This is a genomic window from Pantoea sp. X-Soil-TKNS-1279 (assembly GCF_059730565.1).
Window position 1 is genome coordinate 172,166 of record NZ_AP035952.1, and the last position, 53,952, is coordinate 226,117.

A 53,952-nucleotide genomic window follows, 5' to 3' on the forward strand; every position below is an offset into this window, starting at 1 on the left:
ATTGCGCTGGTGCCAACGCCGGACGAAGAAGACGCCAGCGGAAAAGATCCTGTAGAACCGACCGATGAACAGAATTTTCTGTCGCTGGCATTCAACAATTTCCAGCTGATGTACAAAAAGAACTGGCAAAATATCTTCGATAAGCTGAAGGAGGAACGAGGCAAACCCCTGGCGGTGGACTGGGAGCAAGGGTTAGCCCAACCGAACTGGCCCTTTAGCGATGCCGAATATACCCCGACGGCTAGCAGCAGCAAAACCTGAGTCATCCGTTATTCAGGACACAAGCGAATAAAACTCTGAGACCCTGCGCAATTTATACCCCCCTTCATAAGATTGCTGAAAAACTCACGGAAAAATTATTACTCCGTTTTATTTGCGGGATAAATAATAAATAAAATAACAACAGAGGTCATCATCATGTGCGATTTATTATCTCCCCGCAGAAATAAACGCGCACTTCCGCGCACTATACTGACATCAGGATTGTTTTTTACAGGGATCAGTGCCAGTTATGCGGCGCTTTCCCCGGTGGAAAGCTTTCCATTACCCGGTAAAAGTACCTTCCTGTATCAGGGTGATGATCAGTTAATTTATGCTGTGTATCATAAGACAGACGGGTGACCTGAAGCTGTTGAGGAATGCTCCAGCTATGCGGTCATTGACGAAAATAATATGCTCTATGGGCTGAATGCGTATTAGTGCAAAATCAATAAAATTAAGTTGAAAGGTGCCACCAGCGATCAACCTGGCTGGGGGAGTTACCGCTGATGGTTGCACTAATAGCATGTTCTGGCACCAGAAGGGACAAAATTTATTCATCAGACAACGTTTGATGCCAGAACCGGATGGGGCTATCGCACTTTCAGTGGCGAAGATGGCAGCGGTGTCCTGGCTTTCTCGCCTGACGGGCAAAACACTAAAATTATGCTGTATCGCTGGGGTATCGACAGCGCGCCAATGATTCAGGGCAACTCACTGTACGTCGCAACGAGTAGTACCCTCTATCGCGATACACTGGATGGCCAGGAGATTGCTGGCTGGAAACAAGCCCGACAGATCGGTCAGGATGTGCTGGAGGATAATAAAGATGACAAATTCATTTCCTTAGCCTGGGTCGTGAAAGAAAACGGTATCGAAATCGAACGTGGATCCATTCCAGTCAGTCCGCGTGATTCTGTCGACAAGAAGGTCTCTCCGTATCAATGGCCATTGCAATTGGCAACCGCCATCAACGAGCGTTCTCTGTACCTGAAAGCCGGTGAACAACAAGATGATAAATTTATTCCGCTTGCTAGCAAATTCATTCCACAGGGCAGCAATATGAGTGTGGAACTAATACCCACTTTTTATGACTTTGCAGATTGTTCAACCGGATGCAACAGCGGTGTTATTCACTATCGGGGAATTAACCCCACCGGCAGCTATATCTGTTCGTTCAAAGACCTCGCGCCAAACTCTAAAATAAAAGTGACCGCGACTCCGCCCTTTGGACAGGCAGAAACCAAAATCTTCGAAGCTGGAGAGAATACAGGTCGTTATAGCTGGCCTAAATTTCTGAGTGATTTTATCAATAACCAGTTCGGAAACTATGCGTTCAGGGCCGGAGAAAAGCTGGATGCGAAGAGAGATGTACAAATGAGGACGGTGTATAGCGGCTATCGCAACCGTCTGTGGTTATCGGGCAACAGTCGTATTACCATCGAATTGCCAGAAGCTGTAGGCAAAGTCGCAGATGACTGCGATGAAGACTCAATGGCGAAATAATGTAAGTTAATACGCCAGGTTTACACCGGGTTGGTATGTTGCGCTTACACCCTTCATCGGAAATAAGTGCAACACCCAACCCACACAACTACTTTTCTGGTCCCGATAAATCGTCCTCACTAACGCCTGTCAGTGCGATAATGGTTTCACGATCATAGCCTTCCTTCTCCATTGCCTTAGCGATATCAACCCTGACCTGCTGCACACCTTTGTAATAACCTAACTCTTCCAGTTGCTCTGCAATACCTCGCGCAATCTTTTCTAAGTTTGCCACCCCTTTCCTCCCTTTGTTATATCGCTGGCGGTCCATTATTTCACTATTAAAACCGCGTAAACTCAGTATCGTTCTTTTTTGTTATATCAAAAAAACAACAGGGTTTGATAAATTGCTGACCATCTTCTTGTGGATGCACGGCATTATGATTACCTTCGACAAAAACAACGTCATGATCAGAAACATGACTTTTTATCACGCGAATCGTATCAACCACGCTCATATTGTATTTCTTGGCAAATGCAATCGCATTATTTACTTTGACAACAACATCTGGTGTGCTGTTCGTCAGGCATTTTATCTCACCATAGGATCTGATGGATTCTCTGGTGTCGCTCACTATAAGCGTATCAATATCAATGTTAAATCCCTTGCGCGCCATATAGGTCAGCATTTCATGTGTGTTGAGTTTTTTCGTGCAACATTTATCATAAGAATGTTTGAATTTAGACACCCAGTCATTATTAATTCGATCGCTACCCCATGAATATTTTCCCTGTCCCACCAGGGAAAATATCCCCCTACCTGATTTAGCAGAGAGTAATCGTTGGGTTTGCCAGTCGTCACAGCCGTTCATTTGCATGATCTTACTGACGGATAAAGTTCCCCTGGTGATGTTAGAGATTTTCTCCTCTAGCCTTTGCTCAACTCGGGTCAATAAGCGAATAATTTTCGCCTTATCGCCTTCCTGCCGGACGGTAATTCTATCGCCCTCAATCCCTTTTTTAAGAGAACACACAATAGCTCTCTGAAACTTCAAACTATAACCACTTTTCCTGACATATTTCGGCTTTAGGAAATTAAGAGAGACTTTGACATTAGTTATGTATTTTACGAACTTTCTGGCGCCTTCTTTTGATACTCGATCACCTATAAGAAGATCAATGTAGTCTGAGGCAGAACCCTGGTGTGGACCTGTGATTATCATTGCCTTCCCCTCTGAGACATGGTTGTTAATCTGAAATCAGACTTCCATCTTTGTCATCGCAGAATGTCTTGTCGAGCGGCTTTCATGAATTTTTCATGGCATGTTTATCTTAATGTAGCCCGGATAGTTAACGAGATGAATAACGAGATCGCGCAAATAAATCTTAACCTGGAAACATCATATACAGAGGGAGAAAAACTCCAATAATCATTCACTAGCTTTAACTTATTATTACCAGTTCAACTAACTCACGTAATTAACATAAAATATCGCAGTGTATATGATCGATTTCCATTAATTGTATTTAGAAAAAATCAGGCAACAGCTTCATGTTTTTTTCATAGCTATGGAGGAAAAGAATGATCCCGGATGCAGCCAATCCCCTATCTTCACCAGAATTTATTCACCCTGGCGGTTCAGGCAGCGAGGCAAAAAAAGCCACTTTGGTACCCTGGCTGGTTCGGAATACATGCAGTTTTATCAAGTCATGGTTTATCACTCCTCCTCCACTAACCGCCGACGCGGCATTAGCAGACTACAAAAACATGACAAAAGGTATACCGGGTGCAAAATCGTTCAACAGTGAAACCGGGTTACTCGTCCATATTCAGGCGAAGCTGCTTAATTTTGAACAACAGACCTCTGCCATCACTTCACAGCCGGGCACTCCTTCCCCCCCTGTGCTGGCTATTCAGGGGATTAACGCGATACGCCTTGCACCACGGCAAGGTATCAAACCGGTTTTGCATTTGGTTGATCAATGGGCCTGTGTGCCGTTGCTGGGCCGTAGCTCCGTCGATTCCGCGGGTTGTCGGCCGGTAACTTTAGCTGGCGTCATCGCGCAGTGTCATGACATCGTCAGCGATGCCATCTCCCGCCATACCGCATGAAGACAAAGCTATCCCCATGTTTAACTTCACCCTGAAGTTGCATGCTAACTCCGCGCTTAACTATCCAACGGCCCCTCTTCCGCTCCAACTTGCCGCAAACAGTTGTGCTGAATTTCTCAACACAGATACGCACCAACCTTTCCCGGTCGCAGAATTCCTGAATGCACTCAAGAATCAGCAGTTGCCAATGTTAATCAGCAACTTATCTCCCCTCTCAGCGATCCCGATTAGATTAAATGCTGTCGAAGCGGAAAACCCGGATCAGGTATCGTTTATAACCATCTTGACCACGCCAGCTTTCCTCCCGAATGGCGCTATCAGCGTAGCTGGATAAAAACGGCACCACACACGCAATTGATCGTGGAGTTTAAAAATGCCGCTGCCGCAGCGGTGTATGTTCAACTGAACCATGTCGGGCAGATGTGGCGCAGGCTACGTCTACGCTCTGCTTGAACATCAAAGTTCTCCCGATAAGCATATGACCTTACGGCTGATGCGGTACGCCATTGCTGCGATGCAGCGTCATCTGGATGAAGGCCATGATGAATTGCCTCTTGTGATACCAATTTTGTTCTATCATGGCAAAACAAGTTCCTACCCTTACTCAATGAACTGGTTGAACGCCTTTCCCGATCCGCAGTTGGCTGAACAGGTCTTTTGTCGCCCTTTCTCTCTGGTCGATGTCACCATGATCCCTGATGATGAAATTCTGCTGCACCGCAGTGTGGCACGACTGGAGATGGCGCATAAATAGTGCGTATTCGTGACATGCTGGAAAATATTGACCCAATGGCAACGTTGCTGGCGCTGGATTACAATGATGATCTCTCAAGCGATGTCATCCTGTACCTGCTTCGTTACGGTGAAACGGAGGACCGCGATAAATTCGTTGAGATAATGATGCAGGCTAAACCGCAATTAAAGGAACAAATTGTGACGATTGAGCAGCAATGGCGGATGGAAGGGCGTCAGGAAGGACACCAGGAGGGTAAGCGGGAGGAGAAACAAGAGGTTGCACAGCGAATGATGCAGGAGCAACTCGATTTCCATACTATCATGAAGGTAACGGGTCTGAGCGAAAGCGAGCTCGAACAGCTACATTCATGAATAAGATCTCTACGGGGTATCGCGCGCGATCAGTCATTCTCCCGCCGTTCCTGAGATATTCCGTGATAAACCGTTTTCCTGACTGGGGGCCATCCCATCAAAAAAACGCTGCTGTACTGGGCAGGTTTTGCGGCACTTTACACCGTGCTGGCGCTGTTCAGTTTTCAAAACCGCGACCCGTGGAGTTTCTCCTCGACGGTGTGGTTTCCGGCAGGTCTGCTGCTGGCAGCGCTGTGGTTATCGCCCCGGCGCGACTGGCCAATGTGGCTAATCACCGCCGGGCTACTGCACGCATTGTGCGGTGTGTATACCGGACGTCCTCCTTTACTCGCCGGGATTTTTGCCGCTTTTGATATCGTGGTGTTTCCACTTTGTGTCCTGCTGCTGCGCCAGTTGCCACAGCTACGCTGGCAACAGCCGGTCATTCAGGTGCTGTGCCAGGTCGGGATCGTGGCAATGTGCCTGAGCCTCGGCAGCATCTTGCTCAGTTGCTGTTTATTGCTGGCAGGCTATGCCGTCGCTCCGCAGCATTTTCTCTCCTGGACGTTGGCCGCGCTCACGGCGGCGTTGTCTATCCTCCATTTTCTGCATAGCAGAGAGAGTACCTTCTCACCCAGCCGCTGGCACAGCATCCCGGTTCTCGCCAGCAACCTTGGTCTGATGTTACTGCTGGCAGCCACCGATAACGGCCCGTGGCTGGGGCTGAATCCATTGTGGCTTCAGTTCAGCGCCCTGCTGTTAAGCGTTTTTATTCTTTCCACTCGCCAGGTGGGTCTGCTTCTGCTGCTGCAATACGCCATCATGACCACCGCCGCGTCATTCGACCATTCGACACAGGCAACGGTACTGACGGTATGGCAGGTACAGTGGTATCTGATTTTTTCAGCGATTATTTCCGGTTGCCTCAGTGAATTCGTCGATGCCCACCGACAAATGGTGGCACGCAGAGAAAGCGAACAGCAAATTATTGCCCGCCTGGCGGATACGGCCTCCAGCCTGATATTTACGCTGGACCTGGCCGCAGGCGAAATTGAGTGGCGCGGAACGCCTGCGGTTTTTTTCCCCGATGAAACCCTTTCGGTAAGCACGCTGGAATTACTCAATGCCCATTGCTCTCCCCCGTTTATACATGAGGTGATTGAATGGTATGCCGACACCGCCCGCATCCAGTTTAGCCAGCCATTATGGGTGCAGCGGCTCAACGGCGAGCGGGTGCATTGTGTGCTGATGTTGCAGCGTATCGCCGGACAGCCGTCACTCATTGGCGGGTTGACCCTGTCAGGGGCGCAATAGCGACAGAGTCCTCATCCCTCACATTGCAGGCATTTACTGCCCCGCTCGCCATCAGGTAAATTATTCTTTGCCTGGCTGCTTTATCAGGAAATGCATCAAAAAGATCACTACAGGGAGAGGTAATGAAGATGAAACATCAGGGTAGAAAGTGGATCTGGGGAGTGCTGGCGCTGTTGGCATCCTGTTCATGGAGTGCCAGTGCCGCGTCGGTTGGCGGGTTGGTAGGCCAACGTCTGTCAATGATGAAAGACGTCGCCGCCTGGAAAGCCGCCAATCATAAACCCGTGGAGGATTTGCCGCAGGAACAACGCGTACTGGACAGTTCGCTGGCAGAAGCGCGTAAACTCGGCCTGTCTCCGGACTCAGTCGCGCCATTTATTCAGGCGCAAATGGATGTCGCGAAGGCGATTCAGTACCGCTATCGCGCCGACTGGCTATCAGACACACACCGTCCAACCCCGCCGCGCTCGCTGGATGAAACCCGCAGCCAACTTAACAGCATCAGCAGCGAGATCCTGCGTCAGCTTTCGCGCGATCTGCGTGTTGACCCTAAAGCGGGCGGCAAAGCATGTAGCGCGTTGCAGTCACTGCGCCTGCATAATTTGACCAATGATGACAAACGCTATCTGTGCCAGACATTACGCCAGGTAAAACGGACCCGGCATTAGCAATAAAAAAGCGTCAACAGCAGAGCCGTTGACGCTTTGTTCACGCAAGAAAACTTACTTCACCAGTTGCCACAAACTATGTGCCGCGCCCGGTGCCCAATCGCTCTGTGATTTGTTGTCGTTCAGACACTTATACGTCTGGCCGTTATGCGTCACCGTATCACCTGCGAAATACTGATGACCCACCACCCAGGCGCTGCCTTGCGGGATACTGTCTTTGACTTCCACCTGGATATCTTTCGACACGCTACCAAAATCGTTTGTTGCTGTCAGACGGTAGGTCGCGGTACCGGTATGGTCACCCTTAACCCAGGCGCGTGGTGCGGTGATATTCGGACCTTCCAGTCTGCGAGTGGTAGGCGCTGCATGTTTCTCCTGCAACTGGAATTTGTCGAAACCTTCCACCACTTCCCAAATGTAGTTGTTAGCATACTGGGTGTTGGATGCATCCATCGCATAAGCCGCGTTGGCGCTGTTCTTCTCCACCACGATTTTGTTCTGTGCAAAATGGATGACCGGTTTATGCTGCTGTTCGTGGGAACCATCATCACCACCACCGATGTTACTACCGCTGAACTCAACATCAGCAATGTTATAGAACGCCGCGCTGGTGTCATTGACCGTCCAGACGGCCAGAATCGCCTGATATCCTTCGCGGGCCGGAACGTTACAGGTATGGCTGTCAGTCTGCCCCGGACGCTCTCCATTACGGCTAACGGTACAGAATGGCGTGGATTCAAAAGAGGCGCGCGACAGTGCCTGATTTGGGTTCCAGTCATTTTTGGTGATGAAATATTCGTATTTCGTGGTCGGATGCGGTGTAGTAAAGTACCAGGTAAACTGATGCTCACCAGCAGACATCGGGGTCTTATTCCAGCGCGCTTCGCTTTGCGCATCCAATTCAGGACCACGCACACTGTTAGCGCTGGCAATCATACCATCAAGTAGTTCACCCAGAGGATAACCCTTGCCTCTTTCCATACTTTGCGGCTCATACTGAATATTTCCGCAGCCGGTGTTCATCTTTTCAGTGGGATAGTTTTTATCATGAGTTTCCTTGATCTTATTACACAATAACGCACGCGCCGGTGGGTCCAGTAAGTAACCATGTGACCAGGCCGCACCACTGACCAACAGGGTTGTAACAGCAAATGCCAGTTTGTTAAGTTTCATATTTATTGCTCATCAATATTAAGTTGAAATGAATGCAATCCCACGATTCTGCGGTGAAGCTCTAAGAAAACGTGTTAATTGGTGATTCATTATGAATTCGGCATGGAATATAGATACCCTGGTCACCTGGCGGAATAAGGTTTTTCTCTTCTACAGCGAGAATAGCAGAGTAATTAAACTAAAAAACCATTATCCCGTGTAGAAATCGCAACTTCTCGCTCGGGATAAGAAGTTACTCATTCAACCGGGCTGCGTTATTCAGCAAAATCACGGGAAAATTCTATTACCTGACAATCAGGTTTTATTCTTCGCGCGAGAATCGACGAGAACAGTTATGAAATTCAATAAATCCGCCATTACCCTGGTCGGCTTACTGGTGAGCGGTGTGGCATATTCGCAAGGTTATGTGGTGGACCCACCTTCGCGGGCGGCTATGTGCAAGCAGGGCAAAAATAACCAATGTGATAACGAAGCGATGTATATCGCTGATCGGGTCATCAACTCAACCGCATTCAGCGGTGATTTTCCTGAAGATGGCCGGCTGGCCAGCGGTGGCCTGTTACAGTTTTCATCATTAAATAGCGAACGCGCCACCCGCTGGGAAAAGAATTCGCTGGATAAAGGCAACGTTGATATTAGCTGGCAATTCACCGCGCCTTCCCGTGTGGCAAGTTATAAATATTATCTCACCAAACCAGACTGGCAAAAAAGGCTGGATAAGGCCAACCATCTGACGCGCGACAGCTTTGCCAGCAAACCTTTTTGCACCCAGCGTGGCAGTGATGAAAACGTACAGGGACTGGTCACCCATCGTTGCCAATTACCCGACAGTCAGGGCTATCAATTAATTTATGCCGTGGCGGAAATGGAATCCGCTGCCAGCGGCAGCCACGAGCGTATTTATAACGTGGTTGATGTCGATATTGATCACATCAAAATTGGTCGTCCCACACCGGTCAATAGCGAATGGACCAAAGAGATCGCGACAATCGACCAACTGGTCAACGGCGAGCCGATGATAGCCCCGCAGGGTAAAACCATTAACGTGCATTTTTTAAGTAATGAAGCGGATAAAACGGCGCGTGATTTACATGTATCTTTACCTGCCGGGGAAGAGAGCGCGTGGAGTTATTATGTGGCAGAAATGATCAACGGCACATATACCCGTATCCGCGCCGGGGCAATGCATGACGACGGGAATGTTTATCCCGAAAAAGACCGAATAAACAGCATATACGTTAAGGCGAACAACCCCATTACTCATGCCGAAATTTCGTTTCGTTGATGGGGGAAATGTTTATAGAGCGGCGCGATAAATCGCACCGCTACGACAGGCGCTATTTATTAATCTGGCAATCTATTTTTTCAGCACGACAAAACATCGAACTCTGACCATTTCCTGCCTCACATTTTTTCTGCACCGTCAGACGCGTTTCCAGTTCGGTACGACCGAAGGCAGAATATTCCGTGCCAAAAGTTTTCACTTTACAGAAATATTGACGTTCAGGGGCGGCACCGACGGGTTTGCCGTAGCCGGGCCGTTGATGACCAACATTAATATTCACGTCGGGCGCGGAAGGAAGCGGGCGTTCACTACGTTCGTCTTCGCGACGGGTGTCACGTCCCTGCATATAACCGTCCCGATAAGCCTGCTGCATCGCGTTACGGCTATTTTCCGGGCAGAAATTAATATAGTCGCTGTCCATAGGCCCCCCTGCTGCGCCGTCGTTCATTCCGCGGGTAAAACTGGTGTTGGCATTGCAGGAGCGGGAATCCACCAGGTCTGAAGACTGAAGAGTACAGCCGGATAACATCACTAAAGTTGCAGCCGTTAAAATAACGCGTTGTAACGCATCAAATTTCATAAAATATTCTCACCATCATTGAAAAAACGTCACCGGGCATGAAGCCACCCGCCATAACATCGTCGTATTTATTCCTTTTATGACACCCGCTTTCCATCAGTCGGGTTCGAAAAAAAAGTCCTCCCTTATTTGTCATACCTGTTCACGCCGGTTGAGCAGTATTTTTGCAATCTGGTTCTCTTTACCCTGGTTCACGTTTGCCTTACGGCACAACGCCCTCTCAGCAACAAAGGAACCCTATGATGATCTCTCATTCTCCTGAACAACCGGACCTGCTGTTGCAATTGCAGCAACAAATGGCCGAATTTGGTATCTCCTCGGTGTTCGATGTGGTGAATAAAGCTGTGCGCAGCTTATTCACGACTATCAGGACCGCTTTTCTCCGGAAACCATCGCGACGTTTTACCAGGCGGCCCAGAGCCGCGCCAGCCAGATCACTCGTCACTATCTGAATCACCACGCCAGCGGCGCATTTGCCCTCTCGCCCCGGTGGTGAGGTGCAGACCCTGGCACAGCGCCGCCAGCACCACCCATCTCGGTTTGCAGGCACTGAACACCCGCTGGGATAAAGTGGTGCTGGAAAATATGCTCCAGCCTGCGTTTCTCGCGTCTCCCGCCGGTCCCGACGCCACCCGGCAACTCCGCCAGTCACAACGCGCCAATCTGGCGCTGGCTCCGGGGCTGATGGTGTTGTGTCGGGAACAGCCGGTTTGGTGTTCCGCCGTGCTATGTAATCAGCATGACATCAAAGCCAGCAACGGTGAGCCGCTGGATCTGCTGCACGCGCCACTTCCCAGCTTGCGCAATGCGGCAACGGGTTTTGCAGGTGCTTTAGCGGCACACCACACTGCACAGATTCCCAGGGAATGGGCCAGAAGCATTATAAGTGGTGCTAGTTTTTTTGCCGCATTACAAAAGGCGACCGAAATAGTAAGATAATGGCCGACGTTCATTGCTGCATCGAATGCCGAGAAAGCAAAAATGATTCTCACCGAGCTGGTGCCAATATTGGTCAGCATATCCGCCTCAGTTTTTATCAGTGAACCGGGTAAGATGGTCGGTTATACAATTAACAATACCATCGGCGTGTTGGCGACTGTCTGTAACAGCACCATCAGTGCCAGTTTATTCGGAATAATGTCCAAATCACTCGGCTTAAAACCTGAGTCCACCACGTACACGCGACAAGAGCCCTTTAAATACACCTATAAGGATGGCAACAAAAGAATCGCCGATAAAGATAACTCAGAAGATGCTCTGGCCGCTACCATGTTCAATACCAATATCATGCCATCCGTCTATTTAGTATCGGATGTCGTTCTCACAAAATTCACGGATATTCGACATGATGAGTCGGTGAAAGAGGTTGTATAATACGTTCAACGACCTCGTCAGAGGCCGTTGGTATTTTATCCGTGCCGTGATGGTTCAGGAGGTTTTAGGAATATATTTACTGATCCATCTGCCACCGAATGTCGTCTCGATTTTTGTGCCTTGATGATCGATGACCCCTGCTTTAATTCCCGGCGCCCAGTTAATGATACTCATGTCTGTACGGTTGCGCGCCGGCAAAATTGTCGTTAACAGGTGCGATGATGCAATCATACTGCCAATAGCAGCCATGAGTTGGTCGCTGGCCTTGTCATCCACATATGTATAAGCAACAGCACCACAGCTCAATGTTCCGAGAAAGATAACAGCCAGTTTGAGCCACTCATCGGTTAACGAGTAACTGTGTTTTTCTGAACCCCTCCCGATGAGTGTGGAGCACGACGCGCCTGCCCCTCCCAACGCATGAACACCGACGATGCCATAACCACGCAGCACGCTCTCATACGAAACGGTAATACCTGGAATTTTCTGATATTTTTGCTGTTCATTTAACTCAAAGCCAGCACTCACAAATACTCTTCGCCTGATAATAGTCCTCGCCTGAGCGTAGAGATCCGCCGTTGAGGTAGCGACACCAAAGTATTGCTTCAGAATATTTAGGGTCTTTGATAACGCCGCTTCAACATAACCACAACCTTCAATAGTGAATTTTTTGGGTCTGTCATTAGCGTTGAAAGGCGTGAAAGGGTTTTTACTCTCCGGCACGACAAACCTTAATTGCAGGCCCATTTTGGCCGAAACCGCAGTGACACGTTCATAGGGAAACGACATGGCAAAACTGAGTAGCAAAACCGTTGTTTTAACGTCCAGATATTCCAGCAAAAAACCGCCAATGATATCGAGGTTTTTCAACCTGGCAGACTCACTACAATCTTTATTTAAGTTTGTCATCCTTGCGAACGATTCTTCACACTCTTTTTCCTGATCCTTCAAGGTTTTTTGCAGTTCTGTTAACTCGCGTTGTTGCTCCGCAGTCAATTCCGTTGTCTCATGTTGTTCTGACATTTCATTGATAATTTGTGTTGTCGCTTCACGATTATGCTCTGCTGAACCCCAGAGGAGTGCGGCATCGACCAGTTTTTCGATCCGCTCTGGTGCCCAGTGTGTCGACTGTCCCAATGCCGCCACCGTTTCATCTCTCGCCGTCTTTCCTTTGTCGATACATTCCTTCAACATTTTATCAATTTGCTTAAAGGCTTTCTCTTGCAAACCGGTATTTACCTTATTCATTATCTGACAGAACGTATTATGAATGGCAAAAGGCAGGGTAAAAGGTGACATAACCAGGCTCTTCACGCGATTTAAACATGAGAGGATTTCACCCGTTGTATTTTTCAGCAGCTTAATGTTTTCAGAAAGCCGATAAGCAGGTGTATCTCGGTGACATTGTGGCTTATCTGTATAGTCGAGATTAACAGATACCGATCCAATTTCAGACATAACATCTCCAGACAGGAAATAAAAAATAAAATTGTAGTCCATCAGGCTAATTTCATTTCAAGCGCGCCATGATAAAAAACTTAAAATAAAATGATTATACCTTCACAGACACAGATGAAGAGTTAATAAATTCGTCACAATAAAATCCAAAAAAATAAAAATGAAACAAAAGCAGCTTCTAATTTAAGATAAGGTTCGTGGTCTTAACTTACCACCATTCCGGTGTTAATCGGACATCACGCAGGTTATGTTTCCGCCCCCCTTATTCGTTCCAGGAGCTGAAAATGACCGACATGACCAATGCCTGCGGCAATATTCAGGCGCATCGCTACACCCTGCTGGGGCTACCTTTATCCTGTGAAGTCACACTGGCGGCGTTGGATGAACAACCCGAAACCCTGATACCGGTACTGTTATCCATCGAATATGATGTCTTCAATCAAGCGTGTCGTGAAGTCGCAGGCAACAACGTGACGACCTGGCGCGAATATTGTCCCACACTGCAAAGTCTGCTGCGTATTCTGGTTCGCGCTCCCGGACAACAAGGACGCCAGTATGGCGCTGTCTTGCAGGATTTACTTTACGGATATGATCCTGCGGGCAATGTGATTACTCAGGATGATGCCGCACAGCCCACCTCCTTCTTTCGCAATCAACGCGTCGATGGGCTGTGTACCTACCGCTACGACACTCTTTATCAGTTGATTGAAGCCACCGGCCAGGAAAGTATCAAAGCGGGCATTCAGGGGCCGGATTTGCCTGAGCGTGATGCGTCACCGTAGTGATAATGGCAACAAACGTTACACGATGACGATGGTCGTCTCTCCCACCTCCAACCGGGCGGTGAAACAGGATGCCTCCGGCATTATCAAACCCGAGGATGTTGACCTTTTCTTTGATGCTAACGGCCATCTGCTGGTGCTTAACACCAATCAACCCATGACCTGGGATGCGCGTAATCAGTTAAAATCAGTGGCATTGCCTGGCAGTACGAAAAGCGAGTGAAGTTTTTTTTGTGCCGTCTGAAAGAATGACGGCGCATAAAGAAAAACATTCCCTCAATATTTAATTTCTCTAACACAATATAAATGAAACCGTCTCGTCTATTTTCTTTTATCTGACATAAAATTCATTTGTTAAATATTAAGCGAAGTGAGATAACGCTACGCAATGTAACTTCACCCCCGCTAACAGACTTATTAACGCCTCGCTTAATAACTCTCAACCAACCTCTGGAAAAATAATTAATATCGTCCCATACCTTTCCTGAGAGGAATTTCTTCGGACTCTACCCAACCTATTAATTCGCACGCCAATCACCTATGCCGTATTTTAACCTTATCACGACTGGTTACTGCAGGAATTAATTCTATGAAAATAATCAAGATAGGCTCGACCCTGCTAAAAGGAATGACAATATTAATCTCGTTTTTGTTATCCCAATTAGCCTATGGTCACGGTGCGGTTTCTTACCCTGTTTCGCGACAATTACAATGCTTTCAGGATGGTGCCATATGGGGGACCGATAGAAAATGTGCCAAACGCTGGCTGCCGTGCCAGTTTACAAATCTCGCAGCAATATCCGTTTGTCCAGTGGCCCGAAGTGGCGGCCAATCCTGAACATCCCGATGATGATCAGAGCGTTAAACTGGCAGTACCGGATGGATCGTTATGTGCCGCCGGGGATAAAAGAAAAATCGGTCTGGACGCACCACAAAATGCCGGTTGGAAGATGACCGATGTTGAGTCAGGGAAACCCATTCAGCTCACCCACTCGATCAACGGCCAGAAATAATCCAGACCAATATCCCGGTTGTGGTTGCCAGCGAAACCGGTATCGAGGGAGACTTTCGCTTTGCCACCGCCCAACTTCAGCCAGCTTTCGACTTCGGCGGTCAGTGCGCTGTTCACCGCACTGTTCGCGACACCGCGCGCCGCATCGCTGGCATTACTTTGTTGCGCGGATCCCCAGAACTGCGCCATGTGATCACGTAGCGGCGAGGCTTCTGAGGTGAAAACTTCTTCGGACGGTGGACCGCTAGCCCCCGGGCTAAGGGCATGTGCAGGCAAGGAAAAAATCAATAAAGAAAACAGATAATGAAATAATACAAAAATTGTCTGCCAGCGCAGCTAAGAGGAGATCGTCCGTTCCGTCATAACTCAATACTCAATCCAAAGTACAGAAAGTCGTGCCTGGCAGATACGCCAGCGTTACGACAAGGTAATAGGATTATTCGATGAGTGAGAAAACGGGCTATATACGCAGAGTGATAATCCTGCGATTAAATTATGAAAACCTGAAAATAAGCTGATTATGTGAATATATGCTCGCGTGATCAGTAGCTTGTATTCCCTGTAGCAGCGCGATAAATCGCACCGCTACGGTTCTTTATTGCATTATTTTTGCAGCTCAGGTTTACCGAGCTGCCATACCACTTGCTGTATCACCTGTTTACGGGCATCAAACACCCATACCATTGGCCCCGCCTCCAGCCTGAACTGCTGTTTATGCTCGTGAATTTTGATGTTAAACCGCGAAATACCTAACGCCCGGCAACGCTGTTCAAGCGAACCGGCCTCCTCTGCCACGCTGCGCGGCAACCAGAGCGTGGCTTCCGTGATGGAGAATTCCCGCGTTAACGTCTTGATAAAGTTATCAAGGACCAGCGGTGTCATCAGCAAACCAGGCAGCCGCTGTTCCAGCTCCGTTTTAAGCCAGCTCAGCCAGTTTTCCATCAGTTGCTGCTGTTGCACCAGCGTTTCCGGCACCTGCGCCAGTACCTGGCGGAAGCCTTCACTCTTCCCCTGTTCAAATGCTTTCTGAAAGCGTTCCTCCGCCTGTTTGTCCTGGAGACGGCGTTGACGGGAGAGATAACGTTTGAATTGCTCCAGTGCATCTTCCAGCGCCGGACGTGGCGCATTGGCGGCTTTAATTACTGGCCCATCAATTGCCGTAAACGGGGTTAATTTTCTCGGTTGCATAATATTGGCTGACTTTTGCGGGATATAACGCGCCATACTAAATTTTCAGACAGGTGCCACAAGTCCACACACGTAATTATCATGGTAATATCAGATTGATTTAACGGCAGTTATTTATAATTGTGCGGAGAATAATCGAACAAACTGAAAATAAAAGATATCCAATGATAAAGACTCTTTTTATGGCATTTTTGTGTTGCGTGTTACTTTCAGCCTGTTCATCTCCTGAGTCCACTGCGGACGAACCTGGCAATCACGCCAACGACCAGCTAATGACCGCACAAATTCAGCGTCTGATTCTTCGCTGCATGCTGCCACGGGTTTATTACCGCTGGTCTGATGAAACGTCGGTGCAGGTCACCTGGTACACCTCCAGACAGTCAATTCAGGTGAAAAGCTCACTACCGGGAGATATCCAGTCATGTGTTGATCAGTATTACAGCGCACAGCCTTTTTATTTCCGCTCTGGCTTGTCCGGCAAAATGGATATACGCAGTAGTTAACGCCTTTCGCCCGCTAAATTTATTGTAAAACCAACCTTGCGCGATCGAGCGCGCAGCCAGGAATGAATAAGGAAAGAAAATGCAATTTGATCTCGCAGAGATGCTACGTCGTTCGTTAGATAAAATGGGCTATAAAGGCGAAGAGTTTCAATTTGATTCCCACTCCACCATTGAAATCGGTCTGGAAAATATTCCGAGCATGTTCTTATCGCTGATTGATGAACGCGTATGGTTATGGAGTCGTCTGACGTGGATGAACCGTGACACGCTGGATGCCTGGGGAACCGAGTTATGGCTGGAATTACAAGAGACGCTGCCATCCGTCATCACCGGGCAACCGGTGCTGGGGCATGGCGATGAAGGTTATGAGCTGAAAGCGCTGGTCGATGAGAATTGTTTCGAACAGGAAGACGGCTTTGAGTCACTGCTCGAAAGTTTTTTCCTGCTCTGTACCCGCCTGCAAGATCGTTTCAGTCGGTTAGGGTAAGCCGTCACCATGATTAAGTTTATCGAGCATTATGCCTGCCCGCTGAAGGTGCTTGGGGGCATTATGGAAGTGCCACTGCCACACGTCAGGCTGGGCGAGATTTGCCTGATTCATGCCGATGCCCGCGCAGAAACATGGCGACGTGGCCAGGTGATTGGTTTTAAACCTGGCTGCGCCATCCTAAGTTTGTTCGACGATGGGCAAGGGCTGAACGGGCGTTCTCAGGTGTTTCCAACCGGACACCCATTATGTGTTGAGGTCAGCGAGAAAAGCCTTGGCGGCATTTATAATGGTGTCGGTGAACTCTGCGCCAGCATGGTGGCAGACAAGCCAGCCTCTGAGCCGCGTTTCTCCCCGCAACTACGCACGGTTGAAAGTCAGGTTGTGGACCCGCTGCGACGCAGGCCGATTAATCAGCCCTTTTTCACTGGCGTACGGGCAATAGATGGTCTGATGACCTGTAGTAAAGGCCAGCGTGTCGGCATTTTTGCGCCCGCGGGTGCCGGAAAATCATCGCTACTTCAGGCATTGTTGCAGCACGACAATGCTGAAGTCATTGTTATTGCATTGATTGGAGAACGTGGCCGGGAAGTGCAGGATTTTATCCAGTATGGGCTACATCCCCAACAGCGCGCCAAAACGGTGTTGGTGTACGCTACCTCCGATGCCCCGCCGATTGAAAGAAAAAACGCCGCGCTGGTGGCGATGACGATTGCCGAATATTTCCGTGATGCTGGCTGTGAAGTGCTGCTGTTGATGGACTCGATCACCCGCTATGCACGCGCCCTGCGCGAAGTCGGATTTGCCGCCGGAGAACCTGCGGCATCCTCCGGTTTTCCCGCCTCGGTGTTTGCCGAATTGCCTCGTTTGCTGGAGCGCGCCGGTTGCGGCAAAGATCGCGGCATGATCACCGCCTTCTTTACAATTTTGCTCGAATCGCAACATGGGCATGATGCCATCGGTGAGGAGGTACGTTCGATACTTGATGGCCATATCTACCTTTCCAGCAAACTTGCCGCCGCCAACCACTACCCTGCCATTGATGTGCTGAACAGCCTGAGTCGCCTGTTTTCCCGCATTACCTCACCACAACAACAGGAAATTGCAGGCATTCTCCGCCGCGCATTACAACGGCTGGATGAAGTGCAACTGCTGCTGGAATTGGGAGAATACCAAACTGGTCATGATGATTTCACCGATAAAGTGATTGAGCACAAAACCATACTCATGGACTTCCTTCAGCAGACTTCTGCTGAAAGTGAAGCGCCTGAAACTACTCTGGAGAAAATGCTACATGTCGCGCACGCTTTTTTCTAAGCTCGGCGAACTGCACCGCCGTCGTAAAATGCAATGTCTGGCAAAACTTGAGGAGACACAAAAAAACATCGCCCGGCTTGAAACTCAGATTGCTGAAAATGAACAGGTGCGAAAGCAGGCGTCGCTCAGTATTGATCAGGCCATGCTACATCTCACGCTGCAACAGGTGGTGGTGACCCAGGAAGTCTATGATGTCCGTCTGCTGGAGGCGGCTATGCGACGTAATATCCTGCAACTGGAGACGGAAGCCGAACAATATCAGAAGGAAAAAGCACGCCACCAATCCGATGCCGAAGATTTACGTAAAGTGGTACGCTATTTTGGTATTAAGGAAGAAAAAATGGTGCGGGGCGAGACACGACTAAAGTGATATGAACATCGGTAAGTGAGGTATAGATTATTGCCCGGTGGCGTCGCGCTCTTTGTCTGCATAACGCTGAAATTTAACTTTCGCCCCGCTCTCAGCAGCAGTCAACCAACTGGCTGTACCACCGTACGGATACCAGGTTTCCCGGCTAACCATCTTCCCACTGACATCGACCACTCCAGTGACACTGGCGAGCCGATCGCTGAGTTTAAAATGTGCCATAATTTGGCTGCCTTCCCGATAAATGCGGCTCAGTCCTGCCGTGATCACCAGCATGTGGGGTTGTAGGTTAGCCGCGGCCCGTATCTCCAGCCCCGGCAGATAACGTACCTGTTGCTGGCGTTTGATGCTGTGTTCACCACGGGCAGCGTAGCGATAATATCCCCGATATTGTGACATACGTGTCCTCCTGAGTTGAGAGCAACAAACGTAAGTCATCAGGGATCAATTAAAAACATGCTTTCGGCAGCGCGATAGATTGCGCCGCTACACATCGTATGATTCCGTCCCACTAAACATGCGATCCCTTTTTTTCCTTCTGTCGCCCGCGGGAATATTCCCGGCATGAATAACTTTTGCCAGTCCCGTAGTCAGATCCGCCACCGAGTCTGGGTTATACAGCTCCATATTTATTCTTAATTTCTCATCATTCTTATAGGTTTCCCAAGCCTCATCCAAATTGCTGGCCTTCATACTGCGCATAAAACTTTCGCCGCCATCATCATAGGTCACGCCACTGCGTTCATCTCTGGAAATACTCTTATGGATATTCTCTCCACGATCGCGTGGACGGTACATCTTATCTGTCGTCGTCCTGAAAGGGCGTTTCAAATCGGGAATGCTGTGATGACCCAGTTCATGCTTAATCATATGCTCAATACCGCTCTTTCCTTCTTTAAGGGCTTCATCATAAATAACGATTTTATTATATTCTGGAATGTAGCTGCCATCATATCGCCCTCTTACACCTGGCAAATTATTTAGCGTCATAATGCTGTACTCGCTACGACGAAGCCATAAGATCCCAGACTGTAGCGCCATCAGATTATTCTTCACTTCATTAATTAATTTTGGGGTGATAGACGATTCGGAAATAGCAAAATGTTCGCTGATCACTTTTCTCACCTGTGAATTATGAGGTTTGGCAATCGCCTCCAGCGCAAACTTAATCTCTTGCTCTGCACCTTTTATTCCCCGCATCACTTTGACATATTTATCATAATTAACCGAGCGCAACTCGGTGAAACCATCAGCCTCGAAAATATAATCTATCCTCTGGAATTTGATCATATCACCTGCCTGGACCGGATAGCGCAGCCTGTCGCTTCGGCTCCTTCTTTTTAGTTCCTGTTTAATCACTGATTCTTTTAAGTGATTATCAAACCGTTTAAAACGGTTCGATGTTAAACGATGCGACTTGAAATTAACGATTTTCGTTTCCCAGGTGAAGGTGTTTTTATTATAGCTGACGGGATAGTCTAATCCATCGCCGGTTTTCACCACATAGGATTTGATGCTATCATTGTATTCAATTTTATAGACACCATAATTTCCTCTGATATATTGTTCACCTTCAATGGTTGCAATACCGGTAGTCATATCAGGTTGGGCCAATTCCAGTGTATGCGATGAGGCCGCAGAAGCCAGACGATGCTCCCACTGAATATCTGTGGTGTCCGGTTTATTTTTGCTGCTGCGCATGCCAAATACCACGCGCCATTCAGTTGAACTTCCAGCTACACGCTCGACAGGAATGGTAGCCTGCTCATCAGAGTTGATAATAAAGGCATTATCCGGTTGTCCCTTGAGAAACTCAACCGGATAAAAATCCTTTTTTATCTTGATAAAATCATGATTATCCATTGAACTGTATAATCCGTTGTCTCGTTCAATCAACATCTCTTTTTTACTGGCGCGATAGCCTCTTAATGGAATCTTCCATTCACCCCCGTCAGGAAGTTGGGTATCCCGATTGGTTTTTTTATACCAACTCACCGGCAAAGTGTGCGACTTCCCGTTGCGGTCAGTGACGGTAAGGGTGCCAGTTTTTGCACCCTTTTGTAACTTCGCCTGCGTGGTTGGAAATACCTCCTGACTGAAATAGCTTTTCAGTGCATGAACATCATTCAACAACCCGGTTAATTCTTCCGCCGTAGGCGGTGTATCGGGCTTCGTCATTAGTTCGGTTAATTTAAATGGAAAACGGGTAAAATTGACGTCGGGAATTAACGCCGCAATATCATCAATAACGCTGCCAATTTGAATCAATAATTTTCGGGTATCATGACTCACGTCCTTATAGCTTATGATGCTATAAATATCGCTGCCAATATCCATCAGAGATTGAAAAGGGTGTGCTCCCCCTTTAGTTATGCTGACAAGTGCATCATTCAAGGAGTCAATTTTTTTAATCACGAAACGCGGCAATTCGACTTTTTTTACATCATCGCGAGGAATGGGGGTTGTCATAGTGGTGGCTTGTGGCATTGAACGCAACGGGACGGATCTGACCATCCGCGACAGTGAAGACACTGACGTGTTTAATGCCAGCGCCCGATCAGCGGGAATGGCAAAGGCCGAACGATGTTCAGGTTTGGCGACCCTTTCGCCGGCATTCTGTCTTGCAATTTCATTTCTCACCGCGCTGGCGACGTTGTTCTGATGCGAACGGACGCCAGCCATCTCAATATTATTTTCTAACCTGCGTTTATCCGCACTTCCTGCCGTTGTAGCATAACTCTCGCCCATAACCACCATCGTGGTGGCAACATGAACAATCGCTTTGGCGAGTAAATGCTTCCCTGGATTTCCTGAATGTAAACCGCGTTGGCGAGCCAATGTCTTTAGAAAATCATCTTGTTTTTGTTGGCTTCCTTGTTTTTTATCAAGTTTGAAATGATGCTGACCAGAAGTGCTGGTGAGATGCCTGACGGAAATGTAGGGCATAGGGTGGATTTAACTCCTGACGCGTATAAATTTTCTCTCTGGGATGTATGCGATATTAAGCGAGACCGCGTTTTTTGTGGCGCGATTTGCGCATCACATTTAGGATACAAAAACCATTGCACAATAACGTTCAGAATGAGAATTGCAATGATCTTCACAACAAAATGATAAAATAAATTAACGAAATCTAAAATTAATCAGTTTAAAAATTCCTCGCAAATTTAAAGCGCGCCTCTCAAATCTCATATTCAAGCCAACCCGATCCGTTTTTTAAGCGCATATTTACAGCTCACTTTCTTTGCGCCAACACATTTTATTTCATGTTTTTTAATTTTAACCATACTTAAGCGAGTCGCATCACAAAATCAAATAAAAAATATCAACGCTTCAAATGGCAACAAACATTCTGAGTAGTAATACCTTTACGGTAAACTCGGTCAACGGCCTGGTGACTCGACACCGCCACCACCAGCAACACATCCAATATCAATAACCTGATAAATAATGTGAATACCGGCGCACTGGGGCTGGTCCGCCAGTCATCTGGCAGCAGCGCCCCCCATACTGGCCCGGATGGCGCGGCCGTCATAGTGATAGTCTTTTACGATTATCGCTGCCTGCCCTGCGGAAAGATGGACGCAGTCATCGCGCAAATGATGCACGATTTCCCACAGGTCCGTTTTGTCTTTCGTGACTGGCCGATGGCCGGTGCTGGCTGGTCCGTGTCAGAGACGGCCTCAGCAATCGCTGTGACGTTGTGGCAACAGCAGGGGGACGCGTATGGCAGCAGAATCATCTGACTTTGTTTAGCATGGCGCAACAGCAAGGCAAGGTCGAGGTCGAGGTCGAGGATATCGCACGGGTAGTGAAAGCAATGCACATCGCCATGCCGGAGAAGCAGACAATCACCCAGGCGCGACGCGTGTTGAGCAGCAGTGCCTTGCTGGCCAGGAGGCTACAACTGAGCAACTTGTCAACCGTCATCGTCATGCCCGTGCAGGGTGCGACAATGCATAATACCTCGGTATTTATTCGCGCGGTGTCAGCATCCGAATTACAGGCAGCGATTGTCAGAGGATTACGGCAAGGGAAATAAAGCGATATCCGGTTCGTATTTCAACGCATACCTGGTTCGCAGCATTAATAACACTTTAGAATTAAAATTCAGAGAAAATTCAGGAAATTTACCCCCCATGTGTCGTAGGGTTGATGGCGAAAAAATAAATTCTGCTGATTTGTCTGCCGAATATAAAACTGTCCCATTCCTCTCAGCCGAATCTCGCTTAACTCAGGAGTCTCTGATGCCCAATATGCTCACGACCATCCAGCCTCTCGCTGTAAATCACGCTCTCTCTTTTACACTGTTTAACCAAAGCCCTACCCCTCATCTCATGCCAACTACCGGTGTGAACAATGTTTCTATGATTATGCAATCCATCCATGCCCTGCCAAAGTCTGTTTCTCAACTTAATGACAAATCGGGTGCGGCTATTCGTGCCGGAATAGAAAATCAGCAGAACAACGAAAAGAGAGAACAGAAACGTCGCTGTAGGGAACTGTTGAAAAATAAAGAGGATTATGCGCAGCAGTCAGAGAAGAACAGGGTATCCAGTGAGGATCACGCGCAGAACATCCAGACGTTAAACAGTTCGAATGCCATTATTAAGAAAACATGTGAACATGCTTATAATGTGACGTTGGAGATTGAAAATAGCGATACGCCGCTGGCAGCGGTGATTGATACGAAAATACAGCGACAAAAAATTAAGGAAATCGACCATAAGGACAAGATGTTCCGTATAAGAAAAAAAATAGTTCAAAGTCATAATAAGATAGCCAGGAAAGTTAACACTTCAGGCGTCTCGCCATATAAGTTTACTCTGCTTAAAAAAATGGACTATGAAGCGATTCCGCGATCTGTCGAAAGTGACCAAAAAAAATGCGCACAAAACCGGATGGTATCCGAAAATATAAAAGCAACGGCGTATTACAGATTTAAAGATGCTGGTCAACCCGTGACCAGAGAATGTGAGTATCTTGCTCCGGTTGATACAGAAATCTTGAGAATATCCCGTACGGTTTAACCCGTAAAAACACGATGCGAGGTCATGCTGATCTGCGTCGTGTTTTTTTGCATGGCACTGCGTCGGGCAGTGCACCTTCTCTCATTTCCAGGGCAAGGAGTGCCAATGGAACCCTTAACCACACTATCCACCTGGTGTGCTGCACCGGTGCGCATCGTCTGCGATGCCTCATCGCAACTGACTGTTCAGATTGTTCGCCTGAAAAATAGTCTGGCTCTGCCTTACCGGGTGCTGTTCGACCCCATGATCAGAACGCTACATGCCCTTAGACTGCCTGTTTCTTTTCAGGACGCCAAAATACGCGTGCTCAATACCACGCATGCGAGTTGCGTGGCGCTGCTGCAAACGGTACTGGCGGGTACGGCGGCCCCAATGTGTTATTCCGTGGCCCGGTTAATGCTTGGTCGGGAAGGTATCGACCCACAATTTCCGCAGCATAATGCGCTACTGGTGCTGGTGGCAGAAACGCTCCTCTATATCAGTCGGGCGGCAGACAAGCGAATACAACAATGGCAACCCGCAGCCAGCGCAGCGGTTGCAACACCAACGTGGCAAAGTGATGACCACCATGACCCCGTGGAAGATGACCGTTTTATGAATTTTGATCCGCCAGCGGATATCTTCTAACCGGGCGCCCTGAAGCTCACCCCGTTTGCGGGGGACACATTGCGGCTCAGCGGCAAACAAGAAATTTGTCTGCTTCTCAGCACCTGCCCGCAAGACCTGCCACTGGCGCTGAATGCCAACAACAGTACGCAGGTTGCCCCCGGCGTGGAAGCCTTCCAGGTAGTACCCCATGAAGGTGATCTGTTGGTGTGGATCAGCAATTTGAGCTATGGCTGCTACTGCACTATGAAGATATTCAGGCTTCACTACACCGCGACGAAGTGATGCGCCGCCTGAAGCTACGTATTCATGGTTATGAGAAAGGCGCGGGTAAAGCATTTGCAACCACCAGTGAACATTTGGCCGTCGCCACCAACCGTGCAGCACGATTGGCGGAACGTTTTACCGCGGATACTGAACCCGAACCTTTTACCGCTATCTTCGAACTGGTGATACTACTGACCAAGCTCCACACAGGGAAATAATCACTGTTCGCTTTCTTATTAGGTTTTCCAGTTGGCTGATAGTTACTAATGGGTAAACCCAAATATCCTTTCCATCACCCCTCCACATCCTCCAGGCTGAACATCGCGGTTTGATCGTTATACGAGAAGATCTCGCCAAAACGCCCCCACTGGATAGCGGTATCCAGCGTCTGGCGGCCGGCATTATCGGAGAGATCTTTCTCCAGCACCTGTTCAAACCAGGCGCGGGTGACGCGGTGATCGGAACGTTCATCCAGTTCCGCTTTCATCAAGGCAATCAGAGGGATATAACGCAACGCCTGCTCGGCAAACACCATTTTACGGCGTTGCGTATCAGACTCCGCAAAGATACGTCCCTGCGGTGTAAGGAAAATGTCCCCCTCCTGCATTTCGACAAAACCGAGCGCCTGCAACGCTTCGGCTACCGGGAATAACTCATCCACCTCCAGCAGTTGGGCACGCGCAATGTCTGGCATATCCGCGCGGCCATGATAAGGCGCCTGCACCAACGTCTCGATCAAGCCTGCCATCAGGTTGGTGGAGACGCGCGGCAGGCGACTACCAAGCGTAAGCCCTTTGCGATCCATACCGTGAGCCAGCCGGGCGGTCATCTTGCCATAGACGTTATCCACCAGACGGCGGAACTGCGGATCGAGGCGGTCACGCGGGTGGTTGAACGGCACCGCCACCTCGGCAATCACTTTACCGGGGTTGGAGGAGAGGATCAGAATGCGGTCGCACATAAACACCGCTTCTTCAATGTTGTGCGTGACCAACAGCACCGATTTGATCGGCATCTGACCGCTGCGCCAAAGGGAGATAAGGTCACTGCGCAGGTTTTCTGCGGTTAATACGTCTAACGCCGAAAAAGGTTCATCCATCAATAACAGCACCGGATTGACCACCAGCGCGCGAGCAATCCCCACGCGCTGACGCATGCCCCCCGACAACTCGCGCGGATAGGCATTTTCAAAACCATCAAGACCGATCAGGTCAATCGCCGCCAGTGCGCGTCGTCTGCGTTCGGCCGCAGCAATGCCCTGCGCTTCCAACCCCGCCTCCACGTTTTGCATCACCGTCAGCCACGGAAACAAGGCAAACGTCTGAAATACCATCGCGATGCCCTGCGCAGGTTCACGCAGCGGTGCTCCCTGATACTGCACTTCCCCTCCGGTTGGGCTAATCAACCCGGCGATGATGCGCAACAGGGTGGATTTGCCCGACCCCGAGCGCCCCAGCAAGCCCACCACTTCATGTTCATGCAGCGCGAGGTTGACCTGATCAAGAATCAACACCTGCCCCTGCACCTTTGTAAACCCGTGGCTGACGTCACTCACCGATAAAAGATCAATGGGTTTCATCTTCATTATTCTCTCCCACTGCCCGCCACCCAATCATAGACAGGACGCCAGATCAGCCGATTGCTGAGCGTGACAAACAACGCCATCACCGCAATGCCGAGGATAATGCGTGGAAAGTCCCCCGCGGCTGTGGTCTGCGCAATCCAGGCTCCGATGCCATGCGCAGTCAGTTGCGTCTCGCCCCATTGCACATATTCGGCAACGATACTGGCGTTCCACGCACCACCAAACGCGGTAATCGCCCCCGTTACGTAAAACGGCAAAATGCCCGGCAGAATGACCTGCCGCCACCACTGCCAACCCCGGATATGAAAATTGCGTGCCGCTTCAAGGTAGTCATGGGGAAACGCGGTACAGCCAGCCACCACGTTGAACAGGATGTACCACTGGGTGCCAAGGACAATCAACGGCGACAGCCAGATATCCGGGTTAAGGTGGTAATGCACGATGACGATGACAAAAAAGGGAAACAGGAGATTGGCAGGGAAAGCGGCAAGAAATTGCAGCACCGGCTGGACTTTCTCGGCCAGCGCCGGACGCAGACCAATCATCACCCCCAGCGGCAGCCAGATCAGCGAGGAGAGCAGGATCATCAACACCACACGCAGCAGGGTGATCATCCCCAGCAGCAACACATGCCCCACTTCACGCAGCGTAAGGTCATCATGGATGTCATAGATGACGCGTGCCGTCACGGCAACGGTGAGGGCGAGGACCAGCAGATTCCAGATAACATCTTTGCTGGCGGTCCGTGGTGGCTGATGCCCTGTCGATGCGGGTAAGCGCCACGAGACACGCGCCGCCGTCGCAAATATCCCACCTGCGCGTTGTAGCAAACGATGCACCAGCCGGGTGCGCCGCAGCAGATTAAGCACCCACGAGGAGGGTTGTATGGCGGCGCGGGTCGTGCCCATCTGAAACTTATCAGACCAGGCCACCAGTGGACGGAATAACAGCTGATCATAGATGAATATCACGACAATCATGGTCAGCAATACCCACCCCACGGCAGTGAGATTTTTCTGATCAATGGCCAGCGCCAGATACGATCCCAACCCCGGCAAACTAACCGAGGTGCTGCCGACAATGATCACCTCGGACGCCACAATAAAGAACCAGCCACCGGACATCGATACCATCATATTCCAGATCAATCCCGGCATGGCATAGGGGACTTCGAGTTTCCAGAAACGCTGCCAGGCCGTGAGCTGGAAACCGCGTGAAACCTCAACCAGATCGCGCGGGAGCGTGCGAAGCGATTGATAAAAGCTGAAGGTCATATTCCACGCCTGGCTGGTGAAGATGGCGAAGATTGCCGCCAGTTCCATCCCCAATATGCGGCCGGGAAACAGGGCGATAAAAAAGGCCACGGTAAAAGAGACATAACCCAGCACCGGGACTGATTGCAGAATATCTAAGGCGGGGATCAGAATTTTCTCCGCCCGTCGACTCTTGGCCGCCAGGGTGCCGTAGATTAAGGTGAAGACCAGAGACGCCAGCATCGCCACCAGCATGCGCAACGAAGTGCGCATGGCATATTCAGCCAGGTTAGCCGGATCTAAGGTTATCGGCTCGCTTGTGAGTGTGCTGACGGGTTGCAGGGTTTGATGAAAATCGAGAGCGAATAAGGCAATAAGGCAAAGGATAAGCGGAAACGCAAGCACATCCCAGCGGTTGGGCCGTCGCCACCCGGAGCTTTGATTAACACGCAGAGTCATTTTTCACCCACTTTGCAGGCAAGATGCCAACCGTAACGGCGCAATTTATGCCAGAACGGAAATCCACGTCACAGAATAGTTTTAATGTAGATGACGGCAAAGCGTTGTGGTTAGGTTGGCGGAGGAATTATTTATACACAGATGGCAGGTTTGTTTTTGAGCATGTCATCGTTGGATAAAACCCGCGCGATAAATCACGCCGCTACAACGCGAAGGATGACAGGCAAAAAAAACCCTCTCCACTTCCACATAGAGAGGGTGCCTTATCGGCCAACACCAGGGAAATGCTCCCACTATGCCTAAGTATCACTACTATACCAAAGCACAGTTAAAATGACATAGTTCATTGCCGTGCGCAAACACTTTTCCCTGAGCAATATCAAAAAAATCAATCAATTATGTTAACGCCATGATTGTAATGGCTATTTTTTGCACGCTTCTCATTGCGTCAACGGGGTGTTTTCAGGGATTCAGAAAAAAGGGAAAACGCGCTTTAACTTATTAGCGAGTGTAGTAACGAGGTTTTGTTATGACGCCCTCCCATAGAACGCGATGTAACGAGCGCTGTCAGGCACGTCATGATTCGGGGCAATTTCACCACTTTTCCAGCTATCATCCCCGACGCACACGGCTTCGCTTCAGATTTATATCATCTCTTCATCACGGCAGTTTCCTTGTCAGTAGTGCTGCAACAGCCAGGGCGAGTTAGCCGTTATTTGTGGCCGTTGTTGAGCAGCATTAACGCCTTAATTGCATGCGGCCAGGCGATAGCGATTAACGCAGCATGGGTAACGGTGTGATGAATCGACGCGTGCTGGAGCAAATCCCACGCGACGATCATCATGGCGACAATAACGCCGTGGATCATATTGCCACTGAGTTTACGCAGCGAAAATGACTCCGGCGAATTCAACAGGTTTGCCATAATGCCAGACTGGAGAATAAACAGGACCAGCACCAGTTCACTGATCGGATAACCGTGTAAGAAACTCATTGTTTTTTACCTTGTTATTGTTGATAAAGATAACCCGATGGCTATACTTCGCCACCACTAAAGGACCAAAAAACTATACCTTGGTAGCATTCAGGTAGAAATCAGCAATCTCTCTCGCCGGTTGAGGAATGTCTCATCCCTTCATCACCGTCTTTTCCTTGTCAAAGAACAGGCACTCCGCCTATTACTTGTCAGTTAGCAAGGTTATTGGATGGAGTTTCTTATGCATGGAGCAGAAAGGGTATCTCCGGGCACGGCGAGCTGTGCTGACGAAGATAAAGTCACACCGAAACCCTCTTTGGGTGGGCCGTGTCGCTTCATTTGCAATAGTATCGGGACGGTGATCAGTAATCATCGCTTCCCCGCCAGTGGACCGGAAGCCTGTCGGCAAGTCGCAAGCAATCTCAGAAATTTCCTCGACGTTTAAAGCATTGAAACACCGCTTCTGACCGCGACATACATATTGGTTGAGGGGATGTTTTGGCAACAACGGCATCAGGCAACCCGCCAGCTGCTAGAGCTTTTGCGAGCTACCTCTGACAATCACATGCTGAATGCTTATTTCTACCGGCTAAATTCTCTCGCCCCGACCACCCCGCATGACGGGGTGCTGGAACAGATCAATCGCTATATCGCCCAATGTGGAAAATGGCGCAGCAGCCTGTCCGGTGAGGAGCACCAACAGGCGCAAAAATTTGAGCAGATATTGACCGCCGGTTCTGGCAGCCACAACCCTCGCTGTTGCGACCATTGATCAAGTGGGTTGCGCCTTATCTTGGTGTTTAGCATTGCCGGGAATTTGCTGGCGAATTTTATCCCGATAAAAACCTGCCGACAGGCTTTCGAGGCGGTGCGCAGCAGGCCCGACACGATCGAAGCCGCGTTAATAACCGCCGAATATGTCGCCCTTTGCGTGTATAACCTGACACCAGAAGAGGAAGCCAGCAGCCTGACGAATGAAGTCGGCTATGCCCTTGGTTCTGTTACAGAAAAAATTATCGGACCTTTTAGCGAGAAGTCCCAACGGACCCGGCATGCCACGCCAGCCCCACTGAATGCCTCACCTATTCAACAACAGCTGTTCCTCGAGGATAGCCAGATGAACAAAATGCTTTATTGCTTCCTACTCACCATCAATTCACCGATGGTATTACGCACAGTCAGGAATTAGTGGTGGATGCTGACGCATTCGCTTCTCATGCCGAGAGCGGAACGCTCGACAACTTAAAAACCGAGCGCATGGAGCAGGACATGCGGGAGAGCAGTCGCTACGGGGATGTGCTATTCAAAAATGACATCAATGAGATTGATTTCAACCGTGGTGATGTCCGAGAAACCTTTTTTAGTAATTTGAATATCTATTCCCCGTGGCAACCAATCGGACTCTGGGTTAAAAAAGACGTCGTCGACTTTGTTGTTATTGGTTTTAAGGATGCTAAAGATAAAATACATTATAAACAGTTATCACAACGGGATAGTACCCTGATCGACTGGTTTGGTGATCCTATCCGGAACAAAAGGGTCGCGCGGGGTGCTACCACCCACTACCAGGAAATAAACCAATACAACGACGCACAGCGTGCAGCTGATATGATGGCACTCCTCGATCAGGCTAGCCAAATCCCCAACCTCAATCATCGGGCGGAAAGCCGTTGCCGAAAAAATGTCGAGGAGTTGATAAAACTTACGCCATCTAGTTTTAACAAAGAGAGATTTCCCGTAGCTGCTAATTTTGTCGAAAAGTTTGCCCGCTGGGAAGTTCCGATCAGAATTAATGACGGTTTCAATCAATGTGTTGATGCGGTCGAACAGTTTAAACGAGAGCATCACCAGGACTCTGTTTTCTATACAGCAGCTACAACAATCATTAGAAATTTCGAAGAGTTAGTTGCGAAAAACAAATCCGTTCACGTTGCCAATAAAAAATTTGGCAGAATAGCGGATGATTATTTTAATAAACACATTGAAAAAACCTAATAATTAATAGCCGCCTCAATAAAACAAAGGACAAGTTGAGGAATCCAGGTATCACGGATGCCCATCAATTCATATTGAAAACCAACAACACTACCGAGCTCAAGACGAAATACCCCAATTATTACACTGAAATCAACCGCACACTCGGTGAAGTTTATGACATTGCCGATACTGTCGAGAAGTTTCTCAACAGCAACCATGCAACTACCGCAGTTAAAGAGGTCTACGAGTCATTCACTGGCAATTCATTTACTGACAAGCAGGTAAGAACGATCGTAGCTGACTATAAAAATTATATGTATGAGCTCAAATCTATCACTCCCGACCGCATCAGAATTTTTGAAGAGCGATATACCGACGATGGTAGGATCGCAAACGGCTGTTTAAATACGGAGGTTGAGCGATTGTTGTATGGTGCCAGCACGGACGGTTTTGTTCTTAATAAACTTATCTATCTGCAAAGGGTCACTCATTCTGGATCTAACAAAATTGTTATCTCGCATGAAGGCCGGCATCTTGCGAATAAAGATAACGTGATATTTACACCTACCGAATTCTATGCAGAAACAGATAATCCCGTGGTCAAATTCAGCCTGTCCGGCAGCGCGCACTTCAGCCAGGACCTGCTATCAAACCGATATCAACTGGTTAATTATCTTATGCACAACACAGCTATAGTGTTGCCGCAGATGATAAGCGTAAGGCACTGATTAAATTAGTGACGGAGGTATTTAAAAACAATGCGCTCGTTGAATATTTGATCGCACATAATGCAGATTTCTCTGCCGGTGTGCTGGATCAACTTCAGGCAAAAGCTTACCAATATCTTGAGTTAAAAAAGGGAGACAGGGATGATGCAGATATGGCGAGTGAACAATTAAAATCACTGATCTTGCAGGCAGGTAAGATTAACGCAACAGACATCAATTTTGCCATGTCAACTTCACAACCTATAGGGCATGCCGGAGTTAGATGGTCCGGCACTTCCGGGTGCGCACCCATGCGCACCCATTAACATCGCAGATCAATTCGAGGAAGCTTTATCACCAGGAAGGACAGTCGCGATAGACGTAATTCAACGCAACAGGGGCGCTGATCCCGTCAATTCTACAGGTTTGCCGATATTGCCGGATAGTCCACATCTTATTATTAAGTTGCCAGGGAAGCGGCAGCGTAAAACGGGTGTCCCCCTGGTTTACCAGCCAAAGTGGATAATCGTGGAAATCAAACTGTTGCCAGCCATATAACCCTTCCCAAACATCTGGCGAACAGTAAATATAGGGTTTTTTGCCATGCAGGCCGTTCAGACATACCCATTCGAGTAAGGTATGAAAAGCTTCCAGTACGGCCTTTGTTGGGTAACCTCTTGCTCCTGTGAGATTAAATTTCAGTGCCAGCTTATCCAGACTGGGATTGAACTTTATGGCCTTTAACGCAGACACGATATTTTTTAACTGTGTGCGAATATCGCCCGCCGCATAGGTGAAGTCATGCCATGCGCCCAGTTCAAAACCTGCATTTCTGGCATCCGACCAGTGCCGCATAAATAGGGTGTCGTAGCACTGAACTCCTTCACTGATCTTAAAAAAGGCATGAGTAATACCTGCCGATTTGATGGCTTGCCATGAAATCACTTCATCGCCATTGCAATACGGAATCTCTATGCCTTTATCATAGAAATCATTCATCATAAAAAAAACTCCCACTTTGAGCTGTGACAACCCGGAGAAAAAATAACGAAAAATGATCAAAAAAAAGAAAAAGGCAACAGCCGCAATCTATTAAAATTACCGTCGTAAATTGTCAGCTAAAGAGATTGCATAACAATCTCAATCACTTGTTTTCGCACATCATAATCCAGTTGTCATTTATCAACATTAACCAGCTGTTGCGATCGATGGGTTTAAATAGCAACGTCAGATCTTTGCCCTTCTCACCCAAAATGACATAATTTGGCGGCAGTTTGTCATCATTAAAGATCTTTAAATCACTGATCTTTGCCTGAATAACCCCTTTTTTTGCCGTCAGGGTTTGTAACTGCAGTGCCCGGTCAAACACAATGCCTGCATTGTCTTTATCACTTTTCACGCCAAATAATGTGAGCTTTTTAGCTTGAGGCCACCAGGTTATTACGCCATTAAACTGATAAGAACTTTGATATTGATCAATTAAATTGGCTCCCTGAATAATACTGGAACAGGGTTGCTCGGGACGTTGTGCATTTTCAAAATGGTGCCAAATCGTCCACGACAACAAAGCTCCGCCCAATACGCAAACCGCACCCATCAATACGAGGAATAGAGTTCGTATCGACATTTATTCTCCTTAGATAATTCGCCTTCACACTCCGCAACCCAAAATTTAGGGCCGTTGGAGGCAATGTAAACATTGGTCACTGTTTTTGGTAATTTTGCCTTTCGCTCTTCCAACACTTCACGGCTGATGCCGCGCATTGAACTCAAGTGAAACGCCACATCTCCAACACGCGTTTCATACGGAAAGGCCTGCTGGTGTTGATGAGTTAACTTATATATACATGTTAGCAGTGCTGGTAATGCAAAAATTACCAATCCGAATAATACTAGTTTTTTTTCAGGGAGAAATCGGCCTGAATTCAGCTTTTTCGGGGTAACAACAGGCGGCGCTAACACCGGTAATGCGACAGGTTCAATTACATCGGAAATAATCTCCGTATCGGTTGCTATAGCGTCAACGTTTGCCGCTTCTTGTGCGTTCGCCTCAGGCTCAGGGCATTTTACCAGGTTAAGGGTAATACCATGTCGAGGGATAGTCTTAATGACGGAATAAGGAAGACCAGCAATCTGAAACTTACGTCGCAGCATTTTTATCAGTTGGTGATAGCTGGATTCACCGACTATCGTTCCCCGGCTGTGCCATATTTCTTCAATGATGGTTTCCTTCTTCCCTTTACCGCTGATAATCAGTTCAAGCAAACGACGTTCATTGGGAGTTAAGTGAATATCCTCCTGCCCCGGTGATGAGAGGCATGAACGTTCTTGAATAAACGTGATTTCTGGCGAGAGCGAGATTTCATTCTGGTTCACAGATGGTTCCTAAATGTAAAAATTCCGATTAATATAGATAACTCACTGAATTAATTAGGTATCATGCAGGTAAACGCTAAAGCGCACTCGTCTCAGACCGAGAGACATCTTATTTAGAAGGGAAAAATAACAAATTCAGCCACGGAATTACAGCTCCCTCCCTGCCACGAGCATGATTTTTACTGAAATCATGTCAATCCAGCCAACAATATCGGATTTTAGTATGAATTAAAAATAATAAAAACATGATTTTTCATTAGCAAGATAAGAAATACTCCCTCTCAGATAAGAACATTCTCAGTTTTTTTTGCGAAATATCGAGTTTTCATCAACATGAATCGGCATCAACCCTGATTAAACAAGGTGAATTTCATCAAAAACAGCGTCTGGATGAACCTATAATACCTGGAGAAGTAATTGCATACACGTCATTTAGCCGCATCGCTCGATATTGACGCCTGAGCGCAGGCGTTGCCATAATGGCTTTGTTGTTGAAATTGGCTATAAAAATTAAGCAAGGCTGAGATATCGCTTATTCACCTGTCCGACGACGAGTGAAAATAAATCTCTTTCAAATAAATTTGCGCATCCTGCATTGAGATTAACCATGAACATTTATCTGGTTTCTGACGATTACTATTTTTCTCACGGTATGAAAGCTCATTTTCTTGCTGACAATCAGAAATTTTTTATACAAAAATGGAAGAACTACACGCCAGAATTCACTCAAATGCACCTGAGACATGGCGATATCCTGTTACTCGACTCCAGTAACCATTGCTTTGTGGAGAAGAGCATCATCCATCCGATCATCTCCTGTAAAGTGAATGTGATGATTCTTTATAACGCCCGTAAACATTTGTCATCTATCTTCACAGCTTACGCGAAGGCGCCTAAAGACATTTCCTTTAACCAGTTGACAACGTTGCTTGAAACCATGCGTAAGGCCCCCCGTAATCTGCGCTACTGTCCGGGTCATTTGACAGCAACGGAATGCATCATCATCCGTCGTCTTTACGAGCAGGCGTCGCATGCACAAATTTCCAAAGAACTGGCGATTTCCATCAAAACCGTCAGCACACATAAAATGAACGCACTGAAGAAATTAGGTGTTCGATCTTTCAATCAACTCTACTTTTCCCTTTGAGGAAACAGTCACATCTCTTTTATCGCGCATCATCTATTTTGTCTCATTAATAATTCATCCAATATTATTCTCGCCGTGTGATTCACCACGGCAATTTTTTTATTTGAAAGTCCACCTCTTTTTTTCTCTCTCCAATGCATTTTTTCCATTCTCTCAGCATATTCTGTTGTTCTGATCTGCCGAAATGTCTACCATGACTTTGCTTGGTTCTTCGATTAACACCTTCTTGTAAGTAGGACGAGCAAATGACGTCACCCCGCAAAGGCTATATCTTCTATATAGAGTCAACTAATACCCGGTCATTCATCCGCGCCAAACTGCTTGAGGCGAATTGTGACCTTATATATGAACAAACGTTTCCCCACGATTCGCAGACGCTACGCACCTGCCTGCAGGAGCTTAATCCTGGCGAAACGTTGGTATTATGGCGCGTGGATAAAACCATTCCGAAATATCATAATAAAGTGACCTGGTTAACGGATATTCTCGCACGAGACATTCGTATAATTAGCCTTGCGGATATGCTTACACTGTAATTTGCGCCAGAGCATCCATCTTCCCGTTTCTTTCTTTTCCTGAAAAATAGAAGACTTCAGCCATCCTTTCATGCAGGAAGTCGTCATCGTAGCCTTAGTCATGAACAGACAGAAAAGATTTTCCATGCTATCCGAAGCCATAGCTGCTTCATTTCACACCAGACCCGTAAATATGCGATATCACGCACCACGCTTTACGCTGCACTGCAACGTTACAAGGAGAATAAACAACATGAAAAATAATCAGCAGCAAATTATTGGCTATAGCCGGGGTACGCAGGACGAACGAAAAGAACAAAACGAGCGATTAAAGCATGCCCTTTGCTCCTCAATAATTGAAGACCCGGACCAAGGTAATGATCTGTGCCCGGCATTACAGCCGTTCTCAGCGTTGGATGTGACTTTAATCATCACCAACCTGAACGTATTGCATGGCTCACAATCTTTCCAGCTCAGCTGGTTGCGCAAATGGCTGCTTAAAGGAAACCAGATTATTACCCTCGATGGCGTCTTCAATAGTATTCAGTGGCCTGAAGCAACGTCACTTATCGCCGCACTGACCGGACATAACCCACGAGCGAAACATGCGCCGGCAGGTCGCCCGCGTGGCTTGTCAGATAAAGCATTGCAATTGAAAGAACAGGCGAAAGGAATGTACGCGCAAAAAAAACTCAACTCCAGCCAGTAACCCGGCGTTTGGGCATCGCCCGCAGCACCTACTATCGCTATCTCAACCTTAAACCTGCCACTTTGCCACCGGAAAATCAGGCATAAACGCCACATTTTCCGTAGCTGTTTTCCTGCTATTAACCGGATCATCCTGCCCCTGGCCTGTTGCCGCCACGTAGGTTATCAACGGAGGCGCTAACCCTGCATAAAGGTTCAGCTAAGGATTATCACTATGAATACAAAGCAACCCAATACGGATGTCACATTACCCGCCATCAGCTTGCCTAAAGGTGGTGGCGCTATTACCGGCATTCGTCAGAGCATTGAAACCACTGGTGTTACCGGTCAAAACAGCCTGACTATTCCTGGCCGCGGACATGATCCTGCCCTGACCATCACTTACGCCAATCAGCAAGGACAAAGTCCTTTTGGACTCGGTTGGGATCTGATGACGCCGTCTATCTCCTTACACACCCACTTCGGCGTACCAAAGTATCAAGGCGACGATCAACTGATTGCCCCCAACGGAGATGTCCTGGTTGCCTGCCGTGACAGCGCGGGTGAACCGCAGATCGAGCAAATCAGCCAGTTGGCTGGCGAAATGCTGCCCTCACCCTGGACAGTTGAAACCTTTATGCCGCGGATCTTTGATTCACCCACGTTATATCAACGCTGGACACCCACAACCGGTGAACTCTCACCTTTTTGGTTAGTGCGCTCGCCCGACGGCATGCTGGCAGTATATGGTTTTAGTGTTGAGGCACGGGTAGCCGACGCACAACAGCCGCAGCACATTGCGCGCTGGCTGCTGGAAGAGACCGTCACGCCGAATGGTGAAAACATCTATTATCACTATCGAACCGAAGATGATGCGAACCTCACAGTTGCTATCACTACGGATTTGAAGTTCGTACCTTACGTCTGTGCCATCAGGTGATTATGTATCACCGCTTCGCACTACTCGGCCCCCTGCCGCAGCCGGTTGCACGACTGCGGCTGCACTATGAAGCAACGCCGACTCTCACGTTGCTCAAGCAAGTCGATATGTTGGGCCATCGGATCGCGGGCGAAACCGAGAGTTTACCCGCCATCACCTACCATTATTCCCGCTTTAATCCCAATGCCACGGAGCTGGCCTGGCAATCGCTGTTACGTCTGACGGCACTGTGCGAAGGTAATCATTATCAATGGGTTGACCTGTGGGGCGAAGGTTTACCAGGGATCCTCTATCAGTCAACCGACGGCTGGCGTTACCGCGCTCCAGTCCGTGATGCAACAACCCAGGCAGACAGCGTAGATTATGGGCCGGAACAAGCGCTACCGTTGCAGCCGGTTGGTTTGCACCAGCGTGCGCGTCCATTACTGACCGATATGACCGGCGATGGTTTTCCTGACTGGGTGGTACCGTTGCCAGATATGGCAGGTTTTTTCACCGCGAATGCCGCGGGAGAATGGTCAACGTTTATTCCATGGAAAGCCTTTCCTGTCGAGTTCGTCCATCCGGATGTCCAGTTAGCGGCACCGGGGGGTATCTGAACGATATCAGCCTGATTGGCCCACGCAGCGTGCGCCTGTATAGCAACCAACTCGACACCTTTAGCGCGCCACAGGACGTTGCGCACGATAGAAGCCTGCCACTGTTTAATGCCTCACGTCAGGAGCTGGTGGCCTTCAGCACTGTGCTCTTTACCTTTCCCGGTGCATGTGCTGAAGAAAGTGCAAACGCATGACCTGATGAGCCAAAATACCCTGACCCAAACCTTTGAATATCGCGAGGGATGGTACGACGGTTACGAACGGGAATTTAACGGCTTTCCGCAGGTGGCACAATATGATGCTGAAAGCGCTGGCCCTCTGACCCGTCAGGAAGGTTTCTCCGCACCCTTGATCAGTCGTAGCTGGTATCACACCGGCGATCCCGATGTGCCCAACCGCCAGCGGTTCTGGCAGGATGCCGCGGTCACGCCAATGGGAAAGACCCATGAACTGGAGCGCAGGGATGAAGGGGATGTGCCGTTAGTCTTACCGGATAAAAATACTCGCCGTTCACTAAACCGTGCCTTAAAAGGGATGTTGCTGCGCCAGGAAATCTTCGCTCAGGATGAACCGGTTCCCTACTCAATAAGTGGAAATCGTTACCTGCTGCGCGTATGGCAAACCGCCGAAGCGCAGGATTATGCGCAAATCCAGTCGCTCAGTCTGGAAAATCGTCAATGGAGTTATGACGGAATTGCTGATGGTCCGCAGGCAACCCATGAAGTATTACTGACATGGGATCGCTGGGGCCAACCACTGCAACAAGTCAAAGTGGATTACCCGCGTCGTCAGCCGCTCTGCCCCCTATGACGCCGATACGCCACAGGCACGTTGGTGGCAGGAAAGTTTTGATGATCAACAAAACTATTGGCAGCTCCAGGCCTCGCAGCATAGTTGGCTGGCGCGCCTTGATGTAGGCCACTGGTGACTGGGTTTACCCTCACAAAATCAGATGGCTGCACTCAGCATACCCGTCACTGAACACGAAGCGCGCCAGGGTGTCAGTTACGAATTCCTCAGCCGCTCCGACAACTGGTTACAGGACGCACGCTTACCCCCCACGCTTATGAGCTGGCAGCAGCTTCACTGGCAAACAGATGCGCAGTCTCGACCACTGGCTGCCGGTTTGTTGCTCAGCAGCGACCAGGGAGAGCTGGATGATGAGGCATTGAACGCCTGGCAAGGCTGGCTGGAGGGCGAGGCGCTGGAAGACATGCTGCTCGCTGCGCATTATATGCCGGGAACCGAGGCGGCAACGCGTTGGCTGATTATGATTATCGGCTGATGGCACCTGTCAGGCTGATTGATGCGCAAGGTACACAGCATGAGGCAGCATTCGATGCATTAGGACGGGTACGCGCCACCAGCCTGTATGGTGTGGAAGAGGGAAAACCGGTTGGTTTTGCAGCGCTAACCCAGCATCCCTTGCCAGCCAATGATTTTGTTGCCGCCTTGCAGGATCCTGTCGCTGCCCTTGGCGATCGGGAATCCGTATTCTTCTATGCCCCTGACAATCTGATGTTAAATGGTGAACCCATCTACAGTGCCGCCATCAGTGCGGATCGCTATCCCGACGATGCGGATCGTCAGATGCGTATTACCCTCATCTTCTCCGATGGTTTTGGCCGTGTGCTGCAAAATAAACAGCGGGATGAACCCGGGGAGGCCTTCACGCGTAATGAGTTGAATCGGGTGCGTCAGGATGAGGAAGCGATCGCCCATACCGACGATCGCTGGCGCGTCAGCGAACGTGTTGAATATAACAATAAGGGCCAGCCGGTACGTCAGTTTCAGCCCTATTTTATCGCCGGTTGGCGCTATGCCAGCGACAGCAGTATGCGTGAGAAAAGCTGGTACAGCTGCTTGTGGTACGATGCAGTGGGCCGCCCAATCGATACCCTGGATGGTCGCTGGTTCTGGTCACGCATCACCCGGCCCCCTGGTATCAGGTGACGGAGGATGCCAATGACACGCAAGGTATCACACGCCCGGACTGGCTGGTTGGTTGTCCTAATGGCCGGCCACTGGGGGAATAAACGCCGAAATAAACCGGATAAAAAACTCAACATGTCACACGGGCAGCCTATACACTGCCCGCTCGCTTCTGAGAGAAACATAAAAACGCGGTTGCGCAACCTGATTTTTCACGCGAAGGCGGGAAATCACCCAGTTAACCCCCCTACCTCTGACACATTGATTAAACTGACATTTTCCTTATCTTACGAGCAGTTATCTTCTGATTCAGATTTTCTTCTACCCTGATTTATGGGCTGCTATAGCTGGTGGTTTGTCTGCGCTAGAGATAAGAATGGACGTTTATTGCGAGTCATTCCAGACTCGATTAACGCGGCAGGAAACCCGATGACAATGATGATGAGATGGCTTTGCGGCACCTTGTTGCTTCCCGGTTTTTGCGCCCTGGCGCAAACCAACGCACTGGAACAAACGCAGATTACCCTTGCCGTTGGCGGGAAGAGCGTGCTTTATCATCTACCACTCACCATTGCTGAGCAGCGGGGATACTTCAGGCAGGCTGGGTTGAATGTGCGCATCGTCGATTTTTCCGGTGGTACGAAAGCGTTACAGGCATTGATTGGTGGTAGCGCAGATGTGGTCAGCGGCGCGTATGAACACACCATTAAAATGCAAAGCAAACAGCAATTTATCACCGCCTTTGTCCTCACCAGCCAGACGCCACAGATTGTCATCGCCGCGTCACGCAAAAATTTGCCGTTCTGGCAACAGGCGTCAGATCTCAAGGGGAAAAAAATCGGCATCAGCGCACCCGGTTCGTCGACCCATATGGTGGCAAGCTACTGGCTGGCAAAACAGGGTATTCATCCCGACGAGGTGGTGTGGATTGCGGTCGGCACGGGTTCAGGTGCGGTCGAAGCCCTGCGTTCGGGTAAAATTGATGCCATCGCCCACACCGAGCCGGTGATTTCTCAGTTGGAAAAAAGTCAGGATATCAACATCCTTGCCGATACGCGCACCCCGGCAGGGACACAGATGTTATTTGGTGACACGCTGCCCGCAGGCGCGTTATACGCGAAGGAATCGTTCCTGAAAAACAACCCCACCACTGTGCGCGCCCTGACGCAGGCGATGTTGCAAGCATTGCGTTGGCTGGACGAGGCTACACCGGAGCAGGTGGCTGCGACGGTACCGAAAAATTATCTGGCCGGTGATCCGGCGCTTTATCAGCAGGCCTTTCGTCATATCCAACCCGGTTACTCACGCGATGGCGCCTTTGCTCCACAATCGCCTGTCACTGCCTTGCGCGCCCTGAGTGCGTTCGATACCAGCATTCATCCTGAGAGCATCGATCTTAGCCGAACCTGGACAAATGACTATGTCATGGAGGCCCGGAAAGATGGCGAGCAACAATAACCCCGTTTTGCAATTGCATGGGGTGTCTTATTCTTGCCAGACCCGTGTCAGAGGGGTGGAAACGCGAGTGTTGGCTAATGTCAGCCTGAGCGTACGGGCCGGGGAATTTGTCGCCATTGTCGGCCCAACAGGCTGCGGGAAATCAACACTGTTGAATCTCTGTGCCGGGTTGTTAGCCCCGTCGTACGGGCATATCACGCTGTTCGAGGGAACGTTAAGCGGCCTGGACCCACGCATCGGCTATATGTTCCAGGATGAGGTATTAATGCCTTGGCTGACTGTACTTGAGAACGTGGTACTCGGTCTGAATTACCGTGGCATCGTCGGTTCCGTGGCAAACCAACGGGGTTGTGATTGGCTGGCACGTACCGGCTTAAGCCAGGTGGCTAATGTCTATCCTGCTCAACTTTCTGGCGGCATGCGTAAACGCGTCGCGCTGGCACAAACCCTGATCTGCGATCCGCAGATCATCCTGATGGATGAGCCCTTTTCCGCGCTCGATATCCAGACACGGCAATTGATGGAACAGGAGTTACTGACGCTGTGGGAAAAAAGTGGCAGCGCCGTGTTGTTTGTGACACATGACCTGGATGAGGCCATCACCCTGGCTGACCGGGTGATTGTGCTATCAACCGCACCTGAATCGCACCCGATCCGAGAGTTCCCCGTCCGACTGGAACGTCCGCGTCAAATGGCACACATCCGCACCTTACCTGCCTATAACCGACTTTATCAACAGATTTGGGAAGTGTTGGGTAGCGAGGTTCTGAACAGTTATAAGCAACGAACTGGCACACAATGAACAAGCAAACCGCTAACGCAAATGTGATTTTTATAGGAAAAGTGGCGGTATCCGTCGTAGCTGTCCTGTTATGGGAACTGATTTCACGGGATCCTCAGTTGGCCTTTTTCTTTGGCAGTCCACGCCAGGTGATACAGGTGTTGTGGCAATGGTTCAGTGAAGGTGAAGGAACTCTTGTTGTCTCACTGGCCTACGGCACCGATATGACGCTGCATTTTCCGGCACAGATTTATCCGCACCTGATTATTACCTTAACGGAAACCCTGCTGGCCTTCGTCTTTGGCACAATGCTTGGCCTCATCGTAGGGCTGTTGTTGGGCATCAGCCCACTGATAACCGCCATTATGTCGCCCTATATCAAGGCGTTGAATGCCTTACCCCGGATTATCCTCGCCCCCATTTTTGCCATGTGGTTCGGCCTGGGGATCTGGTCGAAAGTCGCCTTTGCGATTAGCCTGGTATTTTTTGTCGTGTTCTTTAATGTCACTCAAGGGATACGTCATGTGAACCCCGCGCTACTGGCTAACGCACGCATATTAGGTGCCGACCGTCGTCAACTGCTGTGGTCAGTTTATTTCCCATCAGCGCTGTGCTGGGTATTCTCCGGTTTGCGCATTGCGGTCGGGCTGGCTTTCGTTGGTGCAGTGGTGGGTGAATATCTTGGATCGTCGCAGGGGCTGGGCTATCTGATATTGCAGGCTGAAGGCAATTTCGACATCAACACCATCATAGCCGGCACCTTGCTGCTGACCACCTTTGCCTTATTGCTTGATTACGGCGTTAACCTGATTGAGCGTCAGATGCTGAAGTATCGCGCTTAATCATTCCAGACATTGTTCGCCACAAGATACTCCCTGAAGGTGTTAATCGGCAGCGGTTTCGAAAACAGATATCCCTGCAACGACAAATCGCCCTGTTGTTGCAGGAAACTGGCCTGTTGCTCGGTTTCGACACCTTCCGCAATCACCCTCGCATTAATTCTTTTTGCGAGGTCAAGGATGTTGCCAATAATGTCCTGACAAACCGGATTGCTGCCAATACCGGAAACGAACAACTTATCGATTTTTATCAGGTCAATATTTACATGATGAAGAATCTCCAGCGTTGAATAGCCGGTGCCAAAATCATCAAGGGCAAACAGCACACCCTCCTGTTGTAGCAGGTGAATATTGTCATTCACTTGCTGATTAGCCACCACGATTTCCCGTTCGGTGATCTCCAACGCCAGTTTTAGATTTGGGTTCAGCACGGTTAACAGAGGGGTCAAATCGGCACATAAGTTTGGGGACTGCAAATGCTGAGCGCTGATATTGAGACTGATATAGAAGGGAGTCGCGGGATGAAAATCTTGCAGGAATTGTTCCGTCACCTGGGTAATAAGCGCTTTGGTGAGTGGGATGATCAGCCCGGATTGCTCAGCCAGCGGGATAAACTGATCCGGTGGAATGATGCCTTCTTTGCTGATCCAGCGTACCAACACTTCACAACCCACCACTTGCCTGTCGCCGGCCCACACAATCGGTTGGAGCCAGGCCTGAATTTCCCCCTGACGGATGGCGGAGGCCAGTTGTTGTTCCGGGCTGCGCCTCATTGCTGACCAGCGATAACAGGCATAAGCTGCTATTGCCGCTATGAATATCAGCAGCAACATCAGCAGGCGATTGTTCTTTACGCTGGTGGCCAGCACCGCTTGCGGGTCAATATTGCTCCACAACTGATAATGGAAACGTGAGGAGTTCAATTGCAGGTTATGCGGGCCAGGATATTGCCTGGGATTGATCGCCCCGCTCTCACCCATCCAACCGCTTTGCGTGATTAATACCACCGGCAATAATGTCGAGGCAGATTCCAGAATGTTTTTCAGGTAATAGCCATCGGTACTGGTATAGAGGCCAAACTTGCCCTGCTGTCGCTGGGTGATAACAAAGGGATGGCCAGGCAATGCTTTTATCGCTGATGTGAGGTAGAGGGGTGCGTCTTCCCGCCGCTCCTGCCCGTTGTGAACATCCCCCACCAATGAGGAACAATACACCACCCCGTCTGACGCCAGTTCGATATTGCCAAGGTTAGGTGTGATGGCAAGTTGGTTACGTAACTGCTGTATCGTTTCCGATGTGCAGGGTGCCCCTATCAAACCGGAGAGCGCATTTGTCGCCGAGGTGACATTGTTGAAGATGGCGTTTAGTTGCCGATCCGCCAGCGCCATACTGGTGCTTTGCTGGGTCCTGAGCCATTCGCTGGTCTGCACATAAATAAAAAAAACCGAAACCGCGAGAAAAAGTAAAAAACTCATTAACGCCAGTGCGATCCTCGCAACCTGTCCTCGCAGATTTCGGTTCATCGTTGCCTTCATGGTTTAACGGGTTATCACGCAGCAAGCATAGCGTAAGCGATGAAGTTTATCCGGTCATACATGATCACGTTTTTGATGCCTTAATAGCGATTGTGATTGCGAATATTCTCTACCACAGTCGGGAAATGCACCGCGATGCCCCACCCACCCCTCGTCATGTTTCTTCATGTGTTGCTCAAGATTGTTTTTATTAGCAAACGCTTTTCCCATTGGGCATTTATCACAGATATGCCCCTCGGGTTTGTGCTGCGCGACTCTGTGGTCGAGCCGTTTCTGCGGTGTCTCGAAGCGTTGCTCGCACTTGGGTTCCGTGCAGAGATAAGGGGTCGTATCTGAGTGCTTCCTCTTCACATGTTTATACATTACCGGGATTGTATTGAAACGGGCGGTACACCCCGCGACATTACAGGGCACATCGCGTAGATTCTCATGTGCCTTCAGATGGTTCCTTAGTCTGAAGGGATGCTGAAAAAGCTTGCCACAATTCATCCAGTGGCAGGACCAGAGTTTTTGTCGTGCACCCGACTTCCCGCTTCTGTCAGGTGCTGGTCATAAAGCTCACCATGAGTGAACTGCGTATTACAGCCTTCGTGAAAACAGTGGTGAATTTTCATAGCCGAGGGGTTTTCGAGCGTGGCCTGTTGAATTAAATCTGCCACATCCCCTGTGAAATTGGTTTGCAAAAATACCCTACTCATTGCCTCCCGGTGTTTTGCCGCATCTTCATCACTGATTTTCATTTGTACGGATTCCATTGCGGTTATAAACACCGCTGCGCCCTCAGTTCGCACTCTCCCATCAATGTCACTGAAGGTGACCGGATTATTGGCCACCATCATCACAATGAAGTTCTGGCAGGTTCTGCCATTCTGTCGTATCAGGCGCTTCGCCAGCCCAGGCAAATAACATGTTTGCTGGTGCAGACGCGACACTGAACTGTTCTGCGTAGCAGACTTGCCCAGTCGCACTCCTGACAGGTCATAGCGATAGTTTTCTGCGTTAGGGGTACAATGATTTTTTCCTGAAGTAATATCGAAATGCTGACCATTGCGTCAAACATGTCCAATAAATAGAAAAATCACTTCTGATATTCCTGTCAAAACGCAACAACCTTCAGGTCAATGCTGGTAATTTTGACGCCTTGATTGGTCGTAGGAATTTTCACATGGATTCGGCTGTGCATGCATATCAGTCCAACATGATGCAATTCTGTACCCCATGACGTCTCGCGATGATCCCGGATCTGGTAAGTCCTGCACCTCGTCATAGATTATGTTGAGCTTCAATCTACTCATTACAGCTTATATCCCTTGTGATGTCCCAATGCCGTACGAGTAGTAACTTTCACAGGCGGGGAGTTACCAAAACCCTTTCATAGCCTTCTCCGCATAACGAAATATTATAATTTACTGTTATTTATGAATATTTAATTAGTGACGCCGTCACAACGTGTTTCTGATTCTGATTTCGTTTTCATTCTGACACTTCCCTCAGGGCGTTATAACGCCCTTATCCTGACGTTTACTGCAACGTTCCTGTTCGCTCTCTACAGCTTATATATAAACTATAGGGAGCAACTTTATACGGCGGCGCTACATAAGCTAGAGTGAGTAAAGATAAGCTGTAGTGAGTACAGTGCGCAGTCATCTCGCCTCAGCACAAATGTTAGTGACCGCTAACAACATATAAATCATGTAGTTATATGTTAGTAGTTACCAGGGCGGTAGCGCAATATAAGCTATAGCAAGTAGGCTACTCCTCTCATGCTATATATAAGCTATAGGGAGTAATTTACCTCACCTGTCAACTTCCCGATAAGCTGTAGTGAGTAGTTTTGGCCGATGAGGATAGGCAGTATAAGCTGTAGTGAGTAAATAATGTGATGCCCTACCCCTTTGCTTAGAGCCGGGAAGTCCTTCTGCTCACTACAGCATATGTTATAAGCTATAACGAGTAGAATACATAAACTATAGAGAGTAACTGCGACTGATCAAACGTGATAAGATGATGATAAAAAAATGATAAATCAGGATATTAACCGGATAAGATAAGCTGCAGGGAGTGTAGCGTGAGGTAACATAAGCTGGAGTGAGTAACCTACTCACTCCAGCTTATCGGCTTATTTACCTTTGAAGAGTTTTTCGAGATCGGCCATCGAAATGCCTAATTTATTCAGAAGGTTGAGCTTTTCCTGAAGCTCCGCATCAACAGGTTCAGCTGGCGTGACAGGCACTGGCGGTTGTGAGTTTTCAGAACTCTCGTTCCTGGGCGCTTTCAGTTTTGGCCGACGATAATGCACATTAAAATAGACGCTACGCCCTCGTTGCACCTCGGAGTAATCGAGATAACCAATCTCCTTAAGCTGCTCCATAGCGCGCCGTACCGTCTGGTTTTGCGAAAACACCGGTGACTTCAGGTTCAGCCTGTCACGCAAGCGCGCCAGTGAGATTGGTGCCGGGTTCTTGGGCAGGCTTTCGATATAGGTGTACAGCGCCTGAGCAGACTCTCGTCGCTTCAGTGCATTAATCGCTTTAAGCTGCAAAAGCACCTTACGATCAAACTCATACAGCTCAAACAGTTTGGGATCCGCTTGTAAAATCACGATATCTTTTTTGGTATCGTAATAGGCTGACTGAACCAGATGCGTGATGTATTCCTTACCATCTTCCCCCATATTGCTGGTGAAGGAGATCGTTGTCGCTGCGATGCGCTTCAGAGACGGGCTGATGCGCTCTCTGAGCTTTTTGGAAGAACGACTGGAAGGGATTCCGCAGAGTTTGGCAAATTCAACGAAGGGAAGCTGAACCTTGTCACCGATGACTTTATGTTTGGCAAAAGAGTGAATGATCCCGACCCAGGTCTTGAAATCATTGTCCATATCCAGGCGTGGACCGACGATCTCGACCTTATCAAATCCCTCTGCTTTTGCCAGAGAAAGTCGGGTCAATTCTTCCGTTGCATCTGTGGTAGAAAAGGTTTTGTTTTTACTGTTTTTCAATGACTTAAGTGTAGGGACAAATACACCGAGCCTCATCAATGCAACCGGCTGAACAGTATTATTTGCATTCGGCGTTAGCGTGATCACCTCACCTGTAATTTTGTCCGTTTCTTCAAACAATTTCTTGAGGTCAAGATTTTCGCTGTCCACAGGCTTTCTCACGGTTTTCGATGATGATCGACAAAAGGATCGAGACATCTGGATTTGTGAATGACAGAACAACAACTCACGCAGGGCGAGCCTAATTGCATGAAGACAGAAAGAAAAAACTATCCACAGCAATATCTGTGTTCAAGGCGTTTGACTCACTATAGCTTATGTCGTTTTCTAACTACAGCTTAGATTTAACAATCTATAGCTTATTGTAATCTGCCTATAGTTTATAATTTACTTTCTATAGCTTATGCAATACCCCTTTCAGGCCAGAACTGGTGCGGCCTGGCGCGATCGGGGATCTCTTTGGGATCTATATAGGATCTAAATTGGATCTAAATTACTGGGATCTGGACGGTGGATAAGTGGATATCTTGCTGAGCGCTCATAGCTATTCTGAAGCTTATGTGAAAAATGCGAAGTCAGAATCGTTCTGCAATAGGACAAGTTTTCCTGTTGATGCAGAAATCTGGGTAGATCCTCTCACTGATAAACAGCTTTGCCGAATGTTAAGGATCAACTTACAGCTTGTCTGAAGCAATCTGAGCACATCAATGGCATCTGTAAGCGTGTGTACGGCATCCTGCGTGCCTCAATGGTCAGTTACGACAAATCCTCTTTCTTCTTCCTGAAGAAGCCCTGTAGTGCTCTACAGCGTGTTTTCATAACACCAGGAATATAAATTTATCTTCCTGATGATCATGACCGATTTCTGGCTAAGTGAAATGAGGATCGACTGGACTGAACAAATAATCCTGAATTGACAGAATCACTTTAATGAGAAGAACGAGTTACAACGTCACAAGTTAGTTATCATCTTATTAAGATAATAACTAACTTTCTTAACAACATTACTTACTGAAGTTTCGCCTTACTGATCAGTGCAGAGATCTCTTCATCAGAGAAACGCTCCAGACCAAGAATGGCAGCACGTACAATATCCGAACGATTAACCCGTGTGCCTCCGGCAAGAATTTCATTACGTATACGGTTATCAATCTCGCTAAGATTTTCGTCAGTGAAAGAGATGCTGACAGGTTTTGCTTTAGCCTTCTTCACCGGCTCAGCTTCAACTGCTTTTACGTCTGGAGCAGCATTGGGTGACAATGCTGCTGTGCCACCATTTATGAAGTCGTTTTCTCTGTCTTTCGTCACACCGGATCTGTTTCTCATAGAATGACCTCCTGGATCAGTCTTTCGACTTCATCCTTCGCTTTGCTGTTTTCTGTTTCATAGATGGTCATGGATTCAGCCCATGCATCGCGGTGCGCTTTACGATCACAAATGCGGGTATCGGCCAGTTTCATTTGTGGGAAGTCTTCCAGCACTTGAGCAGCTTCATTGCCTTCATTTACGAACATGTTGGTAGGTGTCATGTTGAGCACCAGATATCCTTTCACATCCTCATTGAAATCTTTTGCGGCTGTAAACACCGAACAGGTATGCGGCACGACATCGAGGTCCATCTGAGAGGGACGGAGTGGTGAAATAAAGACATCGGCGGCCATCAAGCCACTGCGCATCTCAGCACTGTCACGTCCGGCACAGTCAGCAATGATGTAGTCATAGGATTTTGCGTGCTCTTTTAGCATCGCTTTGATATTGCCAGAAGCACCAGTGACAGGAATATGTGGCAGCGATTCCGGGCGATTGTTGTACCAGGTCAACACAGATTTTTGGTCATCGGCATCAACAATTAACACCCTGTAGCCACGGGCAAGTAAGCCGGCGGCAATCGAAACAGCCAGTGTGCTTTTGCCAACCCCACCCTTCTGGCTTCCTAAAACGATAATCATTGATGACCTCCATTGAAGACGACAAAAACAGAAATAACTTTATATGATTATCTTAACAAGATAGTTAAATAACAACAAGGCAAGTAATTATCTTGTTAAGATAGTAAGGTGATTGAGTATAACTTAATGATATTAAACGATTGTTAAGATAATATCATATTAACATGATACGATAGCAGTCTTGTTTTGTTGTTAAGAGCTTATCTTGTTAAGATGTTTGCTTCGGTCATCTCTTACAAAGACAACTGATTTGAATGATTCCTGGCAAGACGAACGAGTATCAAATAATCAGGCTGCAATCTGGTGTCGAAGACCCTTGCTTTATTTGTCACTTTCAACCAGAAAGGCTCTGATTTTAAGCGCGCTATACCTCTTGTTATGCATTTCAGTTAAAGTGAAAGTTTGGCGTTTCTTTCCCATTTTTGCGTTATTGTTCACCCTCGTTCCGACCGTGTGTTTTATATTCTATTACGTGCCGTCAGCTGGTTTGATGGTGATGTCAGATAGGCTATTAAGAAGTTAAGATATTATCTTAATAAGATAATATCTTAACTTCTTAACTTCTTAACTTCTTAACTTCTTAACTTCTTAACTTCTTAACTTCTTAACTTCTTAGCAAGATAACACCTTACGCATCACCTTTGACACTTCTGCTGCATCAGACTGCATAAAAGCCACAGAGTGACTGTAGAGCTGAACATACTGAGCGAAGTGGCAGAAATGACATTTTCAGAGTTTAGTTAACGCACTGAACCAATTGGTTGCCCTATCATAAATGCCCGGAGGAGGTGAACAACATACGTGATAATTAAGTTGTTATTTTATCTTTTTAATATCTTGTTAAGATGTTAATTGTTTTTCGTGTAATATGATATTAAAAGATTAAGATATTATCTTAATAAGATATTATCTTATGTTCACCAAAACACATTATTTATAATAATGAACTGGGTACGGCTTGGTTACGGTTCAAATCCAAATGCTTCCTGATATGCGGCCCCGGGTATGATGTTATGCAGTGAGATAAATCGCCCATCAAACGTGTGGTGATTAACCAAACCTGTTCCGGGCATCACTTGTGAGACGGTTACCATCACACCGTTAAGCATAACCTTATGAAATAAAATCGATTAGTGCATGCACTCCCGAAAGGAAAGGGTTTGTGATACGGTATTTTCATCTTTTTCCTTCTCACATCGCACACACTGATTTATCACAACATGACAACACATCATAACCTTGCAGTAATGCACTGGGGCACCTATCGCGTATCAACCTCCGAGGGCGCATTGACTGGCATTGACCCGGTCGAGTGGGATCGTAATCCCTCGGCAATTGGACAATCTCTTGTTGGCGCAATTGATGGTCCGAGTCGTATCCGTCGCCCCGCCGTTCGTCTGGGATATCTGCAACAGGGGCGCGATGCGCGTCATGGACGTGGCAAAGAACCTTTTGTCGAAGTCAGTTGGGAAACTGCCCTGGCGCTGGTAGCCGCTGAACTCACGCGAGTAAAACAGACGCATGGCAATCAGGCGTTTTATGCAGGATCTTATGGCTGGTCAAGTGCCGGACGCTTTCATCATGCGCAAAGTCAGTTACATCGCTTTTTTAATCAGTTAGGCGGATATACCGACAGTACCAATACATACAGTCTGGCGGCGGCCGAGCGCTTACTGCCCCATATCATTGGGGAATTAGATGTGTTGCAAAAACAGCATACGCACTGGTCTTCCCTGGCGGAACATTGCGAACTTTTTGTTGCCTTTGGTGGCCTGCCGCTGCGTAATTCCCAGGTTAACGGTGGGGCGGCGAACGATCATTCGCTGAAACACTGGCTGGGCGAGATGCAGCGTAACGGCACGCATTTCATTAACGTCAGTCCGGTGAAAAATGATCTGTCTGGTGTTACGAACGCGGAGTGGTTGTCATTAAAACCCGGCAGCGATACTGCACTGCTGCTGGCGCTGAGTTATGTGCTGATTGATGAGTCCCTGTATGATGCGAGTTTTATTGCCAGTCATACCGTGGGTTTTGCACAGTATCGCGACTACCTGATGGGCGACAAAGACGGTAAAGCAAAAGACCCGGCTTGGGCGGCGCAGATCACCGGCATTGATGCGCAGAAAATCCGCGAACTGGCACGCATGATGGCGGCAAAGCGCACCATGATCAACATCGCCTGGTCGCTCCAGCGCGCGTTCCAGGGTGAACAGACCTTTTGGGCCACAGTGGCGTTAGCAGCTATGATCGGTCAGATTGGTACGCCGGGCGGTGGCCTCGGTTTCGCCTATGCCAGTACCAACCTTGCGGGTTCAGTACGCCGCACTTTCTCCGGTCCACGTTTCCCGGCTGGAACCAATCCCGTCCAGAGTGTCATCCCGGTAGCGCGGCTCTCAGATATGTTGCTTAATCCTGGTGAGGCTTATCAGTTTGATGGCAAAGAATGTACTTATCCCGACATCCGTCTGGTGTACTGGGCGGGGGGCAATGCGTTCCACCATCATCAGGATCTGAACCGACTGGTGGAAGCCTGGCGGCAACCGGATACGGTGGTAGTCCACGAGCAGTACTGGACTGCGCAGGCGAAATTCGCTGATATTGTTTTCCCGGTGACGACCTCACTGGAGCGTAATGATATTGGCAGCTCCAGCAATGATGGCTATATGATTGCCATGCGTCAGCAGATTGCGGCGCAGGGTGAGGCGCGGAGCGATTACGCCATCTTCCATGCGCTGGCGGAAAAACTGGGCTTTGGCGACAGTTTCAGTGAAGGCCGTGATGCCGAGGCGTGGATCAGATTTATTTATGACGCCTCCCGGCCGCGTGCACTGGCTGACGGAATCGAACTACCTGCTTTTGATGATTTCTGGGCGCAGGGCATGCTGGAGTATGAGCGGCCAGACCAACCGCAGATTTTGCTGCAAGCCTTTCGTGACGATCCTGAGCAAGCACCGTTGCCGACACCCTCGGGGAAAATCGAGCTGTTCTCCCAGACGGTGGCGGATTTTGGCTATGATGAGTGTCCGGGTCACCCGTTCTGGTACGAGCCGGAAGCGCAGTTGCAACGCGAAACGGCGGCGCGTTGGCCGTTGCACCTGCTTTCCAGCCAGCCACGTACTCGCCTGCATAGCCAGTATGATCACGGTAGCGTCAGCCGCAAAACCAAGATTCAGGATCGGGAACCATTGTGGTTACATCCGCAGGATGCGGCGGTGCGTAATATTCATGAAGGTAGTGTGGTGAGGGTGTTCAATGCACGCGGAGCGATTCTGGCGGGCGTCCATCTGAGCGAAGATATCCGTCCCGGCGTGGTACAGATGTCGACGGGAGCCTGGTATGACCCGCAAGATCCTCACCAGCCGGACTCACTCGACAAACATGGAAATCCGAACGTACTGACGGAAGATCGTGGCAGTTCAAGATTAGGGCAGGGATGTAGCGCGCAGAGCTGCTGGGTAGAAATTGAGAGATGGGATGAGCCGCTGCCTGCGGTAACCGCATTCCAACCACCGGCGTTTGTACCGGGATGATGCGCATTGCGAGGCGGCGCGAGTCGGTTTTCTCCGCAAGATTTCATAAGTAACACTATGATAAATAACAATAACTAGAAGGATTTTCAGCCTGAAAACTCCGTAACACAGATGCCATCGCTAGTTACTGGCATCTGTGTTAAAACGTTTCCCAATGCTAAGTAACCACTTTCGCAATAAGATCGGCGTCGAGTAACGCAATGTATCGCGCAATATCAATTTTTTGCTTCGGTCGGAAGCTTACTATATTGAGCATTTTGGATAACAGAATCGTGTACCTCAACCACCAACTTCATCTGAACGCGATCCGGTTGGCACTGAGCTAACTGAATCGACTCGTTCACCGCGCGTCTTACCAACTGAGATCTGTTGGCATCTTCCTTAATCAGACGCATGACCTGGTCCACCTCAATATTGTCCAGTAATCTTACGGTCAATTTGCATAACTGTCTTTCCAGCCTCTCCTGATTATCTTCGATGTGAGCAAACTCAAAGTTTGTCACGTCATACCAGCTTTGCAAATGAGCGATGGGTGTATTGGCTTTAATGCGATAGTAATCCACGTCTATTTCTTTGAGGGTGACCGACTCACTTAAACGCGTTGCTTTTATGGCTTTTAACAAATTTTTGACGTCACATTTCTTGAAGGTTTAATTTTGAGATAGCGCGTCCAGTAGCGCTGAAGCGGCGCGGGCTGCATTTCCTTAATGATGTGCAAAACCGTTTTGTACGAAGTATCGACTTTGAAAGGAAGTTTTGCCCGGCTCAACATCGTGTCGGAAAGAATGATGCCGATGGACATCAGGCCAAAATGTAACACGCGAGTGGAAATTTTTCCTCTGGGAAACGTGCGTGCATATTATTCACAAAGGCATTCGCGAGGGCTTGTTTGTGATATGCGTTAAGAGATTTAATCGATGTTATCCCGGCACTGTCAGGCATGGAGTGCCAGCCTTGTCGGTGTAACGCATAGGGAAAGCTCCTGAACCTCACAAGGATCTTACGTAATTTATAATTCTCCAGCACGATATTGCATTCTGCCAGCTTGTCAGCGATATCGCCTATCGAGTGATCTCTCAAATCCTTGAGCTTAATATGTCTTAGCAGTCCCTCAACCACATCAGGCGATGATGTGTTTTTGGCATTATGGTGAGTCACCAATACGTACAAATCTTTCATGGCATGATAAGAATAAGAAGCCGGCAGTTCATTACTTTGGCTCAAGCCACAAATGTGACAAGTAAAATGATATAGCGGCTTTTTTCCCGTGCGGGCGAGGCCATTGTTGAAGGCGCTGTTATCTCGAAGGTTATCGGCTTTGGCATACCATCCCCGTTAATCACAAAGTGAGATACA

At 48.5% G+C, this 53,952-nt stretch carries 59 protein-coding genes and 1 pseudogene (1 of these 60 running past the window's edge); 39 read left to right on the top strand and 21 right to left on the bottom strand.

Features of this window, described 5'->3' with window-relative positions:
* Window positions 1-261, top strand: partial view of a hypothetical protein gene (locus tag AC6I8N_RS26625; protein ID WP_497831601.1) — the 3' end only. It extends 354 nt beyond the left edge of the window; the window shows 261 of its 615 coding nt (coding positions 355-615); the start codon falls outside the window, past its left edge; the stop codon is at window positions 259-261.
* Between the two features lie 663 nt (window positions 262-924).
* On the top strand, window positions 925-1,764 hold the full coding sequence (locus AC6I8N_RS26630; protein WP_497831602.1) for a hypothetical protein: 840 nt from the start codon (window positions 925-927) through the stop codon (window positions 1,762-1,764).
* An 88-nt stretch (window positions 1,765-1,852) separates the two neighbouring features.
* On the opposite strand, the gene AC6I8N_RS26635 is transcribed toward AC6I8N_RS26630, so the two are convergent.
* Both AC6I8N_RS26635 and AC6I8N_RS26640 read right to left on the bottom strand, forming a co-directional pair.
* Window positions 1,853-2,038, bottom strand: a complete 186-nt coding sequence (locus tag AC6I8N_RS26635) for an Rpn/YhgA-type helix-turn-helix domain-containing protein (RefSeq protein WP_497831603.1) — start codon at window positions 2,036-2,038, stop codon at window positions 1,853-1,855.
* 46 nt (window positions 2,039-2,084) lie between these two features.
* Window positions 2,085-2,966: a hypothetical protein gene (locus tag AC6I8N_RS26640; protein WP_497831604.1), complete on the bottom strand. Its 882-nt coding sequence runs from the start codon at window positions 2,964-2,966 to the stop codon at window positions 2,085-2,087.
* 359 nt (window positions 2,967-3,325) lie between these two features.
* On the opposite strand from AC6I8N_RS26640, the gene AC6I8N_RS26645 reads away from it, so the two are divergent.
* From AC6I8N_RS26645 to AC6I8N_RS26670, 6 genes are all read left to right on the top strand, one after another.
* Entirely contained in the window at window positions 3,326-3,856 is a 531-nt protein-coding gene (locus AC6I8N_RS26645; protein WP_497831605.1) for a hypothetical protein, read from the top strand.
* 16 nt (window positions 3,857-3,872) lie between these two features.
* Window positions 3,873-4,190: a hypothetical protein gene (locus AC6I8N_RS26650; protein WP_497831606.1), complete on the top strand. Its 318-nt coding sequence runs from the start codon at window positions 3,873-3,875 to the stop codon at window positions 4,188-4,190.
* Window positions 4,191-4,265: 75 nt separating this feature from the next.
* On the top strand, window positions 4,266-4,610 hold the full coding sequence (locus tag AC6I8N_RS26655) for an Rpn family recombination-promoting nuclease/putative transposase (protein ID WP_497831607.1): 345 nt from the start codon (window positions 4,266-4,268) through the stop codon (window positions 4,608-4,610).
* Window positions 4,610-4,963: an Rpn/YhgA-type helix-turn-helix domain-containing protein gene (locus AC6I8N_RS26660; protein WP_497831608.1), complete on the top strand. Its 354-nt coding sequence runs from the start codon at window positions 4,610-4,612 to the stop codon at window positions 4,961-4,963. The genes AC6I8N_RS26655 and AC6I8N_RS26660 overlap by 1 nt, the downstream gene beginning before the upstream one ends.
* A gap of 144 nt (window positions 4,964-5,107) precedes the next feature.
* On the top strand, window positions 5,108-6,256 hold the full coding sequence (locus AC6I8N_RS26665; protein WP_497831609.1) for a hypothetical protein: 1,149 nt from the start codon (window positions 5,108-5,110) through the stop codon (window positions 6,254-6,256).
* 122 nt (window positions 6,257-6,378) lie between these two features.
* Window positions 6,379-6,924, top strand: coding sequence for a chorismate mutase (locus AC6I8N_RS26670; RefSeq protein WP_497831610.1), 546 nt, complete (start codon window positions 6,379-6,381; stop codon window positions 6,922-6,924).
* Between the two features lie 54 nt (window positions 6,925-6,978).
* Here the strand turns inward: AC6I8N_RS26670 and AC6I8N_RS26675 are convergent, their stop codons facing one another.
* Entirely contained in the window at window positions 6,979-8,097 is a 1,119-nt protein-coding gene (locus AC6I8N_RS26675; RefSeq protein ID WP_497831611.1) for a lytic polysaccharide monooxygenase, read from the bottom strand.
* Window positions 8,098-8,431: 334 nt separating this feature from the next.
* On the opposite strand from AC6I8N_RS26675, the gene AC6I8N_RS26680 reads away from it, so the two are divergent.
* Window positions 8,432-9,382 carry a lytic polysaccharide monooxygenase gene (locus AC6I8N_RS26680; protein ID WP_497831612.1) on the top strand — a complete coding sequence of 317 codons (951 nt, stop codon included), beginning with the start codon at window positions 8,432-8,434 and terminating at the stop codon, window positions 9,380-9,382.
* 52 nt (window positions 9,383-9,434) lie between these two features.
* On the opposite strand, the gene AC6I8N_RS26685 is transcribed toward AC6I8N_RS26680, so the two are convergent.
* Window positions 9,435-9,803 carry a hypothetical protein gene (locus AC6I8N_RS26685; protein ID WP_497831613.1) on the bottom strand — a complete coding sequence of 123 codons (369 nt, stop codon included), beginning with the start codon at window positions 9,801-9,803 and terminating at the stop codon, window positions 9,435-9,437.
* A gap of 651 nt (window positions 9,804-10,454) precedes the next feature.
* Between AC6I8N_RS26685 and AC6I8N_RS26690 the strand changes: the two genes are divergently transcribed.
* Window positions 10,455-10,901 (top strand): hypothetical protein, encoded by a 447-nt coding sequence (locus tag AC6I8N_RS26690; protein WP_497831614.1) that lies wholly within the window; start codon window positions 10,455-10,457, stop codon window positions 10,899-10,901.
* A gap of 42 nt (window positions 10,902-10,943) precedes the next feature.
* The gene (locus AC6I8N_RS26695) at window positions 10,944-11,336 is read left to right on the top strand and encodes a hypothetical protein (RefSeq protein ID WP_497831615.1); all 393 of its coding nucleotides are present in this window, start codon (window positions 10,944-10,946) and stop codon (window positions 11,334-11,336) included.
* Window positions 11,337-11,390: 54 nt separating this feature from the next.
* On the opposite strand, the gene AC6I8N_RS26700 is transcribed toward AC6I8N_RS26695, so the two are convergent.
* The gene (locus AC6I8N_RS26700; RefSeq protein WP_497831616.1) at window positions 11,391-12,794 is read right to left on the bottom strand and encodes a hypothetical protein; all 1,404 of its coding nucleotides are present in this window, start codon (window positions 12,792-12,794) and stop codon (window positions 11,391-11,393) included.
* A gap of 284 nt (window positions 12,795-13,078) precedes the next feature.
* Here AC6I8N_RS26700 and AC6I8N_RS26705 point away from each other — a divergent pair, with 284 nt between their 5' ends.
* The 3 genes from AC6I8N_RS26705 to AC6I8N_RS26715 all read left to right on the top strand — a co-directional run bounded on the left by AC6I8N_RS26705 (window position 13,079) and on the right by AC6I8N_RS26715 (window position 14,589).
* Window positions 13,079-13,576, top strand: a complete 498-nt coding sequence (locus tag AC6I8N_RS26705) for a hypothetical protein (RefSeq protein WP_497831617.1) — start codon at window positions 13,079-13,081, stop codon at window positions 13,574-13,576.
* A complete protein-coding gene (locus tag AC6I8N_RS26710; RefSeq protein WP_497831618.1) occupies window positions 13,563-13,799 on the top strand; it encodes a hypothetical protein in 237 nt (78 codons plus the stop codon). Before AC6I8N_RS26705 ends, AC6I8N_RS26710 begins: the two co-directional genes overlap by 14 nt.
* Before the next feature lie 529 nt (window positions 13,800-14,328).
* Entirely contained in the window at window positions 14,329-14,589 is a 261-nt protein-coding gene (locus tag AC6I8N_RS26715) for a lytic polysaccharide monooxygenase (protein ID WP_497831619.1), read from the top strand.
* On the opposite strand, the gene AC6I8N_RS26720 is transcribed toward AC6I8N_RS26715, so the two are convergent.
* Both AC6I8N_RS26720 and AC6I8N_RS26725 read right to left on the bottom strand, forming a co-directional pair.
* A complete protein-coding gene (locus AC6I8N_RS26720; protein WP_497831620.1) occupies window positions 14,556-14,864 on the bottom strand; it encodes a hypothetical protein in 309 nt (102 codons plus the stop codon). The genes AC6I8N_RS26715 and AC6I8N_RS26720 overlap by 34 nt on opposite strands.
* Before the next feature lie 327 nt (window positions 14,865-15,191).
* Entirely contained in the window at window positions 15,192-15,812 is a 621-nt protein-coding gene (locus AC6I8N_RS26725; protein WP_497831621.1) for a hypothetical protein, read from the bottom strand.
* A 236-nt stretch (window positions 15,813-16,048) separates the two neighbouring features.
* On the opposite strand from AC6I8N_RS26725, the gene AC6I8N_RS26730 reads away from it, so the two are divergent.
* The 4 genes from AC6I8N_RS26730 to AC6I8N_RS26745 all read left to right on the top strand — a co-directional run bounded on the left by AC6I8N_RS26730 (window position 16,049) and on the right by AC6I8N_RS26745 (window position 18,453).
* Complete coding sequence (locus AC6I8N_RS26730; RefSeq protein ID WP_497831622.1) at window positions 16,049-16,279, top strand: hypothetical protein; 231 nt, start codon at window positions 16,049-16,051, stop codon at window positions 16,277-16,279.
* A gap of 79 nt (window positions 16,280-16,358) precedes the next feature.
* Window positions 16,359-16,766, top strand: coding sequence for an InvB/SpaK family type III secretion system chaperone (locus AC6I8N_RS26735; RefSeq protein ID WP_497831623.1), 408 nt, complete (start codon window positions 16,359-16,361; stop codon window positions 16,764-16,766).
* 9 nt (window positions 16,767-16,775) lie between these two features.
* Window positions 16,776-18,083, top strand: a complete 1,308-nt coding sequence (locus AC6I8N_RS26740; RefSeq protein ID WP_497831624.1) for a FliI/YscN family ATPase — start codon at window positions 16,776-16,778, stop codon at window positions 18,081-18,083.
* Entirely contained in the window at window positions 18,061-18,453 is a 393-nt protein-coding gene (locus AC6I8N_RS26745) for a hypothetical protein (RefSeq protein WP_497831625.1), read from the top strand. Before AC6I8N_RS26740 ends, AC6I8N_RS26745 begins: the two co-directional genes overlap by 23 nt.
* Window positions 18,454-18,480: 27 nt before the next feature.
* On the opposite strand, the gene AC6I8N_RS26750 is transcribed toward AC6I8N_RS26745, so the two are convergent.
* Both AC6I8N_RS26750 and AC6I8N_RS26755 read right to left on the bottom strand, forming a co-directional pair.
* Window positions 18,481-18,849 carry a hypothetical protein gene (locus tag AC6I8N_RS26750; protein WP_497831626.1) on the bottom strand — a complete coding sequence of 123 codons (369 nt, stop codon included), beginning with the start codon at window positions 18,847-18,849 and terminating at the stop codon, window positions 18,481-18,483.
* 87 nt (window positions 18,850-18,936) lie between these two features.
* Window positions 18,937-21,396, bottom strand: coding sequence for a hypothetical protein (locus AC6I8N_RS26755; RefSeq protein WP_497831627.1), 2,460 nt, complete (start codon window positions 21,394-21,396; stop codon window positions 18,937-18,939).
* Between the two features lie 632 nt (window positions 21,397-22,028).
* Here AC6I8N_RS26755 and AC6I8N_RS26760 point away from each other — a divergent pair.
* From AC6I8N_RS26760 to AC6I8N_RS26780, 5 genes are all read left to right on the top strand, one after another.
* Window positions 22,029-22,196, top strand: a complete 168-nt coding sequence (locus tag AC6I8N_RS26760; RefSeq protein WP_497831628.1) for a hypothetical protein — start codon at window positions 22,029-22,031, stop codon at window positions 22,194-22,196.
* Between the two features lie 11 nt (window positions 22,197-22,207).
* A complete protein-coding gene (locus AC6I8N_RS26765) occupies window positions 22,208-22,492 on the top strand; it encodes a hypothetical protein (protein ID WP_497831629.1) in 285 nt (94 codons plus the stop codon).
* A gap of 205 nt (window positions 22,493-22,697) precedes the next feature.
* The gene (locus tag AC6I8N_RS26770) at window positions 22,698-23,480 is read left to right on the top strand and encodes a hypothetical protein (protein ID WP_497831630.1); all 783 of its coding nucleotides are present in this window, start codon (window positions 22,698-22,700) and stop codon (window positions 23,478-23,480) included.
* Between the two features lie 105 nt (window positions 23,481-23,585).
* The gene (locus AC6I8N_RS26775) at window positions 23,586-24,107 is read left to right on the top strand and encodes a hypothetical protein (protein ID WP_497831631.1); all 522 of its coding nucleotides are present in this window, start codon (window positions 23,586-23,588) and stop codon (window positions 24,105-24,107) included.
* A gap of 188 nt (window positions 24,108-24,295) precedes the next feature.
* The gene (locus AC6I8N_RS26780) at window positions 24,296-24,571 is read left to right on the top strand and encodes an RloB domain-containing protein (protein WP_497831632.1); all 276 of its coding nucleotides are present in this window, start codon (window positions 24,296-24,298) and stop codon (window positions 24,569-24,571) included.
* Between the two features lie 74 nt (window positions 24,572-24,645).
* Here AC6I8N_RS26780 and AC6I8N_RS26785 read toward each other — a convergent pair whose 3' ends face one another.
* The 3 genes from AC6I8N_RS26785 to AC6I8N_RS26795 all read right to left on the bottom strand — a co-directional run bounded on the left by AC6I8N_RS26785 (window position 24,646) and on the right by AC6I8N_RS26795 (window position 28,644).
* A complete protein-coding gene (locus AC6I8N_RS26785; RefSeq protein ID WP_497831633.1) occupies window positions 24,646-25,938 on the bottom strand; it encodes an ABC transporter ATP-binding protein in 1,293 nt (430 codons plus the stop codon).
* A complete protein-coding gene (locus tag AC6I8N_RS26790; protein WP_497831634.1) occupies window positions 25,938-27,650 on the bottom strand; it encodes an ABC transporter permease in 1,713 nt (570 codons plus the stop codon). The genes AC6I8N_RS26785 and AC6I8N_RS26790 overlap by 1 nt, the downstream gene beginning before the upstream one ends.
* 712 nt (window positions 27,651-28,362) lie before the next feature.
* On the bottom strand, window positions 28,363-28,644 hold the full coding sequence (locus AC6I8N_RS26795) for a hypothetical protein (protein ID WP_497831635.1): 282 nt from the start codon (window positions 28,642-28,644) through the stop codon (window positions 28,363-28,365).
* A 547-nt stretch (window positions 28,645-29,191) separates the two neighbouring features.
* On the opposite strand from AC6I8N_RS26795, the gene AC6I8N_RS26800 reads away from it, so the two are divergent.
* The 5 genes from AC6I8N_RS26800 to AC6I8N_RS26820 all read left to right on the top strand — a co-directional run bounded on the left by AC6I8N_RS26800 (window position 29,192) and on the right by AC6I8N_RS26820 (window position 31,636).
* Entirely contained in the window at window positions 29,192-29,398 is a 207-nt protein-coding gene (locus AC6I8N_RS26800) for a hypothetical protein (protein ID WP_497831636.1), read from the top strand.
* A gap of 21 nt (window positions 29,399-29,419) precedes the next feature.
* Window positions 29,420-29,815: a hypothetical protein gene (locus AC6I8N_RS26805; RefSeq protein WP_497831637.1), complete on the top strand. Its 396-nt coding sequence runs from the start codon at window positions 29,420-29,422 to the stop codon at window positions 29,813-29,815.
* Window positions 29,816-29,817: 2 nt separating this feature from the next.
* A complete protein-coding gene (locus tag AC6I8N_RS26810) occupies window positions 29,818-30,621 on the top strand; it encodes a hypothetical protein (protein ID WP_497831638.1) in 804 nt (267 codons plus the stop codon).
* Between the two features lie 74 nt (window positions 30,622-30,695).
* On the top strand, window positions 30,696-31,331 hold the full coding sequence (locus AC6I8N_RS26815) for a hypothetical protein (protein WP_497831639.1): 636 nt from the start codon (window positions 30,696-30,698) through the stop codon (window positions 31,329-31,331).
* An 8-nt stretch (window positions 31,332-31,339) separates the two neighbouring features.
* Window positions 31,340-31,636: a hypothetical protein gene (locus AC6I8N_RS26820; RefSeq protein WP_497831640.1), complete on the top strand. Its 297-nt coding sequence runs from the start codon at window positions 31,340-31,342 to the stop codon at window positions 31,634-31,636.
* A 28-nt stretch (window positions 31,637-31,664) separates the two neighbouring features.
* Here AC6I8N_RS26820 and AC6I8N_RS26825 read toward each other — a convergent pair whose 3' ends face one another.
* The 3 genes from AC6I8N_RS26825 to AC6I8N_RS26835 form a co-directional block, all read right to left on the bottom strand.
* Entirely contained in the window at window positions 31,665-32,312 is a 648-nt protein-coding gene (locus tag AC6I8N_RS26825; protein ID WP_497831641.1) for a GH25 family lysozyme, read from the bottom strand.
* Between the two features lie 142 nt (window positions 32,313-32,454).
* Window positions 32,455-32,937: a hypothetical protein gene (locus tag AC6I8N_RS26830; RefSeq protein ID WP_497831642.1), complete on the bottom strand. Its 483-nt coding sequence runs from the start codon at window positions 32,935-32,937 to the stop codon at window positions 32,455-32,457.
* Window positions 32,907-33,686, bottom strand: coding sequence for a winged helix-turn-helix domain-containing protein (locus AC6I8N_RS26835; protein WP_497831643.1), 780 nt, complete (start codon window positions 33,684-33,686; stop codon window positions 32,907-32,909). Before AC6I8N_RS26835 ends, AC6I8N_RS26830 begins: the two co-directional genes overlap by 31 nt.
* A gap of 607 nt (window positions 33,687-34,293) precedes the next feature.
* On the opposite strand from AC6I8N_RS26835, the gene AC6I8N_RS26840 reads away from it, so the two are divergent.
* From AC6I8N_RS26840 to AC6I8N_RS26885, 10 genes and pseudogenes are all read left to right on the top strand, one after another.
* On the top strand, window positions 34,294-34,833 hold the full coding sequence (locus AC6I8N_RS26840) for a helix-turn-helix transcriptional regulator (RefSeq protein WP_497831644.1): 540 nt from the start codon (window positions 34,294-34,296) through the stop codon (window positions 34,831-34,833).
* A 768-nt stretch (window positions 34,834-35,601) separates the two neighbouring features.
* Window positions 35,602-36,057: a hypothetical protein gene (locus tag AC6I8N_RS26845; RefSeq protein ID WP_497831645.1), complete on the top strand. Its 456-nt coding sequence runs from the start codon at window positions 35,602-35,604 to the stop codon at window positions 36,055-36,057.
* 213 nt (window positions 36,058-36,270) lie between these two features.
* Window positions 36,271-36,851, top strand: a pseudogene (locus AC6I8N_RS26850) (SpvB/TcaC N-terminal domain-containing protein); the annotation flags it as partial.
* A gap of 126 nt (window positions 36,852-36,977) precedes the next feature.
* Window positions 36,978-37,574: a hypothetical protein gene (locus AC6I8N_RS26855; RefSeq protein ID WP_497831646.1), complete on the top strand. Its 597-nt coding sequence runs from the start codon at window positions 36,978-36,980 to the stop codon at window positions 37,572-37,574.
* 108 nt (window positions 37,575-37,682) lie between these two features.
* Complete coding sequence (locus AC6I8N_RS26860) at window positions 37,683-38,384, top strand: toxin TcdB middle/C-terminal domain-containing protein (RefSeq protein ID WP_497831647.1); 702 nt, start codon at window positions 37,683-37,685, stop codon at window positions 38,382-38,384.
* Window positions 38,385-38,526: 142 nt separating this feature from the next.
* Complete coding sequence (locus tag AC6I8N_RS26865; protein WP_497831648.1) at window positions 38,527-38,859, top strand: hypothetical protein; 333 nt, start codon at window positions 38,527-38,529, stop codon at window positions 38,857-38,859.
* Window positions 38,835-39,527: a hypothetical protein gene (locus tag AC6I8N_RS26870; RefSeq protein WP_497831649.1), complete on the top strand. Its 693-nt coding sequence runs from the start codon at window positions 38,835-38,837 to the stop codon at window positions 39,525-39,527. The genes AC6I8N_RS26865 and AC6I8N_RS26870 overlap by 25 nt, the downstream gene beginning before the upstream one ends.
* A gap of 417 nt (window positions 39,528-39,944) precedes the next feature.
* Window positions 39,945-40,964, top strand: a complete 1,020-nt coding sequence (locus AC6I8N_RS26875) for an ABC transporter substrate-binding protein (RefSeq protein WP_497831757.1) — start codon at window positions 39,945-39,947, stop codon at window positions 40,962-40,964.
* Window positions 40,948-41,766, top strand: a complete 819-nt coding sequence (locus AC6I8N_RS26880) for an ABC transporter ATP-binding protein (RefSeq protein ID WP_497831650.1) — start codon at window positions 40,948-40,950, stop codon at window positions 41,764-41,766. The genes AC6I8N_RS26875 and AC6I8N_RS26880 overlap by 17 nt, the downstream gene beginning before the upstream one ends.
* Window positions 41,763-42,587 carry an ABC transporter permease gene (locus AC6I8N_RS26885; protein ID WP_497831651.1) on the top strand — a complete coding sequence of 275 codons (825 nt, stop codon included), beginning with the start codon at window positions 41,763-41,765 and terminating at the stop codon, window positions 42,585-42,587. The genes AC6I8N_RS26880 and AC6I8N_RS26885 overlap by 4 nt, the downstream gene beginning before the upstream one ends.
* Here the strand turns inward: AC6I8N_RS26885 and AC6I8N_RS26890 are convergent.
* The 5 genes from AC6I8N_RS26890 to AC6I8N_RS26910 all read right to left on the bottom strand — a co-directional run bounded on the left by AC6I8N_RS26890 (window position 42,584) and on the right by AC6I8N_RS26910 (window position 49,066).
* Complete coding sequence (locus tag AC6I8N_RS26890) at window positions 42,584-44,059, bottom strand: EAL domain-containing protein (RefSeq protein ID WP_497831652.1); 1,476 nt, start codon at window positions 44,057-44,059, stop codon at window positions 42,584-42,586. The genes AC6I8N_RS26885 and AC6I8N_RS26890 overlap by 4 nt on opposite strands.
* Window positions 44,060-44,604: 545 nt before the next feature.
* Complete coding sequence (locus AC6I8N_RS26895) at window positions 44,605-45,051, bottom strand: hypothetical protein (protein ID WP_497831653.1); 447 nt, start codon at window positions 45,049-45,051, stop codon at window positions 44,605-44,607.
* A 1,187-nt stretch (window positions 45,052-46,238) separates the two neighbouring features.
* Window positions 46,239-47,237 carry a RepB family plasmid replication initiator protein gene (locus tag AC6I8N_RS26900; protein ID WP_497831758.1) on the bottom strand — a complete coding sequence of 333 codons (999 nt, stop codon included), beginning with the start codon at window positions 47,235-47,237 and terminating at the stop codon, window positions 46,239-46,241.
* An 888-nt stretch (window positions 47,238-48,125) separates the two neighbouring features.
* The gene (locus AC6I8N_RS26905; protein ID WP_497831654.1) at window positions 48,126-48,443 is read right to left on the bottom strand and encodes a hypothetical protein; all 318 of its coding nucleotides are present in this window, start codon (window positions 48,441-48,443) and stop codon (window positions 48,126-48,128) included.
* Entirely contained in the window at window positions 48,440-49,066 is a 627-nt protein-coding gene (locus AC6I8N_RS26910; RefSeq protein ID WP_497831655.1) for a division plane positioning ATPase MipZ, read from the bottom strand. Before AC6I8N_RS26910 ends, AC6I8N_RS26905 begins: the two co-directional genes overlap by 4 nt.
* 1,220 nt (window positions 49,067-50,286) lie before the next feature.
* On the opposite strand from AC6I8N_RS26910, the gene AC6I8N_RS26915 reads away from it, so the two are divergent.
* Window positions 50,287-52,596 (top strand): molybdopterin-dependent oxidoreductase, encoded by a 2,310-nt coding sequence (locus AC6I8N_RS26915; RefSeq protein ID WP_497831656.1) that lies wholly within the window; start codon window positions 50,287-50,289, stop codon window positions 52,594-52,596.
* A gap of 215 nt (window positions 52,597-52,811) precedes the next feature.
* On the opposite strand, the gene AC6I8N_RS26920 is transcribed toward AC6I8N_RS26915, so the two are convergent.
* Window positions 52,812-53,159, bottom strand: coding sequence for a hypothetical protein (locus AC6I8N_RS26920; RefSeq protein WP_497831657.1), 348 nt, complete (start codon window positions 53,157-53,159; stop codon window positions 52,812-52,814).
* Window positions 53,160-53,952: the final 793 nt, after the last annotated feature.

Excerpts from the sequence above, each read along its gene's own strand:
- AC6I8N_RS26630 (WP_497831602.1), top strand. The coding sequence starts at position 925 with ATGCTGTATCGCTGGGGTATCGACAGCGCGCCAATGATTCAGGGCAAC.
- AC6I8N_RS26640 (WP_497831604.1), bottom strand. The coding sequence starts at position 2,966 with ATGATAATCACAGGTCCACACCAGGGTTCTGCCTCAGACTACATTGAT.
- AC6I8N_RS26645 (WP_497831605.1), top strand. The coding sequence starts at position 3,326 with ATGATCCCGGATGCAGCCAATCCCCTATCTTCACCAGAATTTATTCAC.
- AC6I8N_RS26650 (WP_497831606.1), top strand. The coding sequence starts at position 3,873 with ATGTTTAACTTCACCCTGAAGTTGCATGCTAACTCCGCGCTTAACTAT.
- AC6I8N_RS26655 (WP_497831607.1), top strand. The coding sequence starts at position 4,266 with ATGTCGGGCAGATGTGGCGCAGGCTACGTCTACGCTCTGCTTGAACAT.
- AC6I8N_RS26670 (WP_497831610.1), top strand. The coding sequence starts at position 6,379 with ATGAAGATGAAACATCAGGGTAGAAAGTGGATCTGGGGAGTGCTGGCG.
- AC6I8N_RS26675 (WP_497831611.1), bottom strand. The coding sequence starts at position 8,097 with ATGAAACTTAACAAACTGGCATTTGCTGTTACAACCCTGTTGGTCAGT.
- AC6I8N_RS26680 (WP_497831612.1), top strand. The coding sequence starts at position 8,432 with ATGAAATTCAATAAATCCGCCATTACCCTGGTCGGCTTACTGGTGAGC.
- AC6I8N_RS26685 (WP_497831613.1), bottom strand. The coding sequence starts at position 9,803 with ATGGACAGCGACTATATTAATTTCTGCCCGGAAAATAGCCGTAACGCG.
- AC6I8N_RS26695 (WP_497831615.1), top strand. The coding sequence starts at position 10,944 with ATGATTCTCACCGAGCTGGTGCCAATATTGGTCAGCATATCCGCCTCA.
- AC6I8N_RS26700 (WP_497831616.1), bottom strand. The coding sequence starts at position 12,794 with ATGTCTGAAATTGGATCGGTATCTGTTAATCTCGACTATACAGATAAG.
- AC6I8N_RS26705 (WP_497831617.1), top strand. The coding sequence starts at position 13,079 with ATGACCGACATGACCAATGCCTGCGGCAATATTCAGGCGCATCGCTAC.
- AC6I8N_RS26710 (WP_497831618.1), top strand. The coding sequence starts at position 13,563 with ATGCGTCACCGTAGTGATAATGGCAACAAACGTTACACGATGACGATG.
- AC6I8N_RS26725 (WP_497831621.1), bottom strand. The coding sequence starts at position 15,812 with ATGGCGCGTTATATCCCGCAAAAGTCAGCCAATATTATGCAACCGAGA.
- AC6I8N_RS26730 (WP_497831622.1), top strand. The coding sequence starts at position 16,049 with ATGACCGCACAAATTCAGCGTCTGATTCTTCGCTGCATGCTGCCACGG.
- AC6I8N_RS26735 (WP_497831623.1), top strand. The coding sequence starts at position 16,359 with ATGCAATTTGATCTCGCAGAGATGCTACGTCGTTCGTTAGATAAAATG.
- AC6I8N_RS26740 (WP_497831624.1), top strand. The coding sequence starts at position 16,776 with ATGATTAAGTTTATCGAGCATTATGCCTGCCCGCTGAAGGTGCTTGGG.
- AC6I8N_RS26745 (WP_497831625.1), top strand. The coding sequence starts at position 18,061 with ATGTCGCGCACGCTTTTTTCTAAGCTCGGCGAACTGCACCGCCGTCGT.
- AC6I8N_RS26750 (WP_497831626.1), bottom strand. The coding sequence starts at position 18,849 with ATGTCACAATATCGGGGATATTATCGCTACGCTGCCCGTGGTGAACAC.
- AC6I8N_RS26755 (WP_497831627.1), bottom strand. The coding sequence starts at position 21,396 with ATGCCCTACATTTCCGTCAGGCATCTCACCAGCACTTCTGGTCAGCAT.
- AC6I8N_RS26760 (WP_497831628.1), top strand. The coding sequence starts at position 22,029 with ATGGACGCAGTCATCGCGCAAATGATGCACGATTTCCCACAGGTCCGT.
- AC6I8N_RS26765 (WP_497831629.1), top strand. The coding sequence starts at position 22,208 with ATGGCGCAACAGCAAGGCAAGGTCGAGGTCGAGGTCGAGGATATCGCA.
- AC6I8N_RS26770 (WP_497831630.1), top strand. The coding sequence starts at position 22,698 with ATGCCCAATATGCTCACGACCATCCAGCCTCTCGCTGTAAATCACGCT.
- AC6I8N_RS26775 (WP_497831631.1), top strand. The coding sequence starts at position 23,586 with ATGGAACCCTTAACCACACTATCCACCTGGTGTGCTGCACCGGTGCGC.
- AC6I8N_RS26785 (WP_497831633.1), bottom strand. The coding sequence starts at position 25,938 with ATGAAGATGAAACCCATTGATCTTTTATCGGTGAGTGACGTCAGCCAC.
- AC6I8N_RS26790 (WP_497831634.1), bottom strand. The coding sequence starts at position 27,650 with ATGACTCTGCGTGTTAATCAAAGCTCCGGGTGGCGACGGCCCAACCGC.
- AC6I8N_RS26795 (WP_497831635.1), bottom strand. The coding sequence starts at position 28,644 with ATGAGTTTCTTACACGGTTATCCGATCAGTGAACTGGTGCTGGTCCTG.
- AC6I8N_RS26800 (WP_497831636.1), top strand. The coding sequence starts at position 29,192 with ATGCTGAATGCTTATTTCTACCGGCTAAATTCTCTCGCCCCGACCACC.
- AC6I8N_RS26825 (WP_497831641.1), bottom strand. The coding sequence starts at position 32,312 with ATGATGAATGATTTCTATGATAAAGGCATAGAGATTCCGTATTGCAAT.
- AC6I8N_RS26830 (WP_497831642.1), bottom strand. The coding sequence starts at position 32,937 with ATGTCGATACGAACTCTATTCCTCGTATTGATGGGTGCGGTTTGCGTA.
- AC6I8N_RS26840 (WP_497831644.1), top strand. The coding sequence starts at position 34,294 with ATGAACATTTATCTGGTTTCTGACGATTACTATTTTTCTCACGGTATG.
- AC6I8N_RS26845 (WP_497831645.1), top strand. The coding sequence starts at position 35,602 with ATGAAAAATAATCAGCAGCAAATTATTGGCTATAGCCGGGGTACGCAG.
- AC6I8N_RS26855 (WP_497831646.1), top strand. The coding sequence starts at position 36,978 with ATGTATCACCGCTTCGCACTACTCGGCCCCCTGCCGCAGCCGGTTGCA.
- AC6I8N_RS26860 (WP_497831647.1), top strand. The coding sequence starts at position 37,683 with ATGCCTCACGTCAGGAGCTGGTGGCCTTCAGCACTGTGCTCTTTACCT.
- AC6I8N_RS26865 (WP_497831648.1), top strand. The coding sequence starts at position 38,527 with ATGGCTGCACTCAGCATACCCGTCACTGAACACGAAGCGCGCCAGGGT.
- AC6I8N_RS26875 (WP_497831757.1), top strand. The coding sequence starts at position 39,945 with ATGATGAGATGGCTTTGCGGCACCTTGTTGCTTCCCGGTTTTTGCGCC.
- AC6I8N_RS26880 (WP_497831650.1), top strand. The coding sequence starts at position 40,948 with ATGGCGAGCAACAATAACCCCGTTTTGCAATTGCATGGGGTGTCTTAT.
- AC6I8N_RS26885 (WP_497831651.1), top strand. The coding sequence starts at position 41,763 with ATGAACAAGCAAACCGCTAACGCAAATGTGATTTTTATAGGAAAAGTG.
- AC6I8N_RS26890 (WP_497831652.1), bottom strand. The coding sequence starts at position 44,059 with ATGAGTTTTTTACTTTTTCTCGCGGTTTCGGTTTTTTTTATTTATGTG.
- AC6I8N_RS26905 (WP_497831654.1), bottom strand. The coding sequence starts at position 48,443 with ATGAGAAACAGATCCGGTGTGACGAAAGACAGAGAAAACGACTTCATA.
- AC6I8N_RS26910 (WP_497831655.1), bottom strand. The coding sequence starts at position 49,066 with ATGATTATCGTTTTAGGAAGCCAGAAGGGTGGGGTTGGCAAAAGCACA.
- AC6I8N_RS26915 (WP_497831656.1), top strand. The coding sequence starts at position 50,287 with ATGACAACACATCATAACCTTGCAGTAATGCACTGGGGCACCTATCGC.